The following is a 55,894-nucleotide window of genomic DNA, read 5'->3' as shown; positions in this document are numbered from 1 at the left end:
GCTTCCCGAACCTGTTCAACATCGCCGGCGCCGGGAGCCCGTCGGTGCTGGCGAACATGGTGCTGCACGCCGAGCTGCACGTCGATTGGATCGCCGACGCCATCGGGTATCTGGACACCCACGGCGCGGTTGCGATCGAGGCTCGTGCCGACGCGGCGGCCGACTGGGTCAGGGAATGCTCCGAGCGTGCGGCCGAAACGCTTATGCCGCGGGCGAACTCGTGGTACCTCGGCGCCAACATCCCCGGCAAGCCCCGGGTGTTCATGCCGTTCGTCGGCGGCTTCGGGGTCTACGGGCAGATCATCGCCGACGTCGCCGCGGCCGGCTACAAGGGATTCGACGTCCTCGAGCCCACGGCAGAATGAGCAGTCCCCACGGGCGCCAGCGTGTGGAGAATGGGCCGATGGTGACCTGGACCGACGAGTGCGACGTGCTGGTGGCGGGGTCGGGCGCCGGCGGCGTCGTGGGCGCGTACACCGCGGCGCGCGAGGGGCTCGACGTCATCCTGGTCGAGGCGACCGACAAGTTCGGCGGCACGACTTCCTATTCCGGCGGCGGCGGCATGTGGTTCCCGTGCAACCCGGTGCTGGTGCGCGCCGGCACGGACGACACGATCGAGGACGCGCTCGAGTACTACCACACGGTGGTCGGCGATCGCACGCCACGCGAGCTACAGGAAACCTATGTGCGCGGCGGCGCGCCGCTGATCGAGTACCTCGAGCGGGACGAGGCCCTGCAGTTCGAGGTGTTCCCCTGGCCCGACTATTTCGGGAAGGCGCCGAAGGCGCGGTCGGACGGTCGGCGACACATCGTCGCCAAGCCGTTGCCGGTGTCCGAGGCTCCGCAGCTGCGGAACCTGGTGCGCGGGCCGCTCGATGCGGACCGGCTCGGCGCGGCGCAGCCGGACGATTACTTCATCGGTGGCCGCGCGCTTATCGCCCGGTTCCTCAAGGCGATTCGGCGCTACCCCACGGCTTCGCTGCGGCTGAACACCGCCCTGGTCGAGTTGGTGACGCGTGATCACGCGGTGATCGGCGCGATCGTCGAGAGCGACGGGAAGCGCCGCGCGATCCGCGCCCGCCGCGGTGTGCTGCTGGCCGCCGGTGGCTTCGAGGGCAACGAGGAGCTGCGCCGCAAATACCGCGTGCCCGGCGACGCCCGCGACACGATGGGGTCGTGGGGCAACCTCGGCCGGGCCCACGAGGCCGGCATCGCGGTGGGCGCCGACACCGATCTGATGGACCAGGCATGGTGGTCACCCGGGATGACCCACCCGGACGGGCGCTCGGCATTCGCGCTCTGGTTCACGGGCGGCATCTTCGTCAACCAGGACGGGCGGCGGTTCGTCAACGAGTCCGCCCCGTACGACCGGGTGGGCCGCGAGATCGTCGCACAGCTGGAGGCCGGCTCGATCACGTTGCCGTACTGGATGATCTACGACGACAAGGAGGGCGCCGCGCCGCCCGTCAAGGCCACCAACGTGGCGATGGTCGAGCCGGAACGCTACGTCGAGGCCGGGCTGTGGCACACGGCCGACACGCTCGCGGGGCTGGCCACGAAAATCGGTGTGCCGGCCCGGAATCTGGAAGCCACCGTGCGGCGATTCAACGGGTTCGTCGCCGACGGTGTCGACGCCGATTTCGGCCGCGGCGACGAGGCGTACGACCGGGCCTTCTCCAACGGCGTACCGCCGCTCGTCTCGATCGACCGGGGGCCGTTCCACGCTGCCGCGTTCGGCATCTCCGACCTCGGCACCAAGGGCGGGCTGCGCACCGACGCCTCGGCGCGGGTGCTCGACACGTCCGGCAGGCCGATCCCCGGCCTGTACGCGGCGGGCAACACGATGGCCGCGCCGAGCGGCACCGCCTACCCCGGCGGTGGCAACCCGATCGGCACCAGCATGCTGTTCAGTCACCTGGCCGCGCGGGACATGGCCCGGAACCGCGTCGACGGGAAAGGCGATGGGACAGGCGCCTCAGACCACCCCGCGTAGCGCGTCGGCGCCGAACGCGGGTTCCAGCATCGCGGAGAAGTCGGGGCCGCGGCGCAGGATGTGGCCGCCGTCGACGTTGATGCACTGCCCGGTGATCCAGCCGGCCGCGTCACTGAGCAGGAACATCGCCAGGTTGGCGACGTCCTCGACCTCGCCGGGCCGGGGCAGCGGCGTGCACTGGGCGTAGTCCGCGCTCAGCTCCGGCGACTCGGTGATGGGCGCGACGAGCTCGGTGCGGATCAGGCCCGGCCGGACGCTGTTGACCCGCACCCAGGACGCGCCGAGCTCGTCGGCGGCCAGCATCATCATGTGGTCGACGGCCGACTTGGTGACCCCGTACGCGCCGAACCAGCGGTGGGTGTTGCTGGCGGCGATCGACGAGATCCCGACGAACGACCCGCCGCCGCCGCGCACCAGTTCGCGCGCGGCGTGCTTGAGGACGTACATGGTGCCGTTGACGTTGAGGTCGACGGTGCGCCGCCACGCCTCCGAGTCGATCTGGGTGATCGGCCCGATGGTCTCCGACCCGCCCGCGCAGTGCACGACGCCGTGCAGCCGGCCGTGCCACGCCGCGGCGGCGTCGACCGCGCGGGCGGCCTCGTCCTCGTCGGTGATGTCGGCGGGCTCGTACCGGACGACGCCGTCGGCCCGCAGCGCCTCGATGTCCTTGACGGCGGCGGCCAGCCGATCGGGGTTGCGGCCGACGATCATGACGGACGCGCCCGACGACACCAGCCCCGCGGCGACGCCCTTGCCGATTCCGCTGCCGCCGCCGGTGACCAGATACGTCCGGTCTTCGAAAGAAAGCTGCACAGGGGCCTCCTCAGTCTGCGCGAGCAGACACATAAGCGCCCGACACGCCGGGTGAAGGGGAACTTTTGCGTCTGCTCGCCGTGGGTTAGGGCGTATCGCGGCGGGCCACTTGCGTCGGTTTCGCGCCGCGCCAGTCCTCGACGTCGGGCGGCTGGCCGACCGCGTACCTGTTCTCGTTGTGGGCGGCCCAGTGCGCATGCCCCAATTCGTGGATGTGGAATGCGTGCCGTAGTGCCTCGGTGAACCCCATCGCGTCGGAGGCGGCGTTGACCGAGTCCTTGACGAGCAGCGCCGCCATCGTGGGCCGGTCGGCGATGCGCCGGGCGAATTCCAAAGTCTTGTCGGCCAGCTCGTCGACCGGGAATACCTTCGACACCATGCCGAGCCGATAGGCCTCGTCGGCGTCCAGCGCATCACCGGTCAGCAGCAGTTCCTTGGCCTTGCGCGGGCCGAATTCCCAAGGGTGACCGAAATATTCGACGCCCGGCATCCCCAGGCGCACCGCGACCACATCGCTGAACTTGGCGTTGTCGGCGGCCACTATCAGGTCGCAGGCCCAGATCAGCATCAGGCCGGCCGAGATCGCGTTGCCCTGGACCTGGGCAATGGTGATCTTGCGCAAATCCCGCCAGCGGCAGGTGTTTTGGAAGAAGTAGTGCCACTCCTGCAGGTAGATCTTCTCCGCGATGGGGTCGCGGGTCCCGCCGTTGATGCGGAAGCTCGGCAGCTGGCTGCGCTCGGCGATCGCCAGCTCCGAGCCCAGGTCGTGGCCCGCGGAGAAGTTGCGGCCGCGCGCCGCCAGGATCACGACCCGAACGGTGTCGTCGGCCTCGGCGCGCAGGAACGCCTCGTCGAGCTGGATCAGCAGGCCGCGGCTCTGCGCGTTGTGCGCTTCGGGCCGGTTGAGCCAGATCCGGGCGATGCGGCCCTCGTCGAGGGTTTCATAGGAAACCAGCTCATCGGCGCCGGCGCTGGCCGCGGCGTCGGCTTGCTCGGAGAGTGTCATTGCGCCCACCTCATGTGCATTGGTTGTACGTTCCGCGTTGTTTACACATTACGGCCGGTGTGTAAGCGGCGCGGAGGGGGATCGAAAAGTCCTGGCAAACGCCTCGTTACCGCACCCGAGCCAAGTGACCTGGCGAGATGGCTGCGGGCAAATATTCGCGTCGCATAGAGTTATGTCATGCCTACGAAATCTGACCCTGGCGAAATCGGCGACGTGGAGCCGCTGGCCGACAGCACCGCGCGCCAGGCCAGGCGAGTCGTCGCAGCGTATGCCAACGACGCCGACGAGTGCCGCATTTTCTTGTCCATGCTCGGTATTGGACCGGCGAAACTCGACACGTAAATGGCTTCCAGGGGAGGCCAGAAGTCGAAAAGTAGGCACTACGGGGATTCCGACTTCGTGGTGGTCGCCAATCGGCTGCCCGTCGATCTCGAGCGGCTCCCCGACGGCAGCACCACGTGGAAACGCAGCCCCGGCGGACTGGTCACCGCGCTGGAGCCGCTGCTGCGCCGGCGGCGCGGGGCCTGGGTGGGCTGGCCGGGCCTGGTAGCCGAGCAAGCCGACGACCCCGTGGACGTGGCCGACGAGCCCATCACCCTGGACGAGCTGCAACTTCATCCGGTACGGCTGTCCGCCGACGACGTCGCCAAGTACTACGAGGGCTTTTCCAACGCCACGCTGTGGCCGCTGTATCACGACGTCATCGTCAAGCCGATCTACCACCGCGAATGGTGGGAGCGCTACGTCGACGTCAACCGCCGCTTCGCCGAGGCCGCGTCCCGCGCCGCCGCCGAGGGCGGCACGGTCTGGGTCCAGGACTACCAACTGCAACTGGTCCCGAAGATGCTGCGCACCTTGCGGCCCGACCTGACCATCGGTTTCTTTCTGCACATCCCGTTCCCGCCCGTGGAGCTGTTCATGCAGTTGCCGTGGCGCACCGAGATCATCGAGGGCCTGCTGGGCGCCGACCTGGTGGGCTTTCACCTGGCCGGCGGCGCCCAGAACTTCCTGTTCCTGTCGCGGCGGCTGGTCGGGGCCAGCACGTCGCGGGGAGCGGTCGGCGTGCGGTCGCGGTTCGGTGAGGTGGCGCTGGACTCCCGCACCATTCGGGTGGGCGCCTTTCCCATCTCCATCGACTCCGGGGCGCTCGACCACGCGGCGCGCGACCGCAACATCAGGCGCCGCGCCCGCGAGATCCGCGCCGAACTCGGCAACCCCCGCAAGACCCTGCTCGGCGTCGACCGGCTGGACTACACCAAGGGCATCGACGTCCGGCTGAAAGCCTTTTCCGAGCTGCTCGCCGAGGGCCGCGCCAAACGCGACGACACCGTGCTGGTGCAGCTGGCGACGCCGAGCCGCGAACGCGTGGAGAGCTACCAGATCCTGCGCAACGACATCGAACGCCAGGTCGGCCACATCAACGGCGAATACGCCGAGGTCGGTCATCCGGTGGTGCATTACCTGCACCGCCCGGTCCCCCGCGACGAACTGGTGGCCTTCTTCGTGGCCAGCGACGTCATGCTGGTCACGCCGCTGCGCGACGGGATGAACCTGGTGGCCAAGGAGTACGTGGCCTGCCGCAGCGACCTCGGCGGCGCGCTGGTCCTGTCCGAGTTCACCGGCGCCGCGTCCGAACTCCGGCAGGCCTACCTGGTCAACCCGCACGACCTCGAAGGCGTCAAAGACGCGATCGAGGCAGCCATGAACCAGCCGGTCGAAGAGGGCCGGCGCCGGATGCGCGCGCTGCGCCGCCAGGTGCTCGCCCATGACGTGGACCGCTGGGCACGGTCGTTCCTGGATGCGCTCGCCGAGGCCAATCCCCCGGCCGCCAAGTAGCGCGGGAGAACCCATGGTGTCGCGACCCGAACGCTGTGATACTCGATGCAGCAGTGAGGCAAGGCCCGAAGGGAGGGCACTGTGAATCTCCGTCGCGGACTGGCCGCCGGCGCCGGCATCTTCTCGGCGGTCGCAATCGGGATCGCGCTGGAGTCGGGTGACCCGGCGCACGCCGTGGGGCCGCCCGCCGACGGCAACTACACCTACAACGAGGCCGGGGTGTCGGGGGTTACCTGGACGATCACGGCGCTGTGCGATCAGCCGTCGGGAACCCGCAACATGAACGACTACTCCGACCCGATCGTGTTCGCGATGAACTGCGCCCTCAACGTCGTGAGCTCGACGCCCGAACAGATCAGCCGCGCGGACAAGTTGCAGAACTTCAGCGGCCGGGCGCGCTACTCGAGCATGCTGTGGACCTTCAAGGTGGACAAGCCCGACGGCGTGTCATGCCCGGGCGGCGGCACCGCGCCGTCCACCGAGACCTATTCGTTCAGCGACGAGAACATGAGCGGCACCCACACCAGCCTGCACGGCCCCGTCTGCGGGATGCAGCCGGAGATGAAAAAGCAGCCGTTCTCGTTGCAGATGAGCGGGCCGCCGCCCAGCCCGATCCAGCGTTACCCGTTGTACTGCAACGGGATTGCGATGTGCTACTGAACGCCGGCTGGATCGTGCGCTGCTAGATCGGCGTGATGTAGGCGATCAGCCATTGCTTGCCGACCTTCTTGAAGTCCACGCGCAGCCGGCTGCCGTCGTAGAGCGGCTGGCGTGACTTGTCGGTCACCGTGCGGTTCATGTAGACCATCACCGACGCCGAATCCCGTTTGGCGCTCATGACTCCCACGCCCACGACGTTGGCCTGGACCACCACCTCGCGCTTCTTGGCCTCCGGGATGATCTGGGTGTTGGCGCTCTTCTGAAACTCCTGGCGATATTCGGGGGTCAGCAGCGGGTAGGCGGCGGAGAGGCTGCGCTCGACGGTCTGGTAGTCGTAGGCGAACACCTCCGGGATCTCCTTGGATGCCAACTTGGGCAACACCGCCCGCGCCGCCTCCTCGCCGCGGGTCTGCACCCGCTCCCAGTAGAACCAGCCGCCCGCCGCCGACAACCCGACGACGGTCGCCACCGCCAGGTAGCCCGCGGCGAGCAGCAGCCACCGCAGGACCCGGGCCCGGCGCGGCCGAGCCATCTAGTTGCCCCCGTCGGGATACTTCAGGTCGTAGCCGGTCATGTGGCCCCGCTCGTCCTCGTGCACGATCACCCGCAGCCGATACGGCATGGACGGCTTGTTGACGCCGTCGATGTCGGCCACCGTGACCCGCACCGACACGAGCACCGAGGCGTTGTCGGTGACCGAGTCGATGCCCTCCAGGGCGGCGCCGTTGATGACGGCCTCCGATGTGGCATTGGTCGAGCGGAAGATGCCCTTGAGGTTCTCGATGTTGTTGTTGGCGCCGAGCATGCCGCGCAGCGGGCCGCTGGTGCCGTTGTAGAACCGGTTCACGCTCTCGTCGATGTTGTCCTGCTTGTAGCTGAACATGTTGACCACCGTCTGCGTGGCGGTGTCCACGAAGCGCTGATCGCGGGCTTGTGCGGCCTCGGCGTGGCGCTGCTGGACGAGCATGATCGCCAGCCCGCCCGCCAGCGCCGCGATCGCCACCAGCGCGGCGGCGGCCGCGATCCATCCGACCAGGACGCGGTTCGGCTGCCGTCGCGGCGGCGGCTTGACCGGCTTGAGGGTCGGTTTCGCGGCCGGCTTCGGCTCGGCCGGAAGGTCGACCGTGACGGCCTCGCCCGACGTGCCCTTCGCCGGCCCGGCCGCGCGCGATGCACGCCGGCGCACGCGTTGCGTCGTCTCAGTCACTACCCGTTCCCACTAGAGAGGCCTTGGATCAAGCATGAGGTCCACCCAATTCTCGGCGCTGGATGCGCCGCTGGCGCCGGGCGCGAAAATACCAGTGCCGCCCGCCGGGTCCACAAAGGCTCCCGTGCGCTGGTCGTAGGTGGCGTAGGCCGGACCGCTGGCCTGCGGTTGACCGGGCGGCGGCGGCCCCCACGGCTTCTCCGGGCCCGGGCCCGCCGGCGGAGGATTGATCCCCTCCGGCGGTGCCGGGGGCGGCAGCCACTTCGGATACGGCAGCTGGGGCGGCACCGGCGGCACCCCCGGCGGCTGCCACGACGTGAACGGCGGCGGCGGCCCGTTGTCGTTGGGCGGCGGCGGTGCGTAGGCCGGCTGGTGGTTGGGCAGCGGCCCGGGCCCGGGGACCACACCGGGCGGGGGCGGCCCGACGATCGGGGTGCCCGGATCGGGTTCGGCGCCCGGCGGGATGTACGGGAACTTGTTGGGCGGCAACACGTTCAGCCCGTTGGTCACCGGCGTGTCGTAGGGCACCGGCGGACCGCGCCACGGGTTGCGGCCCACCGGCACGTAGCCCTTCGGGTCGCGACACAGCTGGATCGTCGGCGCCCGCTTGCCGGGGAACTCCTGGCACGGATAGTTACGCGCGCCGCGCACGGTGCTGGGGTCGTTCTGGGCGACCTTGCAGTACATGTCCTTCGGCAGCTCGCGCACCGTCTCGTCGGCCGGCGTCCGCATCAACGGCGGCGGCAGGAAGCCGACGGCGCAGGGCGGCGGGTCGTTCAGGTCGAGCTTGAAGTCCAGCTTGGCGCCCTCGTCCTGCGGGGTGCCGCCGGCGGCGGTGGTGATCGCGGCGAACAACGCGGGCAGCACCACCAGCAGCTGCTCGATCGACTTGTGGTAGATCACGCCGACCCGGCCCAGGTTGGCCAGGCTGGCGGCCAGCGCCGGGAATGACGGGCGGATGCCGGAGAACGCGGTGCTGGCCTCGTCGGCCGCGCCCGGGGCGGTGGCCAGCGTGGAGCGCAGCTGGGGGTCGGCCTGGCGCACCTCGGAGGTGAACCGCGCCAACCCGTCGGACAGCGACTTGATGTCGGCGCCGGCGCGAATCTGGGCCTGCAGGAACGGGCCCGCCTGATCGATCAGCTCCGACACTTGCGGATAGTTGACGTTGGCCTCGTCCACCAGCAGCCGGGCGGATTCGATCAGCCGGGCCAGTTCGGGCCCCGAGCCGTTGGCCGCGACGAACGTCTCGTGCAGCAGCTCGCGCAACCGGGTGTCGCCGAGGCTGTTGACCAGTGTCTCGGCCCGCTTCAACAGGTCGGCGACGTCCTGGCCGATCCGGGTGTTCTGCCGTTCGATGCGAGATCCGTTGCGCAACTTGACCGATGACGGGCTGCTCGGCGGCACCAGGTCGATGTACTGCTCCCCGACGGCCGACACGCTCTTGACGGTGGCGGTGACGTTCGACGGGATGGGCGTGCCGCTGTTGAGCCGCATTTCGGCCGTGACGCCGTTGGGGTTGAGCCCCACCGACTCCACCCGGCCGACCGCGACGCCCCGGTAGGTGACGTTGGCGTTCTTGTACAGCCCGCCGCCCGCGACGAAGTCGGCGCTCACGCCGTAGGTGCCGATGCCGAACGTGGCCGGCAGCCGCAGGTAGAAGACCGCCATGACGGTCAGCGTGATCGCGGTGATCACCGCGAATATGGCGAGCTGGACCCTGGTCAGTCTGTCGATCATCTCTGCCGCCCTACTGCCCTGAAGCCGTGCCGGGCGGAATCTTGAACGGGTCGGCCGCCTGTCCGGACAGGTTGGCCATCTCGCCGGTCAAGAAATCGGGCGGGTTGAGGATCTCGTTCATGTGGGCCATGTTCGGGTCGAAATACGCTGTGGTGAAGAACGTTTCACCGATTCGGCGCAGGGTGAGGTCGAAGGTGGTGAAGACGTTCAGGTAGTCGCCGCGCACGGCCTGCTTGATGCCGAAGTTGGGGAACGGGAACGTCAGCAGCAGCTGCAGCGAGGTGACGAAGTTCTTCCGGTTGTCGTTGAGCGTCTTGGCGACCGAATACAGGCCCTTGAGGTCCTCGGCGAAGTCCACCTTGGTTTTCGCCAGCACGTTGGAGGTCACCAGCGCCAGCTTCTTCAGCGCGGCGAACGCTTCGACGATGTGCGGGCGGTTCTTGTTGAGCACGCGAAGCGCCTCGGGCAGCGTGTCCAGCGCCCGGCCCAGGTTGTCCTTGTCGCGCGCCAGGGTCGCGGAGAAGCGGTTCAACCCGTCGACCGCATCGATGATGTCGTTGACCTGCCGGTTGAGTCCGGCGGTCAGCTCCGCCAGCCTGGGGACCAGGTCGACGAACTGGTCCTGCCGGCCGGCGAAGGCCTGGTAGGTCTCGTCGGTGATCTCTTCCAGCGCACCGAGATTGCCCTTGTTCACCACCACGCCGAGGGCCGACAGCACCTCTTCGGTGGTGGGATAGCGGCCCGTGTTGGCCTCCGAGATCGTGGACCCGCCCTTCAGTCGGCCGGTGGCCGGCTTGCCCTTGGGGGGAGCCAGGTCGATGTGCATCGAACCCAGCAGCGACGTCTGGGCGACCGTCGCGGTGGCGTTGGCGGGCAACACGACGTCCTTGTTCAACGCCAACTTCACTGCGGCATAGAAGGATCCGTCGGCACGTTGCTCGGCCGAAATGCCGGAGACGCTGCCGACGGTGACGTCGTCGACCATCACCGGCGAGTTCTGCGGCAGCGTCGCCACGTCGGGCATCTCGACGGTGACGGTGTACGCGCCGCTGCCGTGACCGGCCGTCCCCGGCATCACCAGCGAGTTCAGCCCGCCGAATTGGCAACCGGCCAGCAGCACGCTGCCCGCCGCTAAAGCGCTGCCGCGCAACCAGATCCGATTCATCCGCCACCGGCCTGATCGGTCGGCGCCGGCGGGCCGGGTGCGTTCGGCGGGGGGCCGGGCAGGGGACCGAACGCGGAGCCCGGCGGGGGACCCGCTTGCGGCGCGGTCGGAAGGAGCAGGCTCTGCAGATCAGCAGGGTTCGCCGCCGGCGGCGCCGGGTGCGGACCCTGCGCCGGTATCCAGGTCAGCTGCGGAATCGGGGTGGCCGCCTTGGCCTGGGTTTCCGGGGTGTCGTAGATGATCTGGCCCTTGTAGGCGGTGATCGTGTTGAGCGGGTGGAACATCACCGGCGGGTAGTTCACGGCGAGGCGGCGCAGCACGGGGCCCAGCCGCTCGCGACAGAGCTCGGCGCGCCTGAAGTAGTCGGGCGCCTCCGGGCCGCCGGCGGTCTCGAAGGAGCCGCCGCAGATGAATTGCACCGGGTTGGCGAACTCCGGTATCGACAACAGGCCGTTCAGCGTGCCCTGGGCGGGGTCATAGATGTTGTAGAAGTTGGCGATACCGGGGCCGGCGACGTGCAGCACCTGCTCGATGTTGTCGCTCTGGTCGCTCAGCGTCTGCGCCAGGTCGTTGAGGTTGTTGACCGTATCGATGATCGTCGAGTTGTTTTCGTGCAGGAATCCCCGGATGTCCGAGAGCGCCTGGTTCAGCGTGCCCAGGGTGTTGTCCAGGTGGCGCGAGCTGTCGGCGAGCACCTGCGACACCGACGCGACGTGCCCGGCGAACTGCACGATCTGTTCGTTGCTGTTCGACAGGGCGTTGACCAGCACCTGCAGGTTCTTGACGGTGCCGAAAATGTCGCTGCGCGAATCCCCCAGGCGCCCAGCGGCTTGCGACAGTTCACGCAAGGCGTTGTGGAACGACTCGCCCTTGCCGTCCAGCGTGTCCGCGGCCTGGTTGATCGCCCTGCCCAACGGCCCCTGCGCCGACGCCGTCGTCGGACCCAGCTGGACGGCCAACTGCGTCAGCGCCTGTTTCACCTCGTCCCACTCCACCGGGACCGCGGTGTGATTCAGGTCAATGCTTGCGCCGTCGGGCAGCGCCGCCCCGCCGGTGTATGCCGGGGTGAGCTGAATGAATCGCGCCGACACCAGGTTCGGCGAGATGATGACGGCCTTGGCGTCCCTGGGGATCTTCACGTCCCTGGACACCGACATGGTGATCTTCACGTCGGTGGGCCGCGGTTCGATCGTGTCGATCGAGCCGACGGGAACGCCGAGGACGCGCACCTGGTCCCCGGGATAGAGCCCCACGGCGGAGGTGAAGTAGCCGACGACGGTTCGGTTGTTGGCTTGCGAGGAAAGCACATACACGCCCCCCACCAACACCGCGACCAGCGCGATGACGGTGGCGTAGCGCAGCCCCCTGCTGCCGGCGATCCTTCTCATGGCGATTTCGGCCTGATGATCCAGCGTTCCTGAATCAACCCGCGCAGGTAGTCCGACAGGCTGGCCGGCAGCTTGCCGGGCTGGTAGAAGAAGTCGAAGACCATCGCCATCATCGGCGCGGGAAGCACGCTGAACACGTTGACGTTGAATCCCGGTCCGGACCCGACCACCTCGCCCAGTTCGGTGGCATAGGTGGGCAGTCGTTTGAGCGCCTCGGTGATGTAGTCGCGGCGTTCGTTGAGGTTGCTCAGCACCAAGTTGAGCTTGCTCAGGGCCGGGCCGAACTCCCTGCGGTTGTCGGCGACGAAGCCCGAGATCTGTTCGGACAGACCGCTGATGCCCGAGATCAACTGTCCCAGCGCGGCGCGGCGCTCGTCGAGCGCGGCGAACAACTCGTTGCCGTCGGTGACCAGCTTGTTGACCTGATCCGCGCGCTGCGACAGCACCGCCGTCACCGACTTCGCGTGCGCCAGCAGCCCCTGCAGCGCCTCGTCGCGGCGGTTCAGGGTGCGCGACAGCGATGCCACGCCGTCGAGCGCTCCGCGCAGCTCCGGGGTGGCGTCGCGCAGCGTATCGGTGAGCACGTTCAGGGACTGCTCGAAACGCGGCTTGTCCAGATCGTTCGCGTTGTGACCCAGATCCTCGAGCGCGCCGGCCAACGTGTACGGGGTGGTCGTCCGGCTCAGCGGAATGGTGGTCGCCTTGCCGGAGCCGGCCGGGGTCACCGAGATCGAACGCTCGCCGAGGATGGTGTCGGTGCGGATCGCGGCCAGTGACTGGTCACCGACGGCGACGTGCCGGTCCACGCTGAACGTCACCTTGGCGCTGTCGCCGGCCAGGCCGACGGAGGACACCTTGCCGACCTTCAAACCCGAGACGTAAACCGAGTTGCCGGGCGAGATGCCGCCGGCGTCGGTGAAATAGGCGTCGTACGTCTTGCCCTGCGGCCAGAACGGCAAGCCGGCGTAGCCGAATGCGAGCAATACGACGCACACCACGAGCACCACGCCGAAGATGCCGGTGCGCAGGGGGTCACGTTCACGCCTTGCGTTACTTGGCAAAAGCGCACCTCCCCTTGCTCGGATCCACCTGGCCGCCCATGGGGATCAGGATGTCGCTGCCGGCCGGCCCATTGATCTTGATCGACACGGAGCAGAAGTAGATGTTGAAGAAGGACCCGTACGCGCCCAGCGCCGCAAGCCGCAGGTAATCCTCGCCCAGTTGCTCGACGTCGTTGTTCACCTCGGCCTTTCGGTCGTCCAGCTCGGTCGCCAGCGGCCGGGTGTTTTCCAGGATGCCCTGCAGGGGCCGGCGCGAATTCTTCAGCAGCTCAGTCAAATCCGTCGTCGTCGACGCCAGCGGCGGAATCGCCCCGGCGATCGCGTCGGTGTTCTTGGCCAGCCCGGTGATCAACTGCTGCAGCTGGTCGACGCTGGCGGAGAACTGCGCGCTTTTTTGGTCGACGGTGCCCAGCACCGTGTTGAGGTTGATGATCGTGTCACCGATCAGCTGGTCGCGCTGGCCCAGCGCCGTCGAGAAGGCGCTGGTGTCGGCCAGCACGTTCGACAACGCTCCGCCCTGGCCCTGCAACAGCTGGATGACCGCGCTGCTGATGGTGTTGACCTTGTCGGCATCCAAACCCTTGACCAGTGGCCGTAACCCGCCCAACAGCGCATCGAGATCCAGGGCGGGCTGGGTGTGTTGGGAGTTGATCGTGCCGCCGGGCGCCAGCTTGCGCAGTTCCCCAGGGCCCGAGGTGATCTCCAGGAACCGGTCGCCGACCAGGTTCTCGTACCGGATCACCGCACGCGTCGACGAATACAGCGTGTAGCGCCGGGCGACCCCGAACGCCACGTCGACGGTGTTGTCCGGGTTGAGCTTTATGCCGGTCACCGAACCGACCGGCACCCCGGCGATGCGCACCTTCTGGCCGGCCTTCAACTTCGTCACGTCGGTAAAGGTTGCATGGTAAGTGTTTTCGTCACCGAAGCGGAAGTCACCGAAGATCACCACCAGGCCCGACGCGACGATCAGCATGGCCACGGCGAAGATGCTGACCTTGATCACCATCGACCGGTGCGACGGCATGCCCGACGCCGCCATCAGAAGTCGTCCCGTTCCGCGAAGGAGCCGTGGAACAAGAACTGCAGCGTCGAGGGCGCGTCGAACTGAAGCTCGGTGAACGGCTCGTACGGGATGTTGGCGTTGTCGGTGACCAGGAACGGCGCGCGATAGAACGACCCGCCGGTCTGCTTGGTCGGGATGTCCGGCAGCCCGCGGCAATTCGGGCCTCCGGAGGCGTTGACGATGGGCAGCGACTCCGGATAGGTGTACGACGGCGCGCCCAGCACGAAGCTCGACGACGTGAACAGGCCCGCCTTGCGAACGCCGAGCAGGGGGGCGAATTCCTTGATGCCCCGCTCGATTCCGGCGAACAGGCAGCCGAATTCCGGCGAGTAGTCGTGGGCGACCTTGATCGGCGCCCGCAGCCGGTTGATGGCGTCGATGAAGTTCTGCTCGGCCGGCTCCAACGTCTCATAGGCGTTGTTGGCCAGGCCGATCGTCGCCAACAGCGTGTCGTCGAGGTTGTGCTGCTGGTCCACAACCGTCTTGTTGATCGTCGGCAGGTTGTCGATGATCGTGTTCAGGTCGGGCGCGGCGTCGGCGTAGTTGTTGGTGACGATGCCGGTTTTGCGGAAGTCCTCCTGCAGGGCGGGCAGCTTCGGGTTCGCTTGCCGCGTCAGGGTATTCAGCCCCGACAGCAGGGAACCGAAGTCGTCACCGTGCCCGCGCAGGCCCTCGGCCAACGCGCTCAGCGTGCCGTTCAGCTCGACCGGGTCGACCTTGTGCAGGAGGTTGATCAGCGACTGGAACAAGGTGTTGACTTCCAGCGCCACCGCCGACGCCTCGACTTGCGCGTCCGGGCGCAGCGACGTCGGCGAGGGCGTCGGGGGCGGAATGAATTCCACCGACTTGGCCCCGAAGATGGTGTTGCCCGCGATGTGCACCGTCGCGTTGGAAGGGATGAAATGCATCTGGTCGCTGTTGATGGCCAGCGTCAGCCGGGCCTGGTCGTCCTTGTGGGCGATGTCGGACACCTTGCCGATCTGGATGCCGCGGTATTTGACCTTGGCGCCCTTGTCCATTACCAGCCCGGCCCGTTTGGACCAGACGGTGACGGTGTCGGTCGAGGCGAAAGCCGCCGTGTAGGACAGATATGTCAGGGCGGTGAACGCCACGATCAATCCGGCCAGCAGCGCTGCTGCCAGCCGGACTGTGCTGCGTCGCGATTCGCCTTCTGCCATGTCTTGTGAGCGGCCCCTTATCCGGAGAGGTTGAAGTTACCCGACGCGCCGTAGACGGCGAGCGAGATGAACAAAGTGATGACGACGACGACGATCAGCGATGTCCGCACCGCCTGGCCGACCGCGATGCCGACGCCGACCGGCCCGCCGTGCGCGTTGTAGCCGTAATAGGTGTGGACGAGCATCACCGCGATGGACATGACGATCGCCTGCAGGAACGACCACAGTAGGTCGGACGGTATGAGGAACGTATTGAAGTAGTGGTCGTAAAGCCCCTTGGACTGCCCGTTGATGTACACCGTGGTGAAGCGGGCGGCGAAGAACGCGGCGAGCACCGACAGCGAATACAGCGGGACGATCGCGATGAGGCCGGCGATCAGCCGAGTGGACACCAGGTAGGAAACCGAGTGCACCGCCATGCATTCGACGGCGTCGATCTCCTCGGACACCCGCATGGCACCCAATTGGGCGGTGGCGCCGGCGCCGATGGTGGCCGCCAACGCGATGCCCGCGATCACCGGGGCGACGACGCGCACGTTGAGGAACGCCGACAGGAACCCGGTCAGCGCCTCGATGCCGATGTTGCCCAGCGACGAATAGCCCTGCACGGCGATGACGCCGCCGGAGGCCAGCGTCAGGAAGGCCGCGACCCCGACCGTGCCGCCGATCATGACGAGAGCGCCTGCGCCCAGCGTCATCTCGGCGATGTTGCGGATCGTCTCCCTGCGGTACCGGGTGAGCGCGTTGGGGACGTAGCGCAGGGTTTGGCCGTAGAACAACGCCTGCTCACCGAAGTCGTCGACCGGCCCCTGCAGCACCCTCGACACCGCGTTGCGCAACCGGTAAGTCACGTCGTAGCTCATCGGTTGCTCACTCGTCCCGTCACTTCGCCGTGATCCGCACGCCGATGGCGGTCATCACCACGTTGATGACGAACAGGCAGATGAACGCGTACACGACGGTTTCGTTGACGGCGTTGCCGACGCCCTTGGGCCCACCCTTGACCGTCAGGCCGCGGTAACACCCGACGAGCCCGGCCATCACGCCGAACAGCAGCGCCTTGACCTCGGCGAGCACCAGCTCGCGCAGCCCGGTGAGCACGGTCAGCCCGTTGATGAACGCGCCCGGGTTGACGCCCTGAAGAAAGACGGAGAACACGTAACCGCCGGACAAGCCGATGGCGCACACCAGCCCGTTGAGCAGCAGCGCGACCACGGTGGACGCCAAAACCCTTGGCACGACGAGCCGTTGGATCGGGTCGATGCCCAGCACCCGCATCGCGTCGATCTCCTCGCGGATGGTGCGGGCACCCAGGTCGGCGCAGATCGCCGTGGCGCCGGCGCCGGCCACGACGAGCACGGTCACCACCGGGCCCAGCTGGGTGATGGTGCCGAACGCCGTTCCGGCGCCCGACAAGTCGGCCGCACCGATCTCACGCAGCAGGATGTTGAGGGTGAACGCCACCAGGACGGTGAAGGGGATGGACACCAGCAGCGTGGGGACCAGCGACACGCGGGCGATCATCCACGTCTGGTCCAGGAACTCGCCGAATTGGAAGGGCCGCCGGAAAGCCGCGCGGCCCGTGTCGATCATCATTTCGAAGAAGCCGCCGACGGCGCGAGCCGGGACCGCAAGTTGTTGCCTCAACTTACGCACCCCCCTCTGCTGCTCGCGGCGAAGCCTACGTTTCGCCTTAGCGCGGCCTTCGGACACAAGCGGCTCGGTGTGAGCCGGATCATATTAACTCAGAAGAAGTTCACCGTGTCAATGAACGGCATTTCTCTATCCAAAGCGTTAATTTGTCCAGGTCAGGCCGTTGCACCGTAATCAATCTGACACATGTTCTACTCGCCGATTTCCCCCCGTGAACTCCCCCGGCATCGTTATTGCTCCATCAGTCCGACCGCGGAAAAATTCTTTTCCGGATCACGGCCAGCAAAGTAATTCCGCAGTGTGGCGCTGAGTTGGGCGGGGTCCCATTCCGCGCCCTCGGCGATGAACCTGTGCTCCGCGGTCGGCGCCGCGACCAGCGTCACCTGCGGGCCGTAAACGATGAACACCTGGCCGTTGACTTCCGCGGCCGCGGGCGAGGACAGGAACTGGACCAGGCGCACCACGTGCTCCGGCGACAGCGGGTCGATGGCGCCTTCCTCTATATCTGGTGCGGCGCCGAACACGTCGGCCGTCATCGCGGTGCGGGCCCGCGGGCAGATCGCGTTGGCGCACACCCCATAGCGGCCCAGCGCCCGGGCGGCCGTCAGGGTGAGCGAGATGATGCCCGCCTTGGCGGCCCCGTAGTTGGCCTGCCCCACCGGGCCCACCAGGCCGGCCTCGGACGCGGTGTTGACGATCCGGCCGAAGACCGACCCGCCCGCGTCCTTGGCCTTGGCGCGCCAGTAGGCGGCGGCGTTGCGGGTCAGCAGGAAGTGGCCGCGCAGGTGCACCGCGATGACCAGGTCCCATTCCTCGTCGGACATGTTGAACAGCATCCGGTCGCGGGTGATCCCGGCGTTGTTGACCACGATGTCCAGCCCGCCCAGCCCGTCGGCGCAGCCGATCAGCTCGTCGGCGGTGGCGCGCTGGCTGACGTCCCCGGCGACGGCGACGGCCTTGGTCCCCGCGGAGTTGATCTCGTCGACCACGTCGGAGGCGTCCAGCGCCGAGGCGATGTCGTTGACGACGACGGTGGCGCCGAGCCGGGCCAGGCCGAGCGCCTCGGCGCGCCCCAGGCCCGCGGCCGCACCGGTGACCACCGCGACCTTTCCGGACAGATCGGTCGCGTTCGTGCTGCTAGTCAATTTATGAATACCTCTAGTTTCGGTGGCCGGCCGCTAGTCCTCGCGCAGCAGTGCGGCGCGCGGGCATTCGGCGATCGCCTGCTCGGCCAGCTGCTCCCGGTCGGGCGGAATCGGATCGGTCTTCACGACGGCGTAGTCCTCATCGTCCAGCTCGAAGATGTCCGGCGCGATTCCCATGCACACCGCGTTACCTTCACACCGGTCACGATCCACGATCACCCGCACGGCACCCTCCTTGAACCTGGCCTTCAACCTGAGCACACGCCCTATCGGTATGTAGCTCCACCATAGGGCCCCGGTACGTCTGGCGAAACGGTCGCTGGATTCCAAGACTAGAACGTGTTACAACCGGGGAGACGAACGGGTGGCCGTTGGTCGACGACGCTTAACCGAAGGACGGCTGGAATGCGCATCAGTTACACCCCTGAACAGGAGGAGCTGCGTCGCGAGCTGCGGTCGTACTTCAGCACGCTGATGACCCCGGAGCGCCGCGAGGCGCTGAGCTCGACGCAGGGCGAAATCGGCGTCGGCAACGTCTACCGGGAGACCGTCGCGCAGATGGGCAAGGACGGCTGGCTCACCCTGAACTGGCCCAAGGAGTACGGCGGCCAGGATCGGTCCCCGATGGACTCGCTGATCTTCACCGACGAGGCCGCCATCGCCGGCGCCCCGGTGCCGTTTTTGACCATCAACAGCGTGGCGCCGACGATCATGGCGTTCGGCACCGACGAGCAGAAGAAGTTCTTCTTGCCCAAGATCGCCGCGGGCGACCTGCACTTCTCCATCGGCTACTCCGAGCCCGGCGCCGGCACCGACCTGGCCAACCTGCGCACCACCGCGGTGCGCGACGGCGACGACTATGTGGTCAACGGCCAGAAGATGTGGACCAGCCTGATCCAGTACGCCGACTACGTCTGGTTGGCGGTGCGCACCAACACCGAGGCGAAAAAGCACCGCGGCATCTCGGTGCTGATCGTCCCGACGACCGCCGACGGCTTCTCCTGGACGCCGGTGCACACCATGGCCGGCCCCGACACCAGCGCCACCTATTACTCCGACGTGCGGGTGCCGGTGACCAACCTGGTCGGCGAGGAGAACGGCGGCTGGAAGCTGGTGACCAACCAGCTCAACCACGAACGCGTCGCCCTGGTGTCGGCGCAACCCATCATCGTGGCCCTGCGCGAGGTCCGCGAGTGGGCGCAGCACACCAAGGACGACGGCGGGGCCCGGCTCATCGACTCGGAGTGGGTGCAGCTCAACCTGGCCCGGGTGCACGCCAAGGCCGAGGTGCTCAAGCTGATCAACTGGGAACTCGCGTCGTCGGACAGCGACTCGCTGGGGCCGGCCGACGCGTCGGCGGCCAAGGTGTTCGGCACCGAGCTGGCCACCGAGGCCTACCGGCTGCTGATGGAGGTCTTGGGCACCGCGGCAACGCTGCGTCCGGACTCGCCCGGCGCGCTGTTGCGCGGCCGGGTCGAGCGGATGCACCGGGCGTGCCTGATCCTGACGTTCGGGGGCGGCACCAACGAAGTGCAGCGCGACATCATCGGGATGGTCGCGCTGGGATTGCCCCGGGCCAGCCGCTGAGTTAAGGACGACATTCATGGATTTCAGGACAACCGAAGCGGCGAACGACCTCGGCGGGCTGGTCGACACCATCGTGGACGCGGTGTGCACACCGGAGCACCAGCGCGAGTTGGACGGGCTCGACCAGCGGTTCGACCGCGAGCTGTGGCGCAAGCTCATCGAGGCCGACATCCTGACCAGCGCCGCGCCGGCGTCGCTGGGCGGCGACGGTTTCGGGGTGCTCGAGCAAACCGCCGTGCTGGTCGCGCTGGGCCACCAGCTGGCCGCGGTGCCCTACCTGGACTCGGTCGTCCTGGGCGCCGGGGCGCTGGCGCGGTTCGGCTCCGAGGAATTGCAGCAGGGCTGGGGCGCGCCGGCGGTCGCCGGCGAGAAGATCCTCACCGTCGCCCTCGCCGGCGAGATGGGTGAGGGGCCGGTGCAGGCCGCCCCCGCGGGGGACGGCTACCGTCTCACCGGCACCCGCACCCAGGTTGGCTTCGGCCCGGTCGCGGACGCCTTCCTGGTTCCCGCCCAAACCGATTCCGGCGCAGCCGTTTTCCTGGTCGCCGCCGACGACCCGGGCGTGACGGTGACCGCGCTGCAGACCACGGGCCTGGGCAGCGCGGGCCACCTGGCGCTGGACGGGACCGAGGTCGCCGGCGGCCGGAAGGTCGGCGGCGCCGAGACCGTGGCCTGGCTCGAGACGCTTGCCACCCTGGGCCGCACCGCGTTTCAGCTCGGCGTGCTCGAGCGGGGATTGCAGATGACCGCCGAATACGCGCGCACCCGCGAGCAGTTCGACCGCCCGATCGGCAGCTTCCAGGCGGTCGGGCAGCGGCTGGCCGACGGCTACATCGACGTCAAGGGGCTGCGGCTGACGCTCACCCAGGCGGCGTGGCGGGTCTCGGAGGATCTGCCCGCCGACGTCGACGTGGCCAGCGCCGCGTTCTGGGCCGCCGACGCCGGCCATCGGGTGGCGCACACCATCGTGCACGTGCACGGCGGCGTCGGCGTCGACACCGATCACCCGGTGCATCGCTACTTCCTGGCCGCCAAGGAGACCGAGTTCGCGCTCGGCGGCGCGACCGGGCAGCTGCGTCGCATCGGCCGTGAACTGGCGGAAACCCCTGCTTAGCGGCGCAACCGACCGCACGGTCACCGAACTGCTGGTGCCGCTGGCCGAGATCGACGACCGCGGCGTCCACTTCGAGGATTCGTTCACCAGCTGGCGCGACCACCTCCGGCACGGCGCCGCGATCGCGGCGACCCTGCGCGAACGCCTCGACCCGGCACGGCCACCGCACGTCGGCGTCTTGCTGGAGAACACGCCGTTCTTCTCGGCGATGCTGGTGGCGGCCGGCATGTCGGGCATCGTGCCGGTGGGCCTCAACCCGGTGCGCCGCGGCGAGGCGCTGGCCCGCGACATCGCCCGGGCCGATTGCCAGCTGGTGCTGGCCGACACGAAATCGGCCGTCACGCTGGGCGATATCGAGCACCTGAACGTCGATTCCGCCGACTGGGCCGACGAGGTGGGCGCGCATCGGGACGCCGAGGTGCGTTTTCGCTCCGCCTCGTCCGCCGACCTGTTCATGCTGATCTTCACGTCGGGCACCAGCGGTGACCCCAAGGCGGTGAAGTGCAGCCACGGCAAGGTCGCGATCGCCGGCGTGACGATGACGCAGCGCTTCGGCCTGGGCCGCGACGACGTCTGCTACGTGTCGATGCCGCTGTTCCATTCCAACGCGGTGCTGGTGGGCTGGGCGGTGGCGGCCGCGTGCCAGGGGTCAATCGCGTTGCGGCGCAAGTTCTCTGCGTCGAACTTCCTGGCCGACGTCCGTCGTTACGGCGCCACCTACGCCAACTACGTGGGCAAGCCGCTGTCGTATGTGCTGGCCACCCCCGAGCGGCCCGACGATGCGGACAACCCGCTGCGGGCGGTGTACGGCAACGAGGGCGTGCCCGCCGACGTCGAGCGCTTCGGCCGCCGGTTCGGGTGTGTCGTGCAGGACGGGTTCGGTTCCACCGAGGGCGGTGTGGCGATCGCCCGCACCCCCGACACCCCGCCGGGCGCGTTGGGCCCGCTCACCGAGGGCCTGGACATCGTCGACCCCGACACCGGCGAGCCGTGCCCGGTCGGGGTGGTCGGCGAGCTGGTCAACACCGCGGGGTCGGGCCGTTTCGAGGGGTACTACAACGACGAGGCCGCCGAGGCCGAGCGGATGGCGGGCGGGATCTACCACAGTGGCGACCTCGCCTACCGCGACGAGGCCGGCTACGCCTACTTTGCTGGGAGACTTGGCGATTGGATGCGGGTCGACGGCGAGAACCTCGGCGCGGCTCCGATCGAGCGGGTGCTGCTGCGCTATCCTGATGCGGCCGAGGTGGCGGTCTATGCGGTGCCCGATCCGGTCGTCGGTGACCAGGTGATGGCGGCGTTGGTGCTGGCGCCCGGCACCGAGTTCGACCCGGAGAAATTCCGGGCCTTCCTGGCCGAACAACCGGACTTAGGACCCAAGCAGTGGCCGTCGTACGTCAGGGTCTGCGCACAGCTGCCGCGCACGGTGACCTTCAAGGTCCTCAAGCGGCAGTTGGCGTCCGAGGGCGTCGAGTGCGGCGAACCGGTGTGGCCGATCCGCCGGTAGGCACATGACGTCCCGACCCCTCGAGCTCGCGCTCGAAGCGAGTTTCGACCAGCTTGCCGCCGCGGTGCCGGGCAGCGTCGGCATCGCGATCGCCCGCCCGGACCGGACGTATTCACTGGGCCGGTGGTGGTCCGGTGTCGCCTGGTCGACGATCAAGGTGCCGTTGGCGATCGCGGCGCTGCGCAGCGACTGGTTGCGCGCCAAGGACCTTGCCGTGAAGGCCATCACCGAATCCGACAACCGCGCGTCCGAGCAGTTGTGGTCCGGTCTGGGCGATCCGGCGGACGCGGCGCGGCAGGTGCAGGGCGTCATCGCCGAGGGCGGTGACACCGCCACCGTGGTGGAATCGCGCCGGCTTCGCCGCGGTTACACCGCATTTGGGCAGACCGAGTGGACCCTGCAGCGCCAGGCGCGGTTCGCCGCCGAGCTGGCGTCCATCCCCGATTCGGCCGACGTCGTCGACATGATGCGGCGCCTCACCGCCGGCCAGCGGTGGGGGCTGGCCGCCAAAGGCCTTGCCGCAAAAGGCGGTTGGGGACCGGGGGTAAACGGTGACTACCTGGTACGGCAGTTCGGGATCGTGCCCACACCGTCCGGGGAGTGGGGCGTGGCGCTGGCCGCCGAGGTCTCCGACGGGGTGTTCGAGACGGGCGTGGAGGTTCTCGACGCCCTGGCCGACTGGCTGCTGAGCCGGCTCCCCGGGCTAGCGCGTTATTGACGGGACGACCGCGTCGATCAGGTGCGGCCCGGGTTCGGCGAAGGCCGCCCGCAGCGCGTCGGCGAGCTCCTCCGCGGTGGTGGCGCGGCGGGCGGGAACTCCCATGCCCTCGCTGATCTTGACGAAATCCATTGTCGGCCTTGACAAGTCGAGTAGGTCGAGCGCCCGAGGGCCTGGGGCCGACCCGGCGCCCACCCGCGCCAGCTCGATCTGCAGGATGTCGTAGGCGCTGTTGTCGTAGAGGACGGTGGTCACGTCGAGGTTTTCCCGCGCCTGGGTCCACAGGCCCGAGATCGTGTACATGGCCGACCCGTCGGACTCCAGGCACAGCACCGGCCGGTCGGGCGCGGCGACCGCGGCACCGACCGCGGTCGGGATGCCGTAGCCGATCGCCCCGCCGGTCAGCGTCAACCAGTCGTGGGCCGGCGCGCCCGCCGTGGCCTGCGGCAGCGGCAGACTCGACGTGGTCGCCTCGTCGACGACGACGGCCCGCTCGGGCAGCAGCGCGCCGATCACGTCGGCCACCGACGCGGCGGTCAGCGCACCGGTCGGCAGCTGCGGGCGCGATGCGGCCGCCGCCGAGGCGACCGTCCCGGGCGCGATCTCGTCGGCCAACGCGGCCAGCGCGTCGGCCGCGCCGGTGTGCCCGGCGAGCGTGTGCACCTCGCAGCCGGCCGGCACCAGGTCGCTGGCCATCCCCGGGTAGGCGAAGAAGGACACCGGCGACCTGGCGCCGGCCAGCACCAGATGCTTGGCGCCGTTGAGCTGCGCGGTGGCGGCCTCGGCGAAGTACGCGAGCCGGTCGACGGCCGGCACGCCCGCGCCGCGCTCGAGCCGCGTCGGGAACGTCTCGCACAGCAAGCGCGCCCCGGTCGCCTCGGCGATCCGCGCGGCCGCGGACAGCCCGGGTCCGCGGGTGGCGTCCCCGCCCACCATGATCACCGTGGGCTCGCCCGACCGCAGCACCTGCAGCACCCCGGGCGCCGGAGTCGGGTCGACGCCCGCGGGCGGCGCGGGGGTCAGCTCGGCGACCTCGGCCCCGTCGGACCACGACGCGTCCGCGGGCAGGATCAGGGTCGCGACGCAGGGGCCGGACCGGCTGGCGGCGATCGCGGCGGCGGCGTCGGCCGCGACGTCGCCGGCCGCCGCCGTGCGGCGCACCCAGCCCGAGACGGTGCCGGCGAGCGCGTCGATGTCGGATTCCAGTGGCGCGTCGTACTTCTTGTGGTAGGTGGCGTGGTCGCCGACGACGACCACGACCGGCACCCCGGCGCGGCGGGCGTTGTGCAGGTTGGCCAGGCCGTTGCCCAGCCCGGGGCCCAGGTGCAGCAGCACCGCCGCCGGCCGGCCGGCCATGCGGGCGTACCCGTCGGCCGCGCCGGTGGCCACGCCCTCGAAGAGGGCCAGCACACCGCGCATCCCGGGCACCGTGTCCAGTGCGGCGACGAAGTGCATCTCCGACGTGCCCGGGTTGGCGAAACACACCTCGACGCCGCCGTCGACCAGGGTGTTGATCAGGGCCTGAGCACCGTTCACGAGTGTGCCTCCAGTCTGAAAACGCGCCCGGCGTTGCCGTGCAGGAAATCGTGGCGGGCCTCGTCGGTCAGCCCCAGTTCGTCCAGGCCGGCCAGGGCGTGCGCGGGGGCGATCATCGGGTAGTTGGTGCCGAACAGGACTTTCCGTTGTCCCGTACCGGTTTTCATGAACCTGATGAGCTCTTGCGGCAGCCGTTTGATCGTGTACGCGGACGTGTCGATGTACACGTTCTCGTGTTTGCGGGCGACCGCGACCATCTCCTCGGTCCACGGGTAGCCGACATGCCCGCACACGATGACCAGCTCCGGAAAGTCGAGGGCGACCTGGTCGATGTACGGGATGGGGCGCCCGGTCTCCGACGGTCGCAGCGGGCCGGTGTGGCCGACCTGGGTGCAGAACGGCACGCCGCGCTCCACGCACTCGGCGAACAGCGGGTAGTAGCGGCGATCGGTGGGCGGCGCGTTCCACAGCCAGGGCACCACCCGCAGCCCCACGAAGCCGCCGTCGCGCACGCGGCCCCGCAACTCGCGGATCGCTTCCATCGGGCGATCGAGATCGACGGCGGCCAGCCCCGCAAACCGGTTCGGGTGCAACCGAATCCACTCGGCGACCTCGTCGTTGGAAACCAGGTCCTGTCCGTTCGGCCCGCGCCACGCGCTGAGCAGGCCCAGGTCGACGCCGGCGGCGTCCATCGCCGCGATGGTCGCCTCGATCGGGATGTCGGCGTCCGGAATGGAGCCGCCCGTCCAGCGCCGCAGCGAGGCCAGCATGTCGCTGCGCAGGAACCGCACGGTCGGATGCTGCATCCACACGTCGATCGTCATCGAGGTCTGACACTAGCCCGCCGGGGTCAAGCGGCCAGCGCGGCCCGGGCGGCGGTCTCCGTCTGCCGCGCGTAGCCGCCGCCGAACAGCACCACGTGCGCCAGCAGCGGAAAGAGCTGGTGCAGCCCAATCCGGTTGCGCCAGCCGGGTTTCAGCGATCGCACCTCCTGGTAGCCGGCGAGGACGGTGTCGAGGTGCGGGCAGCCGAACAGCGCGAGCATCGCCAGGTCGGTCTCGCGGTGACCCGCGTGCGCGGCCGGGTCGATCAGCACCACCCCGCCGGGCGTCCACATCACGTTGCCGCTCCACAGGTCGCCGTGCAGCCGGGCCGGCCCGTCGTCGTCGTCGAAGTCGCCCGCCCGGCAACGCGCCGCGACGGAGTCGATCGCGTCGCGCGCGGAAGCCTCCAGCCGCGGCGCCGCGCGCTCGGCCATCGGGGCCAGCCGCTCCGCGGCGTAGAACTCGCCCCAGCTGCGGTGCCGCCGCAGCGACATCGGCAGCGGCTGCGACAACGGCCCGAAGAACCCCGGCCCGTCCCAGCCGTCGGGGCCCGCGCCGAACGCCGCGGCCCCCGCATCGTGCGTGACGGCCAGCCGGTTGCCGAACACGCGCGCCGCCGCCGGGCTCGGGGCCGCCGACTCGAGCCGCCGCAGGGTCAGGCTCGTCGCATCGAAGGTGACGACCTGGGCGCAGGGCACCCCGCCGTCGACGCTGGAAAGCCAACGCAACCCCGCGGCCTCCCAACCGAAGAAGCCGGCAGGCGCTCCGGGCTGGTGCTTGACGAAGTCGGTCACACCGTCCGGCGGCTCAGGCGGTCGCGTGGGCGGCGTGCACGTCGTCGGCGGGCCGCGCCTCTGTCTGTTCCTTGGCCCAGCGGTAGTCGGGTTTGCCGGCCGGCGAACGCTTGACCTCGTCGACGAGCCAAAGGCTGCGTGGCACTTTGTATCCGGCGATCTCGGAGCGCACGAAGCTGTCCAGCTCCGCCAGCGTCGGCCGCGCCCCCGGCCGGGCCTGCACGACGGCGGCCACATGCTGACCGTAACGGGGATCGGGCACCCCGACCACCAACGCGTCGAAGACGTCGGGATGCGCCTTGAGCGCGGCCTCGACCTCCTCGGGGTAGATCTTCTCGCCGCCGCTGTTGATCGACACCGAACCGCGGCCCAGCATGGTGACCGTGCCGTCCTCCTCGACCTGGGCGTAGTCGCCCGGGATGGCGTAGCGGACGCCGTTGATAACGCGGAAGGTCTGCCGGGTTTTTTCTTCGTCCTTGTAGTAGCCGACCGGGATGTTGCCCTTCTTGGCGATGAAGCCGCGCACCCCCGAGCCGGGCTTGACCTCGTTGCCGTCCTCGTCGAGGACGACGGTGCGGTGATCGATCGTCACCCGCGGGCCGCTGCTGTGCGGCGCGTCCTTGGTGACGATGCTGGTGCCCCCGAAGCCGGTCTCCGACGAGCCGATGGAATCGGTGATGACCCGGTTGGGCAGCAGCTCCAGCAGCTTCTCCTTGATGCTCGGCGAGAACAGCGCCGCGGTGCTGGCCAGCAGGAACAGCGACGACAGGTCGTACTCGTCCGGGTGGGCCAGCAGCGCGTCGAGCAGCGGCCGGGCCATGGCGTCACCCGTGAAGAACAACAGGTTCACCTTGTGTTCGTGGATCGTGCGCCACACCTCTTCGGCATTGAATTCCGGTGCGAGAACGGTGGTTTGGCCCGCGAAGAGCGACATCCACGTGGAGGATTGGGTGGCGCCGTGGATCATCGGCGGAATTGGGTACCGGATCATCGGCGGGTTCTCGGTGGCGGCCTTGGCCAGGTCGTACTCGTCCTTGACGAATTCGCCTGTGGCGAAGTCGGTTCCGCCGAACAGCACCCGGTAGATGTCCTCGTGGCGCCACATCACGCCCTTCGGGAACCCGGTGGTGCCGCCGGTGTAGAGCAGGTAGATGTCGTCGGGGCTGCGCTCGCCGAAGTCACGCTCTGGCGAGCCCTGCGCGATCGCGGAGTGGAACTCGACGCCGCCGTAGCGCTGGTAGTCGTTGTCGCTCCCGTCCTCGACGACCAGGATCGTGTTGACGTTGGGGGTGTCCGGCAGCACGTTGGCGACGCGGTCGGAGTACTGGCGCTCGTGGACGAGCGCGACCATGTCGGAGTTGTCGAACAGGTAGCGCAGCTCGCCCTCGACGTAGCGGTAGTTGACGTTCACCAGGATGGCGCCCGCCTTGACGATGCCGAGCATCGCGATGACGATCTCGTTGCGGTTGCGGCAGTACAGCCCGACCTTGTCGTCCTTCTTGACGCCCCGATCCAGCAGGTAATGCGCGAGGCGGTTGGCCTTCTCCTCAAGTTGGGCGTAGGTCAGCTTCTCATCGCCGCAGATGAGGGCGACACGGTCGGGCACAGCGTCGATGGCGTGCTCGGCGAGATCGGCAATATTCAGGGCCACGGACCCAAACTAGAACGTGTTACATTTCTTGACAAGCTCAGTAAGGAAGGCGGGGACTGTGAGCGAACCCGAAAACCAACCCGACGCGCTGGTCGAGCAGCGCGGTCACACCCTGATCGTCACGCTGAACAGGCCGCACGCCCGCAACGCGCTGAGCACCGAAATGATGGAAATCATGGTGCAGGCCTGGGACCGCGTCGACGAGGACGACGACATCCGGTGCTGCATCCTGACCGGGGCCGGGGGCTACTTCTGCGCGGGCATGGACCTCAAGACAGCAACGAAACGGCCACCTGGTGAATCTTTTAGGGACGGTAGCTACGACCCGTCGCGTATCGACGCCCTGCTGAAGGGGCGCCGGCTGACCAAACCGCTGATCGCCGCCGTCGAGGGCCCCGCGATCGCCGGGGGCACCGAGATCCTGCAGGGCACCGACATCCGGGTCGCCGGCGAGAGCGCCAAGTTCGGCATCTCGGAGGCCAAGTGGAGCCTGTATCCGATGGGCGGCTCGGCCGTGCGGCTGGTGCGGCAGATCCCCTACACGGTCGCGTGCGACCTGCTGCTGACCGGCCGCCACATCACCGCCGCCGAGGCCAAGGAGATGGGCTTGATCGGGTACGTCGTCCCCGACGGCCAGGCGCTGACGAAGGCCCTCGAGATCGCGGACGTGATCGCGGCGAACGGGCCGCTGGCCGTGCAGGCGATCCTGCGGGCGATCCGCGAGACCGAGGGCCTGAACGAGAACGACGCGTTCAAGATCGACACCCAGATCGGCATCAAGGTGTTCATGTCCGACGACGCCAAGGAGGGCCCGCGCGCGTTCGCCGAGAAGCGCAAGCCCCAATTCAAGAACCGCTAGCCGCTAGCCGCGGGCCGCTGACGCGGCCGGTCCCTCTCGCGCCGCCCCTCCCTCTCCGCCCCTCGAACCGCCCCTCCCTCTCCGCCGAGCGTGAAACTGTTGCGATTTCCGGGCGCGTTTTTCGCAACAGCTTCACTTTCGCCGATGTGTCAGTCGCATCGGGCACACTCCCGCGCATGGATGAGCCATTTGTCGGTAGCGAGGCCGTCGCATCCGGTCGTGTGACGCCATACGCATTGCGCAGCCGATACGTTGCCATCCATCGCGACGTCTTCGTTCCGCGTGACGCCGACGTCACCGCGGTGGTCCGGGCGAAGGCGGCATGGTTGTGGTCTCGGCGACGGGGCGTGCTGGCCGGCCGCTCCGCTTCGGCATTGCACGGCGCCAAATGGGTCGACGCCCATCGCCCTGCGGAGATCATCTACGACAATCGCCACGCTCCGTCGACAATCCGAATCTGGTCCGACCGCATCGAAGACGACGAGATCGCGGTGCTCCACGGCATGCAAGTGACAACGCCGGCGCGGACCGCCCTCGACCTGGCCTGCCGCCACCCGACCGGTGAGGCAGTCGCCGCCATCGATTCGCTTGCCCGCGCAACACACCTCAAGATGGCCGACGTCGAGCTGCTCGCCGAGCGGTACAAGGGCCGCCGCGGCATCCGGCGTGCCCGCGTCGCGCTGCCGCTCGTCGACCCGGACGCCGAATCACCACGCGAGACATGGCTGCGGCTGTTGCTGATCCGCGCGGGCTTCCCGCCGCCGCAGACTCAGATCCCGGTCTACGACGGATACGGCCAACTGGTCGCCGTCGTCGACATGGGTTGGGAGCACATCAAGTTGGGCGTCGACTACGAAGGCGACCACCATTGGATGGATCGAAGGCGGTTCAACCACGACATCTGGCGTGCGGAAGCACTGACCGAGCTCGGCTGGATCGACATTCGGGTGACGGCCGAGGACACCGAGGGCGGCATCATCGCTCGGGTATCAGCGGCGTGGGCGCGCCGAGAGTGAAACTGTTGCGAATCCGCGGCGGATTTTTCGCAACAGTTTCACTCTCGGCGCAGCAGGGACGGCTAGCCCAGCGGCGCGCTCGGGGTGAACGCCACCGGCATCTTCTCCAGGCCCGACACGAAGTTCGCCGGGCGCAGCGGCAGCTCGGCATCCGACGCCAAGCGCATGTCCGGAAGGCGCTGCAGCAGGCGTGTCTGCATGATCGACAGCTCCAAACGGGCGAGCTGGTTGCCGAGGCAGAAGTGTGTCCCGAAGCCGAAGGCGAGGTGGTTGTTCGGGTACCGCTCGATGTCGAAGCTCTCGGGATCCTTGAACACCTTTTCGTCGAAGTTCGCCGACTCGAACAGCAGGATCATCTTCTCGCCCTGGCGCAGCGCGGTGCCGTGGAACTCGGTGTCGGCGGTGATGGTGCGGGCCATGTTCTTCACCGGCGCGGTCCAGCGCAGCATCTCCTCGATGGCGTTGGGCAGCAGGCCGAGGTCGGCGACCAGCCGCCGGTGCTGATCGGGGTGCAGCAGCAGCTGCCGCGTTCCGCCGGACAGCGTGTGCCGGGTGGTCTCGTCGCCGCCGATCAGCAGCAGCAGGACCTCGGTGACGATCTGGTGGTCCTCCAGCCGCGATCCTTCGACCTCCGCGTGCACCAGGACGCTGACCAGATCGTCGGTCGGCTGCTCCTTGCGGGCCGCGATCATCCCCATCATGTATTCGCTGTAGGCGGCGAAGGCATCCATGGTGACCTGGAAATCCTCTTGCGCCGCGGTGCTGCTCAAGAAGCTGACCAGATCGTCGGACCACCTGAGGAACATCTTGCGTTCCTCCGGGCGCACACCCAGCATGTCGCCGATGACGGCCATCGGCAGGGGCGCGGCGAGGTCCCACACGAAGTCGCACTCGCCGCGTTCGCACACCGCATCGATCAGCGTGTCGCACAGCGAAACGATCTTGGCCTCTTGGTCTTTCACGCGCTTGCGGGTGAAGCCGGAGTTGACGAGCTTGCGGCGCAACAGGTGCTGCGGATCGTCCATCTCGATCATCATCTCGACGCCGTCCTGGTCGGGACGGATGCCGCCGGCATTCGAGAACAACTCGGGGTTGCGCTCCGCCTCGATCACGGCCTGATACGTCGACGCGGCGGCCAGCCCGTTGCGGTCCCGGAAGACCGGCTCGTTCTCCCGCATCCAGCGGTAGACGGCATGGGAGTCACCCGCATAGAACGCGCCGTCGGTCAGGTCGACGTCCGGCCTTGTCATCGTCGTCATGAGATCTCCTGAGCGTCACCGAATGTCATCTGTACGTTGGCAGCCGAGCTGGACAGCATCGCGCGCTTCGGAAGGCCCAGCGACGCCAGCTCTTTCGCATAGGGGTGATCGCCCAGCCGGACGCGCACTCCCCCAAGCCGGTTGCGCACCCCGTCCAGCGTGTGTTCGAAGGAGGTCTCGCGGGTGATGCCGTCGCGGTGCGAGTAGCTGCGCTGAGCTTGCGTGCGCGGGGTGAGCCGAAACGGCAGGCCGCGGCGGAATTCCATGTCGATCACCAGTTGACCGTCGACAGTGCAATCGAACCCGAACCGACCGCCGTCGCGAACGGTGAAGTCCGCCATGACCTTCGGGTAGCCCCAGATCTTGGTCCCCGCCTCCAGCGTGAACGGCTGGTCGACGGGCAGATGGTGGATGAAGGCGCCGGCGGTCTGCAGGGCACGTGGACCGCTCGCCGTCGACCCGGGCGGATTGACCATCACGCTGGTGCCGAATTCGTGGTACTGGCCCAGGTCGCCGTCGATGTAGTGCATCAACATCAGGACGACGATCGCGCGCCCGGGCAGGTACTGGCACACCCGCAGGCCGCTGTAGTCGATCAGACGCTGCGCGGCGTCGGCGTCCACCGAGAACATCGCCATGTGCTGGGTGGCCTTGCGGATCCGCACCGGCATGGTCAGCACCGTGCCGGCGATGGTGTGCTGCGAGGCTGTCATCCGGTCAATCTAGAACGCGTTCTAACACCCTGGCAAGGACCGCCTAGACCAGGGCGGCCAGCTCGCGTACCTGCTCGGGGGTGCGACCGGACACCACCATCATGGTGACACCGGCGGCCTCCCAGGCCGCGATCTGCTTACGCACGTAGTCGATGTCGCCGACGATCATGGCGTCGTCGACGAGTTCGTCCGGGATGATCGCGGCGGCCTTGTCCTTCTGGTTGCTGCGGAACAGCTTGGTGACCTCCGCGACCACGTCCGCGTAGCCCATCCGCCGGTAGACGTCGGCATGGAAGTTGGTGTCCTCGGCGCCCATGCCGCCCATGTAGAGGGCCAGGTGGGGCTTGATCGCGGCGTGCGCCGCCGCCCGGTCGTCGGTGATGACCACCTGCGCGGTCGCGCAGACCTCGAAGTCCTCCCGGCTGCGGCGGGCGCCGGGCCGCGCGAACCCCTCGTCGAGCCATTCGTTGTACATGTCGGCCATGCGCGGCGTGTAGAAGATGGGCAGCCAGCCGTCGCAGATCTCGGCGGCCAGCGCGACGTTCTTCGGCCCCTCGGCGCCCAGCATGATCGGGATGTCGGCGCGCAGCGGGTGGGTGATGGGCTTGAGCGGCTTGCCGAGTCCGGTTGTCGCGGAGCCCGTTAGCGGCAGCGGGTAGTGGGGGCCGTCGCTGGTCACCGGTTTCTCCCTGGCCCAGACCTGCCGCAGGATGTCGATGTACTCCCGGGTGCGGGCCAGCGGCTTGGGAAACGGCTGGCCGTACCAGCCCTCCACCACCTGCGGGCCGGACACCCCGAGGCCCAGGATGTGCCGGCCGCCGGACAGGTGGTCGAGCGTCAGCGCGGCCATCGCGCACGCCGTCGGGGTGCGCGCGGACAGCTGAACCACCGACGTACCCAGACGCACCCGGCTGGTCGACGAGCCCCACCAGGCCAGCGGCGTGTAGGCGTCGGATCCCCATGCCTCGGCGGTGAACACGGCGTCGAACCCGGCGGCCTCGGCCGCGGCGACGAGCTCTCCGGCGTTCTCGGGCGGCTGAGCGCCCCAGTACCCCAGCTGCAACCCCAGCTTCATGATGTCCGCCTTTCAGCCGATACCCGGTGTTGAAACGATTCTTAGAACCTGTTCTACTCGAAGGCGTGACAGCCAGTTCGAGCGGCCCGACCTTGATCGACCACCCTGAGCCGCCCCTCTCCGCGCCACTGACACTGCAATTCGACTACACCCGTTCGGTGGGCCCCACGCTCAGCAAGTTCTTCACCGCACTGCGTGAGCGCCGCATCCTCGGGGCGCGCGGATCGGATGGCCGGGTGCATGTGCCGCCGCCGGAATATGACCCGGTTACCTATGAGCCGCTGGGCGAGATGGTACCGGTGTCGACCGTCGGCACCGTCGTGTCCTGGACCTGGCAGCCCGAGCCGCTGGAGGGCCAGCCGCTGCAGCGGCCGTTCGCCTGGGCCCTGATCAAGCTCGACGGCGCGGACACCCCGCTGCTCCACGCGGTGGACGCCGGCGAGGCCGACGCCATCCGCACCGGCGCCCGGGTGCACGCGCACTGGGTCGACGAGCCGGTGGGCGCCATCACCGACATCGCGTACTTCGCCCTCGGCGGGGAAGCCGAGCCCGTGCCGGAGCCCGAGGGCGACCGGGAACCGGTGACCGTGATCGAGACGCCCATCGAGTTGACGATCCAGCACACCGCCTCGCACGAGGAGAGCGCCTACCTGCGGGCCATCGCCGAGGGCAAGCTGCTGGGGGCGCGCACGGGGGGCGACGGCCCCGAAACAGGAAAGGTGTACTTCCCGCCGCACGGCGCCGACCCCGCGACCGGCCAGCCGACCACCGAGTTCGTCGAGCTGCCGGACAAGGGCACGGTGACGACGTTCGCGATCATCAACATCCCGTTCAAGGGTCAGCGCATCAAGCCGCCCTACGTGGCGGCCTACGTGCTGCTCGACGGGGCCGACATCCCGTTCTTGCATCTGGTCGCCGACGTCGACGCGAACGAGGTGCGGATGGGCATGCGCGTGGAGGCGGTGTGGAAACCCCGCGAGGAGTGGGGTTTTGGCATCGACAACATCGAGTACTTCCGGCCGACCGGGGAACCCGACGCCGACTACGACACCTACAAGCACCACCTGTAAAGGGCCCACCTGCAATGAGCGCTCGCAACGTCGCGGTCGTCGGCTTTGCCCACGCCCCGCATGTCCGCCGCACCGACGGCACCACCAACGGCGTCGAGATGCTGATGCCGTGCTTCGCCCAGCTCTACGAGGACCTCGGCATCACCAAGGCCGACATCGGCTTCTGGTGTTCGGGGTCTTCGGATTACCTTGCCGGACGGGCGTTTTCGTTCATCTCGGCGATCGACTCGATCGGCGCCGTCCCGCCGATCAACGAGTCGCACGTGGAGATGGACGCGGCCTGGGCCCTGTACGAGGCCTACATCAAGATCCTGACCGGTGAGGTCGACACCGCGCTGGTGTACGGCTTCGGCAAGTCCTCAGCCGGAAACCTGCGCCGGATCCTGTCGCGGCAGACCGATCCCTATACCGTCGCGCCGCTGTGGCCGGACTCGGTGTCGATCGCGGGGCTGCAGGCGCGCATCGGGCTCGACAACGAAAAGTGGAACTTCGAGCAGATGGCACGGGTCGCCTTCGACTCGTTCGCGCAAGCCAAAAGGGTGGACTCCGTGGAACCGCCGATCAACTTCGACGACCTGCTCGAGCGGCCGTTTTTCGCCGACCCGCTGCGGCGCCACGACATCGCACCGATCACCGATGGGGCCGCCGCGATCGTGCTCGCGGCCGACGACCGCGCCCGCGAACTGCGCGAGAACCCGGCGTGGATCACCGGGATCGAGCATCGCATCGAGTCCCCCGTGCTGGGCGCGCGCGACCTCACCGAGTCGCCGTCGACGACGGCGGCGACCAGGGCGGCCACCGGCGGACACATCCGCAACCTCGACGTCGCCGAGATTCACGCGCCCTTCACCCACCAGCACCTGATCATCGCGGAGGCGATCCGGATTCCGGGGGCGACGAAGGTCAACCCGTCCGGCGGCGCGCTGTCGGCCAACCCGATGTTCGTCGCCGGACTCGAGCGCATCGGGTTTGCGGCCCAACATATCTGGAACGGCTCGGCGGAGCGGGTGCTGGCGCACGCCACCAGCGGGCCGGCGCTGCAGCAGAACCTGGTCGCGGTCATGGAAGGGAAAAACTGATGGCCGGTGCGGGAGCGGTCCTCGCCGCGGTGCTGGGGACCGGGCAGACGAAGTATGTCGCCAAGCGACAGGACGTTTCGATGAACGGCCTGGTGCGCGAGGCCATCGACAAGGCGCTGGCCGACTCCGGTTCGACGTTCGACGACATCGACGCCATCGTGGTCGGCAAGGCCCCCGACTTCTTCGAGGGCGTCATGATGCCGGAGCTGTTCATGGCCGACGCCATGGGGGCCACCGGCAAGCCGCTGATCCGGGTGCACACCGCGGGTTCGGTGGGCGGGTCCACCGGCGTGGTGGCCGCCAGCCTGGTCCAGTCGGGCAAGTTCCGGCGGGTGCTGGCGATGGCGTGGGAGAAGCAGTCGGAGTCGAATGCCATGTGGGCGTTGTCGATTCCGATCCCGTTCATCAAGCCGGTGGGCGCCGGGGCGGGCGGCTACTTCGCGCCGCACGTGCGGTCGTACATCCGCCGCTCGGGTGCCCCGACGAACATCGGCGCCATGGTCGCGGTCAAGGATCGGCTCAACGGGGCCCGCAACCCGCTGGCGCACCTGCACCAGCCCGACATCACCCTGGAGAAGGTGATGGAGTCGCCCATGCTGTGGGACCCGATCCGCTACGACGAGACGTGCCCCTCCTCCGACGGCGCCTGCGCCGTGGTGATCGGCGACGAGGAGATCGCCGAATCCCGGCTGGCGCAAGGGCATCCGGTGGCGTGGATCCACGCCACCGCGCTGCGCACCGAGCCGCTTCAGTTCGCCGGGCGCGACCAGGTCAGCCCGCAGGCCGGGCGCGACGCGGCCGCGGCGCTGTGGGAGGCGGCCGGCATCAGCAGCCCCATCGACGAGATCGACGCGGCCGAGATCTACGTGCCGTTCTCGTGGTTCGAGCCGATGTGGTTGGAAAACCTCGGGTTTGCGCCCGAGGGTGAGGGCTGGAAGCTCACCGAGGCCGGCGAGACGAAGATCGGCGGGCGGCTGCCGGTGAACCCGTCGGGTGGGGTGTTGTCGTCGAACCCGATCGGCGCCTCGGGCCTGATCCGCTTCGCCGAGGCGGCTATCCAGGTGATGGGCAAGGGCGGCGATCACCAGGTCCCCGGCGCCCGAAAAGCGTTGGGCCACGCCTACGGTGGCGGCTCGCAGTACTACTCGATGTGGGTGGTCGGCGCCGACAAACCCGACAAGCCCGCCAAGAAAGGGAAGGCCTGAGATGAACCCCGCGCACGAGGCGGGCCGCCGCTCCCGCGAGGCCGTCATCGCCAGGGACAAGGAAGCGTGGCTGGCGGTGTTCGCCGACGACGCGATCGTCGAGGACCCCATCGGGCCGTCGGTTTTCGACCCCGACGGCAAGGGGCACCGGGGCCGCGACGCGATCTCGGCGTTCTGGGACAAGGCCATCGCCCCGACCACCAAGATCGAGTTCGTCTTTCGCGACACGTATCAGTGCGGCAACGAGGAAGCCAACGTCGGGCACATCCTCATCACGACGGGCGACTACCAGACGACGGCGGACGGCGTGTTCACCTACAGGGCCGACGACGAGGGCAAGCTGCTCGCCCTGCGCGCGTATTGGGAGATGGACCGCGCGGCGGCGAACACCAAGAAGGTGTCGGGCTAACCGACCTAGATCTGCTCCAGCCCCTTCAGGTGCCGCTGCGCCAGATCGCGATACGCCTGCGGGTTGAGGTTGACCCACATTTCCGCGCCGGTTCCGGCGATCGGCCCCTTCACCTGGGCCGGCGATCCGACGGCGAGCATCCCGGCCGGGATCTGGGAGCCGGCGAGCACCAGCGACCCGGCCGCGATCAGACTGCGCGCGCCGATCACCGCGCCGTCGAGAACCGTGGCGTGGTTGGCGATCAGCGCCTCGGACCCGACGTGAACGCCGTGAATGACGCACATGTGCGCGACGGTCGCTCCGGGGCCGATGTCGACCGGGATACCCGGCGGCGCGTGCAGCACCGACCCGTCCTGCACGTTGGCGCCCTCCCGCACGACGATGGGCCCGTAGTCGCCGCGCAGCACGGCGTTGAACCAGACCGACGCCCCCGCCTCGACGGTGACGTCGCCGATCAGGGTGGCCGTCGGGGCCACGAACGCGGTGGGATCGATCCGGGGCGAGCGACCCTCGAAAGAAAACAGCGGCATCGTTTACATATACCCCAGCGTGAATATCACGTGGCCAGGACCGGCGTCGTTGCGCATGCCAACCGGAAAACTGTAACGTGTTCTAGTTAGAGGGCTCGCAAGCTGGAGGTGACAGGTGAGTACCGACACCAAACCGGTCGGCATCCGGGAAATCGATCCCGGCGCCTTGCCGACCAGGTACGCACGTGGCTGGCACTGCCTGGGCGTCGCCAAGGACTTCAGGGACGGGAAACCACACGCGGTGCAGGCGTTCGGCACCAAGCTGGTGGTTTTCGCCGACTCGCACGGCGACCTCAAGGTCCTGGACGGCTACTGCCGGCACATGGGTGGCGACCTGTCCGAGGGCACCATCAAGGGCGACGAGGTGGCCTGCCCGTTCCACGACTGGCGCTGGGGCGGCGACGGGCGCTGCAAGCTGGTGCCGTACGCGAAGCGCACGCCCAAGACGGCGCGCACCCGGTCGTGGACGACCGACGTGCGCGGCGGCTTGCTGTTCGTCTGGCACGACCACGAGGGCAACCCGCCGGACCCCGCGGTCCGGATCCCCGAGATCCCCGAGGCCCACAGCGACGAGTGGACCGACTGGCGGTGGAACCGCATCCTCATCGAGGGTTCCAACTGCCGCGACATCATCGACAACGTCACCGACATGGCGCATTTCTTCTACATCCATTTCGGGTTGCCGACGTACTTCAAGAACGTCTTCGAGGGTCACATCGCGTCGCAGTATCTGCACAACGTGGGCCGGCCGGATGTCGATGACCTCGGCACGTCTTACGGTGAGGCGCATTTGGATTCCGAGGCGTCCTACTTCGGGCCTTCGTTCATGATCAACTGGCTGCACAACAGCTACGGCGGCTACAAGGCCGAGTCGATCCTGATCAACTGCCACTACCCGGTGACCCAGAATTCGTTCGTGCTGCAGTGGGGCGTCATCGTCGAAAAGCCCAAGGGCATGGACGAAGAGATGACCGAGAAGCTGTCGCGGGTGTTCACCGAGGGTGTCAGCAAGGGCTTTCTGCAGGACGTCGAGATCTGGAAGCACAAGACCCGCATCGACAACCCGCTGCTGGTCGAGGAGGACGGCGCCGTCTACCAGCTGCGCCGCTGGTATGAGCAGTTCTACGTCGACGTCGCCGACATCAAGCCGGAGATGGTGGAGCGCTTCGAGATCGAGGTGGACACCACGCGCGCCAACGAATACTGGAACGCCGAGGTCCAGGAGAACCTAAAGGCCAGGGAGTCCGAAGACGTTCCCGCCGAACAACACTGACCGACATGACCGACGATCAGCCGGCAGTTCCTGACGTCGATCGACTCGCCCGGTCGATGCTGTTGCTGCACGGCGATCAGCACGACCACGACGAGCGGTCCGCCGACGACGGCGGTGGCGGCGACTCTTGGTCGAAGTCAGGGGATTTCGCCGACGACCCGCAGCGCGCCGCCGCGGTCGCCGCGTCCAGTCGCGCCGATCGTGAGCGCTACCTGACGTCGGGGCTGTTGCCGGTGGATTGCCGGTTCTGTCACGTCACGGTGACCGTCAGGCGGCTGGGCCCGGGGCACACCGCGGTGCAATGGAACACCGAGGCGTCCCGGCGGTGCGCGCACTTCGCCGAGGTGCGTGCGTCCGGCGGGGATCCGGCGCGCACCCGGTCCTGCCCTAAGTTGAGCGACAGCATCGAGCACGCGGTCGCGGAGGGCTATCTGGATCTGCCGCCAGACGACGACTGAGTCGATCGCCCTACAGCCCCGCGAACCGCTCCTTGACCGTTTCCACCGTCAGCCCGTAATCGGCAAGTGAATACGCGTGTTTGGGCGCGCGCTCGCCGGACCGGCTTTCGGCATGGCTCTTTTCCATCGCCGCCCGCGCCTCGTCGGTCAGCGTCAGGCCGAAGTGCCGGTAGATGTCGGCCACGGTGCCCAGCGGATCGCCGATCAGGTCGCGGTAGTCGACGTCGTAGAACTGGGCCGGATCGTACTTCGCGCGCGCGGTGTTGAACCGCTCCAGGCCGCGCGACCAGGTTTCCATTGCGTCGGCGCCGATCTGGGCGCCGACGAACGAGGTCGACCAGCCCTCGGCGGTGTGCTGGGCCAGCGAGCACATCGACGCCATGATCGTCTCGACCGGCCGGTGGGTCTGGATCACCAGCGCGTCGGGATAGGTCTTCATCAACGCGTCCAGCGCGAAGAGATGGCTGGGATTCTTCAGCACCCAACGCTTCTCGGCGTCGTTGAGCCCGATCAGCTGCAGGTTGCGGCGGTGCCGCTGATACGACGGCGTCCAGTCCTGCTGCGACAGCCACTGCGCGTAACTGGGTAGGTGCGCGAGGGTTTCGTAGGACACCGAATGCAGCGATTGCCGCAACAGCTGCCAGCATTCCTCCAGCTCGTACGCGGCCATGAAGTGCAGGCCGGTGTAGCCGGGGTTCTCCTCGTGATGCCGGGTGAACTGCTCATCGAGCCGGCGGTACAACGGGTTTGACTCCCACTCTTCGCGCGGCGGGCGCGGCTGCGGGAACTCGGCCAGCCACATGTGCAGGCCCTGATGCGCGGGGTCGGCGCCGAGCAGCCGGTGCAGCGCGGTGGTGCCGGTGCGGACCAGCCCGGTGACGAAGATCGGCCGTTCAACGGCGACGTCGGCGTGCTGCGGGTATTGCTTCCACGCGGATTCGGACAGCAGCCTGGCCACCAGCGCGCCGCGCAGGAAGAACCGGTTCATCTTGCTGCCCAACACCGTCAGGCCCGCCTCACGCCGATACGAGTCCAGCAGGACCTCCAGCGCCTCGAGGTAGTTGTCGTCGTTGGTGCCGAAGTCGTCCAGGCCGGTCAGCTTCGTGGCCGAGGCGTGCAGCTCTTCGACCGTGCCGATGTCGGTGCGATCTGACATCAGTTGTGGTACTCCCCGCAATTGACGTCCAGGGTCTGCCCGGTGATGCCGCTGGACAGGTCGCTGGCCATGAACAGGATCGCCGAGGCCACCTCGTCCTCGGTGGGCAGCCGCTTGAGATCCGAGTTCGCCGCGGTGGCCGCATAGATCTGGTCCACCGTCGTGCCGTACTTGCCGGCCTGATGCTCGAAGTATGACTGCAGCGTGTCACCCCAGATATAGCCGGGCGCAACGGAATTGACGCGAATGCCCTTCTCGCCCAGCTCGGTGGCCAGCGAATGCGACATCGACAGTAGGGCCGACTTGGCCATCTTGTAGGCGCCGTATTTCGCCTGCGAGTGCCGCAGCACCATGGAGTTGACGTTGACGACCGATCCGCCCGCCTCTTCCAGCGCCGGCGTGAAGGCCTGGATCAGCCGCAACGCCCCCAGCGCGCTGAGCTCGATCGCGTCACGGATGTGCTGAAACGTGGTGCCCGCCAACGGTTTCATCGACGGCACCCGGAACGCGTTGTTGACCAGCACGTCGACCTTGCCGTACGCATCCATGGTGGCCTCGACGAGGTTGTTCACGTCGTCGTCGTCGGTGATGTCGGTGCGCACCGGCAGCGCCTTGCGCCCGGTGTCGGCGATCTCCTTGGCGACGGCCTCCAGCCGGTCCAGGGAGCGGGCCGCCAGCACCAGGTCGGCGCCGTCGCGCGCGCACCGGTGCGCCAGCGTGGTGCCGAGCCCCGGCCCGACCCCGCTGATGACCACCACTTTCCGCTTGAGCATCCCCGTCATCGTTTACCCCAGCATCCTGGCCGCAATTTGGCTTTGCCGCAACGCGATTCGTTCGCGCCACTGTTCTTCCGAGATCTTGTTGTGCTCGAAATACGGCAGCGCGGCCGGCACCGCGTCGAAGTCCACCAGCTCGACGGCGGGCCCGTCGGCCTCGGTGAGCTGACGGGACACCCGCTGCCAGCGGAACTGCAGAAAGCCGCGCCGGTGGCCGAGGGTCTCGACCCAGTTGGTCACTCCCGGGTTCCGGTCGGCGACGACGATGCGGACCTTGCCGTCCGGATCCGCTTGGGCCTGAGTGTTGTTCAGCGATGTCTGGTGGTTGATGTAGTCCAGCGAGATGTACCACATGCTGCCCAGCTGGAAGCCGAGATACGGCGCGTCGGAGACCGGGATCGTGATCACCAGCGCCTGTTCGGGCGTCAGGTCGAAATGTCCGGCCGACGAGTACTGGGTGGCCAGGCCGCCCGGGGTCAGCCGCGGCGCGACCATCGTGTTGACCGGGATGTTGAGGTAGAACCACTGCGGGAACTGTAGCCAGGTCTTGACCCGGTTGACGAGCTGGGATCCCGCTGTGGCGTAACGCTTTTCGATGGTCTGGCGGGTCAGCGGCGGCGGTGCGGTGCCGGCGGTGTCCAGCCTGGAGATGGCCAGCGTGCCGCGCTGCGCCGACCAGTCGGCGTAGACCTCACGGATCACCAGTTGCCCGTTGCTGGCCGGTCGCACCCGCCACTCGAAGCTGCCGTCGGCCGCTATCTCGAGTTCGCGGTCGTCGAACGCGGCCTGGCTGGCCGGCACGTTGTCGTCGGTGTATTCGCCGCCGAGCAACTGAAAGCTCAGGTCGGTCGTGGTGCCCCGCCTGCCGGTGACCACGTAGTCCTTCTCGGCGTGCACCCGGGTGCCGAAGTAGAGGGTGTCGGGGTTGTCCAGGCCCATCTTGGTGAACGGGCCGGTGCCCGACTGCAGGAACGGGTGGTCGCGCTCGTAGTCGAACGCCAGGTGCATGCAGCCCGCGACGCACCCGGCCAGGTATTGCAGCCCTTCGAGCAGGTCGGCTTCGGACTCGATGTGCGGCGCGGCGGCGACGAGTTTCTCGGCCTCGGCGATGGCGTCGGTGAGGGGATCAGAGAACACGACTAGACGCTAGAACGTGTTCTACTTTTTCGTCAATGGCGAACGTTCGCGCGCGTCGTCGGCGGCGTTGACGGACGAGGCCGACTCGCTACGGTACGCACTGCTGGGACAGGTCGATCAGATGCTGGCGCACGTCCGGATGCCGATTGAGGTAGTCGATGACGTTGCCGTTACCGCCCTCCGCCCGCGACTTGGCTTCCAGCTGCTGGTGCAGGTCGGGATGCCGCTGCAGGTACGAATCGATGGAGTTGCCCACGGTCTGATCGCATTGGGGAGCCGCGCCGGCCACCGGCAGGGCGATCACCGTCGCGGCGACAGCGGTCAGCAGTCCCCCGGCGAGCACCCCGCAGATCCCGCGGCGAGAACGGCTCGCTGTCATGGATGTCACGGTCATGCGCGCCAGGCTACCCGCGCATAATTGACGACGTCGTCAGTGCGTGACGGCGGCGCCGCTGTCCTGCTCGCGCTTGATCTCCAGCGCGATGTCGATCAGCTGGTCCTCCTGGCCGCCGATCAGCTTCCGTTGCCCGGCCCGGTGCAGCAGCGCCGCGGCGGGCACGCCATAGCGCTCGGACTGGCGGACCGCGTGCTTGAGGAAGCTGGAGTACACCCCGGAGTAGCCCATGATCAGCGCGTTGCGATCGAGCAGGCACTCGGCGGGCATCGCGGGCCGCACCACGTCCTCGGCGGCGTCGGCGATGTCGAAGAAGTCGATGCCGGTCTTGACGCCGATCTTGTCGAACACCCCGATGAGGGCCTCGACGGGCGCGTTGCCCGCGCCGGCCCCGAAGCGGCGGCAGGAGCCGTCGATCTGCTTGGCGCCGGCCCGGACGGCCTCCACCGAATTGGCCACCCCCAGCCCGAGGTTCTCGTGCCCGTGGAAGCCCACCTGGGCGTCGTCACCCAGTTCGGCGACCAGCGCCGCGACCCGGTCGTGCACCCCCTCGAGGACCAGCGCGCCGGCCGAGTCGACCACATAGACGCACTGGCAACCGGCGTCGGCCATGATGCGGGCCTGCGCGGCCAGCTTCTCCGGCGGGATGGTGTGGGCCATCATCAGGAACCCGACGGTTTCCAGGCCCAGCTCGCGGGCCAGCCCGAAGTGCTGGATCGACACGTCGGCCTCGGTGCAGTGCGTGGCGATGCGACAGATCGACCCGCCGTTGTCCTGCGCCTCCTTGATGTCCTCCTTGGTGCCCACCCCGGGCAGCATCAGGAAGGCGATCTTGGCCTCTTTGGCGGTCTCGGCGGCGAGTTTGATCAGCTCCTGCTCGGGCGTCTTGGAGAAGCCGTAGTTGAAGCTCGAGCCGCCCAGCCCGTCGCCGTGGGTCACCTCGATGACCGGGACGCCGGCGGCATCCAGGGCGGCGACGATGGCGCCGACCTCGTCCTTGGTGAACTGGTGACGCTTGTGGTGGGATCCGTCCCGCAGGGATGTGTCGGTCATCCGGACGTCCCAGATCGGGTTGAAGAAGATGTCGGTAGTCATCGCGTTCCTCCTGCCACCGACAGCGTCTCCTTGGCGATTTCCTCGCCGACCTTGGTGGCCGCGGCGGTCATGATGTCCAGGTTTCCCGCGTACGGGGGCAGGTAATCGCCGGCCCCCTCGACCTCGATGAAGGTGGTGACCAGGGCCTGGCCGCCGGAGTTCATCGACGGCTCGTCGAACTGCGGCTCGTTGAGCAGCCGGTATCCCGGCACATAGGTCTGCACCTCGGCGACCACCTCGTGGATGGATTTGGCGATGGCGTCGCGGTCGGCGTCCTCGGGGATGGCGCAGAAGATGGTGTCGCGCATGATCATCGGCGGGTCGGCCGGGTTCAGGATGATGATCGCCTTGCCGCGCTTGGCGCCGCCGATGGTTTCCACGCCCCGGCTGGTGGTCTTGGTGAACTCGTCGATGTTCGCCCGGGTTCCCGGGCCCGCCGACACCGAGGCCACCGACGCGACGATCTCGGCGTAGGGCACCCCGCCATGGTCGACGAGCGCGCGCGACACCGCGTAGACGATGGGGATGGTCGCCTGCCCGCCGCAGGTGATCATGTTGACGTTCGGCGCGTCCAGGTGCTCGCGCAGGTTGGCGGGCGGGATCACCGCCGGGCCGACCGCGGCCGGCGTCAGGTCGATGGCGCGAATTCCCGCGGCCGCGTACTTGGGCGCCGCGTCCCTGTGCACGTAGGCGCTGGTCGCCTCGAACACCAGGTCGGGCTTCTCCGCCTGCGCCAGCAGCCAGTCGACCCCCTCGTGGGTGGTCTCCAAACCCAGCTTGCGGGCCCGGGCCAGACCCTCGCTCTCCGGGTCGATCCCGACCATCCAGCGCGGTTCCAGCCAGTCCGACCTCAGTAGCTTGTAGAGCAGGTCAGTGCTGATGTTTCCCGACCCGACAATGGCCACGCTTGCCTTAGACGGCATGACGGTCCTCTTTCAAAAGCTCCTGGTATTTGGACTAATTCAAAAAGTAATCCGAGATCATTCGACCGACAACCGGACCGAACCCAGGCCCTTGAAGTCGGCGACGAACTCGTCTCCGGCCCGCGCATCGATCGCCCGCGTGCACGAACCCGGCAATACGATGTCACCCTTTCGCAGCCGCACCCCGAAACTTTCCACCTTGCGGGACAACCATGCGACCGCCGTGACCGGATTGCCCAGCACGGCGTCGCTGCGGCCCTCGGCGATCACCTCGCCGTTGCGGGTCAGCACCGCGTCGATCGCGGTGACGTCGACGTCGGCCGGCGACACCCGCGCCTCGCCCAGGACGAAGCTGGCCGACGAGGCGTTGTCGGCGATGGTGTCACACAACGAGATGTTCCAGTCGGTGATCCTGGTGTCGATCAGCTCGATCGCGGGAACCAGGGCTTCGGTGGCCGCGAGCACGTCGTCCTCGGTGCAACCGGCCGCCGGCAGGTCCTCGGCCAGGATGAAGGCCACTTCGACCTCTACCCGTGGCAGCAGATAGCGAGCCGCCTTGACCGGGGTGTCCTCGAACAGCTGCATCTCGTCGAGCAGGTGACCGTAGTCGGGCTCGTCGACCCCCATCATCTGCTGCATCGCCTTCGACGACAGGCCCACCTTGTGGCCGACGATGCGGGCGCCCTCGGCGACGCGCTGCCGGATGTTGATCAGCTGGATCTCATAGGCGTCGACGACGTCGATATCCGGGTAGGCGGCCGTCAACGGAGCGATCGCCTGACGGCTCCGTTCGGCTTGCGCCAGGTCGGCAGCCAGCTCGTCGCGCGTGGCAACAGTGAGCATTACCGAAGTCCCCTCGTCCGTGTGACCGGGTCAGTAGCGCCCGACCCGGGCAATTCTATAACGTGTTCTACATGACAGCGCAGGAGTACGACGTCGTCGTGGTCGGGAGCGGCGGAGCCGGGATGGTTGCTGCCCTCGCCGCCGCGCACCGAGGCCTCTCGACAGTAGTCATCGAAAAGGCGGCCCACTTCGGCGGCTCCACCGCGCGGTCGGGCGGGGGCGTCTGGATTCCGAACAACGAGGTTCTTCGGCGCGACGGCGTCAAGGACACCGCCGAGGCGGCCCGCACCTATCTGCACGGCATCGTCGGCGACATCGTCGAGCCCGAGCGCATCGACGCCTACCTCGAACGCGGGCCCGAGATGCTGTCGTTCGTGCTCAAGCACACACCCCTGAAGATGTGCTGGGTCCCGAACTACTCCGACTACTACCCCGAGGCGCCGGGGGGCCGCGCGCGGGGGCGTTCGATCGAACCCAAGCCGTTCGACGCGCGCAAGCTCGGCGAGGACGAGGCCGGACTCGAGCCCGCCTACGGCAAGGTGCCGCTGAATGTCGTTGTGATGCAACAGGACTACGTGCGGTTGAACCAGCTGAAGCGGCACCCGCGGGGCGTGCTGCGCAGCCTGCGGGTCGGCGCCCGCACGATGTGGGCGAAGGCGACCGGCAAGAACCTCGTCGGCATGGGCCGCGCCCTGATCGGGCCGTTGCGGATCGGCCTGCAACGGGCGGGCGTCCCGGTCAGGCTGAACACCGCGCTCACCGACCTGTTCGTCGAGGACGGGGCGGTGTGCGGCGTCTACGTCACCGACACCACCGCGCCGGAACCGGCCGAGCCCCAACTGATCCGGACCCGACGAGGGGTGATCCTGGCCAGCGGCGGTTTCGAGCACAACGAGCAGATGCGGGTGAAATACCAGCGCGCGCCGATCACCACCGAGTGGACCGTCGGCGCCAAGGCCAATACCGGTGACGGCATCATCGCCGGCGAAAAGCTCGGTGCCGCACTCGATCTGATGGAGGACGCGTGGTGGGGGCCGACGGTGCCGCTGGTCGGCGCGCCGTGGTTCGCCCTGTCGGAGCGCAATTCCCCCGGGTCGATCATCGTCAACATGTCGGGCAAGCGGTTCATGAACGAATCGATGCCCTACGTCGAGGCCTGCCATCACATGTACGGCGGGGAATACGGCCAGGGGCCCGGGCCGGGCGAGAACATACCGGCGTGGCTGGTGTTCGACCAGCGGTACCGGGACCGCTACATCTTCGCGGGACTCAATCCCGGACAACGTATTCCGCGCAAGTGGCTGGAGTCCGGCGTGATCGTCCAGGCCGACACGTTGGAGGAGCTCGCCTCAAAGGCGGGGCTGCCAGCGGGCGAATTTGTGGCCACCGTACAGCGGTTCAACGGCTTTGCGCGGTCGGGCGTCGACGAGGACTACCACCGCGGCGAAAGCGCCTACGACAGGTATTACGGCGACCCGACCAACAAGCCGAATCCCAACCTCGGCGAGATCAGTCAGCCGCCGTACTACGCCGCCAAGATGGTGCCGGGGGATCTCGGCACCAAGGGCGGAATCCGCACCGATGTCCACGGCCGCGCCCTGCGCGACGACGGGACCATCATCGAAGGCCTTTACGCGGCCGGCAATGTCAGCGCCCCGGTGATGGGACACACCTACCCCGGCCCGGGCGGCACGATCGGGCCGGCGATGACCTTCGGATACCTGGCCGCGCTGCACATCGCCGATCAAGCGGGAGAAAACTGACATGCCGATCGACGTGGACGTCGCCCTGGCCGCCGAGCTGGAGCCGATCGAATTCTCTTGGGTCAGCAGCGATATCCAGCTCTACCACCTGGGGCTGGGCGCCGGCGCCGATCCGATGGATTTCCGCGAGCTTCGTTACCTGGTCGACGACACGCCGCAGGTGCTGCCGACATTCGGCAACGTGGCGGCGACTTTTCACGCCACCAAACCGCCGACCGTGAAGTTTCCCGGCATCGACATCGAGCTGGGCAAGGTGTTACACGCGTCCGAGCGGGTCGAGGTGCCCGCGCCGCTGCCGCCGTCGGGCTCGGCCCGCGCGGTCACCCGGTTCACCGATATCTGGGACAAGGGCAAGGCCGCGGTGATCTGGAGCGAGACGACGGTCAGCGCGCCGGACGGCACCCTGCTGTGGACGCAGAAACGGTCGATCTTCGCCCGCGGCGAGGGCGGATTCGGCGGGGAGCGTGGGCCTTCAGGGGGTGGGTCGTCGGACGCGGCGCCGGACCGGGCCCCCGACCTGGAGGTGTCGATGCCGATTTTGCCGCAGCAGGCGCTGCTGTACCGGCTCTGCGGCGACCGCAACCCGCTGCACTCGGATCCCGAATTCGCCGCTGCCGCAGGGTTTCCCCGGCCGATTCTGCATGGCCTGTGCACCTACGGCATGACCTGCAAGGCGATCACCGATGCGCTGCTGGACGGCGATGCCGGGGCGGTGGCCGCCTACGGCGCGCGTTTCGCCGGCGTGGCCTACCCCGGCGAAACGCTCAAGGTCGGCATCTGGAAGGAGAACGGCCGTTTCCTGGCGAGCGTCGTCGCGCCCGCGCGCGACAACGCCGTCGTGCTGTCCGGTGTCGAACTGGTCCCCGCCTAGCGTCAATGCGTCTCCTTCGCGCCCAGCGTGAAACTGTTGCGAGTCGCCCGCCAATTCTTCGCAGTGGCTTCACTTTCGGCGCACGAAGGCGCGTTGGCACGTTGGCGCGTTGGCACGTTGGCCTAGCCCAGGATCAGGCCCGACGTCGGGACGCCCGTCCCCGCGGTGACGAGCACGTGCTCGACGTCGGGCACCGGGTTCACCGAGGTGCCGCGCAGCTGCCGCACGCCCTCGGCGATCCCGTTCATGCCGTGGATGTAGGCCTCGCCGAGCTGGCCCCCATGCGTATTGATGGGGAGCCGGCCGCCCACCTCGACCGCGCCGTCGGCGATGAAGTCCTTGGCCTCACCCTTGCCGCAGAATCCCAACTCCTCCAACTGAATCAGCGTGAACGGGGTGAAATGGTCGTAGAGCACCGCGGTCTGGATGTCCGACGGCTTGAGGCCGGACTGCTGCCACAGCTGCCGGCCCACCAGGCCCATCTCGGGCAGGCCCAGTTCGGGGCGGTAGTAGCTGACCATCGTGTACTGGTCGGGGCTGGAGCCCTGGGACGCCGCCTCGATGACCGCCGGCCGCTGCTTGAGATCGCGCGCCCGCTCCACGGATGTCACCACGATCGCCACCGCGCCGTCGGTTTCCTGGCAGCAGTCCAGCAGCCGCAGCGGCTCGGCGATCCACCGCGAATTCTGGTGATCCTCAATGGTTATCGGTTTGCCGTAGAAGTACGCCTTCGGGTTGCTGGCGGCATGCTTGCGGTCCGCCACCGAGATGGCGCCGAAGTCGCGGCTGGTGGCACCGGACAGATGCATGTACCGCTGGGCGATCATGGCCACCTGCGCGGCCGGCGTGGAAAGCCCGTGCGGATAGGAGAAGGAGTTGTCCGCCGTCGTCGAATCGGCTTGGGCCGCAGCGTCACCCACCAGCCGGGCCTGAACCTGGCCGAACCGCATGCCGGACCGCTCGTTGAACGCCCGGTAGGCCACCACCACATCGGCAACGCCGGTCGCGACGGCCATCGCCGCGTGCTGAATGGTCGCGCACGCGGCACCGCCGCCATAGTGGATCTTGGAGAAGAACTTCAGCTCACCGATACCGACCGCCCGGGCGACGGCGATCTCGGTGTTGGTGTCCATCGTGAACGTGGTGAGACCGTCGACGTCGGCCGGGGTCAGGCCGGCGTCGTCGAGCGCGTCTTGGACCGCCTCGGCGGCGAGCCGCAGCTCGCTGCGGCCGGAGTCCTTCGAGAAGTCGGTGGCGCCGATGCCGACGATGGCGGCCTTCCCGGACAACATCAGGCATCCCCCATCGTCAGCGTGGCGGTCGCGATGACATGATCGCCAAGGCTGTTGCGGCCCACCACCTTCACGGTGATCAGCCCGTCCTCCACCGCCGTCACCTCGCCGGAGAACGTCACCGTGTCGTAGGCGTACCACGGCACACCCAGGCGCAGCCCGATCGACTTGATCAACGCCGACGGCCCGGCCCAATCGGTGACATAGCGCTGCACCAGCCCCGTGTCGGTGAGGATGTTGACGAAGATGTCCTTCGAGCCCTTGGCCTGCGCCTTGTCGCGGTCGTGGTGCACGTCCTGGAAGTCGCGGGTGGCCAGGGCGGTCGAGATGATGAACGTGGGATCGCCGTAGAGCTTCAGCTCGGGCAGTTTGGTGCCCACCTCGACGGTCGGCGCGCTCATGCCTGCGGCTCCCAGGCATACAGCGTCCACTCCGGTCCGCTGTCACCGGCGGGGAAGTCGATATAGGTTGCGCGCACCGGCATTCCGATCTCCACCTTCGCCGGGTCGACGTTGCGCAGCTCACCCAGCATGCGCACGCCCTCCTCGAGTTCGACGAGGGCGATGACGAAGGGCAGCGTGCGTCCGGGCACCTTAGGCGCATGGTGCACGACGAAACTGAAGACCGTGCCGCGGCCGCTGGCCACTAGGTAGTCGATCGGCTGGGCCTTGTCCTGCCACACCGCGGGCACCGGCGGGTGCTGCAGGCTGCCGTCGGGGCGGCGCTGGATCCGCAACTCGTGCGCCTTCACGCCCTCCCAGAAGAACGCGGTGTCCCGCGACATCGAGGGCCGCATCATGGCGTCGGGATCCAGGTCCGCCGGCACCTGTGACGGCGCGGAATCCTCGCGCGGCCTGAATTTGAGGATGCGCCAGTTCATCTCGGCGACATCCTCGTCGCCCACCCGCCAGATGATGTGCTGGTTGACGAAGAACCCCTCGCCCAGGGCGGTCTGCTTGGGACCCACCACGTCGCCCATCTCGGAGGTGACGCTGACGTGCTCGCCCGGCTGCAGGTAGCGATGGTAGGTCTGCTCGCAGTTGGTGGCGACCACACCGACATAGCCGTTGTCGTCGAACAGCTGCATGATGGGGCCGAGCGGGTCGTCCTTCGGGCGTTCTCCGCCCAGCCCGAACATCGTCCACACCTGAATCATCGCGGGAGGGGCGACAATTCCCGGGTGACCGGCGGCCCGGGCCGCGGCCTCGTCCACATAGATCGGGTTGCGGTCGCCGATGGCCTCCACCCAGTTGTTGATGGTGGGCTGGTTCACCGGATCCCGGGCCAGGCGCGGCTTGGCGCCGGCGGCCGCCTTGATATCGGCGACGGCTTCGGCGATGCCGGTCATCGGGGCACCCTCGGCACCTTGAGGCCGGAGGCCGCGATCATCTCCCGCATGACTTCGTTGACGCCCCCACCGAACGTGATCACCAGGTTGCGCTTGGTCTGCGAGTCGAGCCAGTTGAGCAGCTCGGCGGTGTCGGACTCGGCGGGGTTGCCGTACTTGCCGACGATCTCCTCGGCGAGCCGGCCGACGTACTGAACCCGCTCGGTGCCAAACACTTTCGTCGACGCGGCGTCGGCCACGTTGATGTCCTCCCCGGCGGCGGCCACCTGCCAGTTGAGCAGCTCGTTGATCCGCCACAGCGCGTGGATCTCGCCGAGCGCGCGCTTGACGTCGTCGTGGTCGATCGGGGTGACGCCGTCGCCGCCCGGCTTGGACGCCCAGGCGTGCACCCGGTCGTAGATCGCGGCGAACCGGCCGGCCGGGCCGAGCATCACCCGCTCGTTGTTGAGCTGGGTGGTGATCAGCCGCCAGCCGCCGTTCTCCTCGCCGACCAGCATGTCGGCGGGCACCCGCACGTCGTTGTAGTACGTCGCATTGGTGTGGTGCGCGCCGTCGGAAAGGATGATCGGCGTCCAGGAGTAGCCGGGATCCTTGGTGTCGACGATCAGGATCGAAATCCCCTTGTGTTTGGCGGCTTCCGGGTCGGTGCGGCAGGCCAGCCAGATGTAGTCGGCGTCGTGGGCCCCGGTGGTGAAGATCTTCTGACCGTTGACGATGTACTCGTCGCCGTGGCGCACGGCGGTGGTCCGCAGCGACGCCAGGTCGGTGCCCGCCTCGGGCTCGGTGTAGCCGATCGCGAAGTGCACCTCACCGGCCAGGATCGCCGGGAGGAACTTCTTCTTCTGCATCTCGTTGCCGAAGACCTGCAGCGTCGGGCCCACCGTCTGCAGCGTGACCGCCGGCAGCGGCACGTCGGCCCGGTGCGCCTCGTTGACGAAGATCTGCTGTTCGATCGGCCCGAAACCACGGCCGCCGAACTCCTTTGGCCACCCGACACCGAGCATGCCGTCCCGGCCCATCCGTCGGACCACCGCCCGGTAGGCGGCGTTGTGGCGGTCCTCCCCCATCGCCTTCACCTCGTCCGCCGAGACGAGATTGGAAAAGTATTGGCGCAGCTCGGCCTGTAGCTGGCGCTGCTCCGGGGTCAGTTCGATGAACATTGCGCTCCCACCAGGTCGAGACGATGAGACGGCCCGCCCAGCAGCCGGGTCAGGTCCTTGATCGTGGAGTAATACCGGTGCATCGGGTAGGTGATGTCCATCCCCATCCCGCCGTGCAGGTGATGACACGTCTGCATCACCGGAGGCGCCTGCGACGCGATCCAGTACCCGAGCACGTCGAGGTCGTCCTGGGCGTCCCGGCCCTCGGAGAGCCGCCAGACCACCGACTTCGCCGCCAAATCGATAGTGCGCGAGGCGATGTAGACCTCCGAGAGCTGCGCGGCCACGGTCTGGAAGGTGGACAGCGGCTTGCCGAACTGTTTCCGGTTGGCCACGTAGTCGGCGGTCAGCCGCAGCGCCCCGGCAACCAGCCCGTCGGCGTACGCCCCGATCGCGGCCAGCGCCAGCTGGTTGACCCGGTGCGCGGTCGCGCCCGCCAGAACGTCGGAATCGTCAACCGGCACACCGTCAAACGTCACCGCGTACTCGTCGGAGCCGTTGGACGTCGGCGTGCGCACCAGCTGCACCCCGTCGGCCTTCGGTGACACCACGACGACCGCGCTGTCGGCGGTCACGATCATCCAATCCGCTTGTTCGGCATACGGAACGGCGATCTTGGTGCCGGTCAGTCGCCCGCCGGCGAACGTGGTGGCCGGCCGGTCGGGCAGCGCCGCGCCGGGTTCGTTGAGCGCGGCGGTCAGCACCCCGCCCTTGGCCGCGCCGGCCAGGAATCGGTCCTGCTGCTCCTCGGAGGCCAGGTCGAGCAGCGGCAGCACACCGAGGCCGAGCGTGGCCAGCGCCGGCGTGATGGCGCCGTGGCGGCCCACCTCGGTCAGCACCGTCGCGACCTCCGGCAGGCCGACGCCATCGCCGCCGAGGCGTTCGGGCACCGGCAGCGCCGTCACACCCCCGTCAACCAAAGCGGCCCAGGAGATTTCGCGATCCAGCACCGACGTGACAACGTCGGCGACGGCCTGTTGCGTCGCGGTGAGATCGAAATCCATCAGTGCTCCACCGGGCATTTGCCGGTGTAGTCGACCTGCCAGTGCTTGATGCCGTTGAGCCAGCCCGACCGCAGCCGCTCGGGCTTGGACAGGGGCTTCAGGTCGGGCATGTGGTCGGCCACGGCGTTGAAGATCAGGTTGATCGTCATCTTGGCCAGGTTGGCGCCGATGCAGTAGTGCGCGCCGGTGCCGCCAAAACCGACGTGCGGGTTGGGATTCCGCATGATGTCGAAGGTGAAGGGATCCTCGAAGACCTCCTCGTCGAAGTTGGCCGACCGGTAGAACATGAGCACCCGCTGGCCCTTCTTGATCTGCACGCCGGACAACTCGTAGTCCTCCAGCGCGGTGCGCTGGAAACTGGTGACCGGGGTGGCCCAGCGGACGATCTCGTCGGCGGCGGTCTCGGGCCGTTCCTTCTTGTACAGCTCCCACTGGTCGGGGTAGTCGGCGAAGGCCATCATCCCCTGGGTGATGGAGTTGCGGGTGGTCTCGTTGCCGGCCACGGCGAGCATCACCACGAAGAAGCCGAACTCGTCGTCGGAGAGCTTTTCGCCCTCGATGTCGGCCTGGATCAGCTGGGTCACGATGTCGTCGCCCGGGTTCTTGGCCCGCTCCTCGGCCATCTTCATGGCGTAACCGATCAGCTCGGCCGACGACATCTTCGGGTCGATGTGGGCGTACTCCGGGTCCTCGGCACCGGTCATCTCGTTGGACCACTCGAACAGCTTCCCGCGGTCCTCCTGCGGTACGCCGAGCAAGCCGGCGATCGCCTGCAGCGGCAGCTCGCAGGACACCTGCTCGACGAAGTCGCCGGAACCCATGGCGGCGGCGTCGCGGGCGATCTTCTGAGCGCGCTCGCGCAGCTCGTCCTCGAGGCGCCCGACCGCGCGCGGCGTAAAGCCGCGGGAGATGATCTTGCGCAGCCGGGTGTGGTGCGGCGCGTCCATGTTGAGCATGACGAAGCGCTGCACCTCGATGTCCTCGCGCGCGATGTCGTCGTTGAACCGCGGGATCACACCGTTCTCATAGCTGGAGAAGATGTCGCTGCGCCGCGATATGTCCTTGACGTCGTTGAGCTTGGTGATCGCCCAGAAGCCGCCGTCGTGAAAGCCGCCGCCCTTGCCCGGGGCCTGCGCGTTCCACCAGATCGGCGCGGTCGCCCGCAGCTCGGCAAACTCCTCGACGGGAATCCGCTCGGCGTAGATGTCGGGATCGGTGAAATCGAACCCCGGGGGAAGATTCGGGCTGGGCACGGTACTTCTCCTTACTAGCTCTCCTAGTGGCGCTCTGCTGCCAGTAAAACATGCCTCCACCGCAGACAAAAGGCGCCGGAGCATCCTCGCTTGTCAGAGTAATGAAACGTGTTCTAGCCTGGGCCCCATGGGTAACCCGGTAATCGTCGAAGCCACCCGCAGCCCGATCGGCAAACGCAACGGATGGCTCTCAGGACTGCACGCCACCGAGCTGCTGGGCGGGGTGCAGAAGGCACTGGTGGCGAAGGCCGGCATCGACGCCGGCATCGTCGAACAGCTGGTCGGCGGCTGCGTGACGCAGTTCGCGGAACAGTCCAACAACATCACCCGCACGTCGTGGCTGACCGTGGGCCTGCCCGAGCAGGTGGGCGCCACCACCGTCGACTGCCAGTGCGGCAGCGGGCAGCAGGCCAACCACCTGATCGCCGGGCTAATCGCGATCGGCGCCATCGACGTCGGCATCGCGTGCGGCATCGAGGCGATGAGCCGGGTCGGGCTGGGCGCCAACGCGGGGCCGGACCGCAACTGGCGGGCGGAGTCGTGGGACATCGACCTGCCCGACCAGTTCACCGCGGCCGAGCGGATCGCCAAGCGCCGCGGCATCACCCGCGAGGACATCGACGCCTGGGGGTTCGAGTCCCAGCTGCGCGCCAAGCGGGCCTGGGACGAGGGCCGCTTCGACCGGGAGATCTCGCCGATCGAGGCTCCGGTGCTCGACGAGCAGAGGCAGCCCACCAGCGACCGCCACATGGTCTCCCGGGACCAGGGCCTGCGCGACACCACGATGGAGGGGTTGAGCCAGCTCAAGCCGGTGATCGAGGGCGGGATCCACACCGCGGGCACGTCCTCGCAGATCTCCGACGGCGCGGCGGCCGTGCTGTGGATGGACGAGGACAAGGCCAAGGCGCTCGGCCTGCAGCCGCGGGCCCGCATCGTCAGCCAGGCGCTGGTCGGCGCCGAGCCCTACTACCATCTGGACGGCCCGGTGCAGTCGACGGCCAAGGTCCTCGAGAAGGCCGGCATGAAGATGGGCGACATCGACCTCACCGAGATCAACGAGGCGTTCGCGTCGGTGGTGCTGTCCTGGGCGCGGGTGCACGAGCCCGACATGGCCAGGGTCAACGTCAACGGCGGCGCGATCGCGCTCGGGCACCCGGTGGGCTGCACAGGGAGCCGGCTGATCACCACCGCGCTGCACGAGCTGGAGCGCACCGATCAGAGCACCGCGCTGATCACCATGTGCGCCGGCGGCGCCCTGTCCACCGGCACCATCATCGAACGGATCTAGCCGGTCGGTGGTCGTCTCCGAAGAAAGCCGGATCGCCGCGGCGCAGGCGTACATCGACGCGCTCGTCAGCCACGACGGCGATGCCGTGCCGTTCGCTCCCCGCTGCACCCGCGTCGAGCAAGGCGTCAAGAACGGGTTCTCCGGAAATCACCTGCGCCGCAGCCTGAATCGCGGGCTGCAGTACTGGGTCATCGCCGACACGACACCACCGGATTACCGCATCACCGGCGACGAGGTGCACGCGGCGTACGACGTGCTGACCAAGGCGGGACTCGGCCGCAGGCGGCTCGCCGCGCGGGTCAACGAGACGTTTGTGATCCCCGCCGAAAGCCCAAGCGGCCAAGCCGAAATCCAGCACATCAGGGTTCGCTTCCAACCATTCATTCAGCGCTGAAGGGCCGGCAGTCAAATGGACAAACCAAAGAGTCTCAATTCGCCTTGGGTGACCTTCTTCATCAAGTGGATGTCTCGCGGCAACGCCTGGATCTACAAGCGCAGCAACGGAAGATTCGGCGGCACCTTCCAGAAGAGTCCGGTCGCGCTGCTGACCACGACCGGTCGCAAGAGCGGCCAGCCGCGCGTGAGCCCGCTGCTCTACCTGCGCGAGGGGAACCGCGTCGTTCTGGTCGCGTCACGCGGCGGCAGTGACAAGCACCCGATGTGGTACCTCAACCTCAAGGCGGAGCCGAAGGTGTCGGTTCAAATCAAGGATGAGGTGCTGCAGCTGCGCGCGCGCGACGCCACGGCGGAAGAGCGCGACGAGTACTGGCCCAAGCTGACGGCCATGTATCCGTCGTTCGACGATTACCAGTCCTGGACCGACCGGACCATCCCGGTCGTCATCTGCGATCCATAACCGCGTCGAGCCGACGCCCCACCACCCCTTCGCCACCCCTTCGCCGATAGTGAAACTGTTGCGAGGATGAGCGGGCGCTTTCACGCGATGGATGCAACAGTGGGCGGTTTGGGTGGGTTAGACAGTAGTTCGTCGAGGGCTTCAGCGGGG

57 protein-coding genes (1 of these 57 cut by a window edge) are annotated in these 55,894 nt (G+C 68.0%); 22 read left to right on the top strand and 35 right to left on the bottom strand.

The features are described from left to right. A protein-coding gene (locus OQ968_RS00285) for an NAD(P)/FAD-dependent oxidoreductase (protein WP_324673533.1) crosses the window boundary here: on the top strand, positions 1-365 show its final stretch. Its footprint begins 1,276 nt before the window's first position; 365 of the gene's 1,641 nt are visible here — the last part of the coding sequence; its start codon lies beyond the left edge, outside the window; it ends in the stop codon at positions 363-365. 38 nt (positions 366-403) lie between these two features. Then, positions 404-1,993 (top strand): FAD-binding protein, encoded by a 1,590-nt coding sequence (locus tag OQ968_RS00280; protein WP_324673531.1) that lies wholly within the window; start codon positions 404-406, stop codon positions 1,991-1,993. On the opposite strand, the gene OQ968_RS00275 is transcribed toward OQ968_RS00280, so the two are convergent. Continuing rightward, complete coding sequence (locus OQ968_RS00275; protein ID WP_324673529.1) at positions 1,976-2,806, bottom strand: SDR family oxidoreductase; 831 nt, start codon at positions 2,804-2,806, stop codon at positions 1,976-1,978. The genes OQ968_RS00280 and OQ968_RS00275 overlap by 18 nt on opposite strands. Positions 2,807-2,891: 85 nt before the next feature. Further along, positions 2,892-3,812 (bottom strand): enoyl-CoA hydratase, encoded by a 921-nt coding sequence (locus OQ968_RS00270; protein ID WP_324673527.1) that lies wholly within the window; start codon positions 3,810-3,812, stop codon positions 2,892-2,894. Positions 3,813-3,989: 177 nt separating this feature from the next. On the opposite strand from OQ968_RS00270, the gene OQ968_RS00265 reads away from it, so the two are divergent. The 3 genes from OQ968_RS00265 to OQ968_RS00255 all read left to right on the top strand — a co-directional run bounded on the left by OQ968_RS00265 (position 3,990) and on the right by OQ968_RS00255 (position 6,308). Next, entirely contained in the window at positions 3,990-4,154 is a 165-nt protein-coding gene (locus tag OQ968_RS00265; RefSeq protein ID WP_324673525.1) for a hypothetical protein, read from the top strand. Beyond that, positions 4,155-5,648, top strand: a complete 1,494-nt coding sequence (locus OQ968_RS00260; RefSeq protein ID WP_324673523.1) for a trehalose-6-phosphate synthase — start codon at positions 4,155-4,157, stop codon at positions 5,646-5,648. An 81-nt stretch (positions 5,649-5,729) separates the two neighbouring features. Then, positions 5,730-6,308, top strand: coding sequence for a hypothetical protein (locus OQ968_RS00255; protein ID WP_324673521.1), 579 nt, complete (start codon positions 5,730-5,732; stop codon positions 6,306-6,308). 22 nt (positions 6,309-6,330) lie between these two features. Here the strand turns inward: OQ968_RS00255 and OQ968_RS00250 are convergent, their stop codons facing one another. From OQ968_RS00250 to OQ968_RS00195, 12 genes are all read right to left on the bottom strand, one after another. Next, a complete protein-coding gene (locus OQ968_RS00250; protein WP_420715798.1) occupies positions 6,331-6,840 on the bottom strand; it encodes a mammalian cell entry protein in 510 nt (169 codons plus the stop codon). Beyond that, positions 6,841-7,515, bottom strand: coding sequence for a mammalian cell entry protein (locus tag OQ968_RS00245; RefSeq protein WP_324673519.1), 675 nt, complete (start codon positions 7,513-7,515; stop codon positions 6,841-6,843). It lies immediately after the preceding gene. A gap of 12 nt (positions 7,516-7,527) precedes the next feature. Continuing rightward, on the bottom strand, positions 7,528-9,252 hold the full coding sequence (locus OQ968_RS00240; protein ID WP_324673517.1) for a virulence factor Mce family protein: 1,725 nt from the start codon (positions 9,250-9,252) through the stop codon (positions 7,528-7,530). Between the two features lie 10 nt (positions 9,253-9,262). After that, positions 9,263-10,417 carry a virulence factor Mce family protein gene (locus tag OQ968_RS00235; RefSeq protein ID WP_324673513.1) on the bottom strand — a complete coding sequence of 385 codons (1,155 nt, stop codon included), beginning with the start codon at positions 10,415-10,417 and terminating at the stop codon, positions 9,263-9,265. Beyond that, the gene (locus tag OQ968_RS00230; RefSeq protein ID WP_324673511.1) at positions 10,414-11,805 is read right to left on the bottom strand and encodes a virulence factor Mce family protein; all 1,392 of its coding nucleotides are present in this window, start codon (positions 11,803-11,805) and stop codon (positions 10,414-10,416) included. Before OQ968_RS00230 ends, OQ968_RS00235 begins: the two co-directional genes overlap by 4 nt. After that, entirely contained in the window at positions 11,802-12,866 is a 1,065-nt protein-coding gene (locus tag OQ968_RS00225) for a virulence factor Mce family protein (protein WP_324673510.1), read from the bottom strand. The genes OQ968_RS00230 and OQ968_RS00225 overlap by 4 nt, the downstream gene beginning before the upstream one ends. Continuing rightward, entirely contained in the window at positions 12,856-13,908 is a 1,053-nt protein-coding gene (locus tag OQ968_RS00220; RefSeq protein WP_324673508.1) for an MCE family protein, read from the bottom strand. The genes OQ968_RS00225 and OQ968_RS00220 overlap by 11 nt, the downstream gene beginning before the upstream one ends. Continuing rightward, entirely contained in the window at positions 13,908-15,110 is a 1,203-nt protein-coding gene (locus OQ968_RS00215) for an MCE family protein (protein WP_324673506.1), read from the bottom strand. The genes OQ968_RS00220 and OQ968_RS00215 overlap by 1 nt, the downstream gene beginning before the upstream one ends. A gap of 17 nt (positions 15,111-15,127) precedes the next feature. Then, on the bottom strand, positions 15,128-15,973 hold the full coding sequence (locus tag OQ968_RS00210; RefSeq protein WP_324673504.1) for an ABC transporter permease: 846 nt from the start codon (positions 15,971-15,973) through the stop codon (positions 15,128-15,130). Between the two features lie 19 nt (positions 15,974-15,992). Continuing rightward, positions 15,993-16,757 (bottom strand): ABC transporter permease, encoded by a 765-nt coding sequence (locus OQ968_RS00205; protein ID WP_324673502.1) that lies wholly within the window; start codon positions 16,755-16,757, stop codon positions 15,993-15,995. 236 nt (positions 16,758-16,993) lie between these two features. Next, positions 16,994-17,908: a 3-oxoacyl-ACP reductase gene (locus OQ968_RS00200; RefSeq protein WP_324673500.1), complete on the bottom strand. Its 915-nt coding sequence runs from the start codon at positions 17,906-17,908 to the stop codon at positions 16,994-16,996. 33 nt (positions 17,909-17,941) lie between these two features. Next, a complete protein-coding gene (locus tag OQ968_RS00195; protein ID WP_083137824.1) occupies positions 17,942-18,133 on the bottom strand; it encodes a ferredoxin in 192 nt (63 codons plus the stop codon). 180 nt (positions 18,134-18,313) lie between these two features. Here OQ968_RS00195 and OQ968_RS00190 point away from each other — a divergent pair, with 180 nt between their 5' ends. From OQ968_RS00190 to OQ968_RS00175, 4 genes are read left to right on the top strand one after another with little or no spacing between them, the layout of a single operon-like run. Next, positions 18,314-19,495: an acyl-CoA dehydrogenase gene (locus OQ968_RS00190; protein ID WP_324673497.1), complete on the top strand. Its 1,182-nt coding sequence runs from the start codon at positions 18,314-18,316 to the stop codon at positions 19,493-19,495. A gap of 16 nt (positions 19,496-19,511) precedes the next feature. Next, entirely contained in the window at positions 19,512-20,609 is a 1,098-nt protein-coding gene (locus OQ968_RS00185; protein ID WP_324673495.1) for an acyl-CoA dehydrogenase family protein, read from the top strand. Further along, the gene (gene fadD17 / locus OQ968_RS00180; protein ID WP_324674955.1) at positions 20,602-22,116 is read left to right on the top strand and encodes a long-chain-fatty-acid--CoA ligase FadD17; all 1,515 of its coding nucleotides are present in this window, start codon (positions 20,602-20,604) and stop codon (positions 22,114-22,116) included. The genes OQ968_RS00185 and fadD17 overlap by 8 nt, the downstream gene beginning before the upstream one ends. Positions 22,117-22,120: 4 nt before the next feature. Next, a complete protein-coding gene (locus OQ968_RS00175) occupies positions 22,121-22,834 on the top strand; it encodes a serine hydrolase (RefSeq protein WP_324673492.1) in 714 nt (237 codons plus the stop codon). Here OQ968_RS00175 and OQ968_RS00170 read toward each other — a convergent pair. From OQ968_RS00170 to OQ968_RS00155, 4 genes are read right to left on the bottom strand one after another with little or no spacing between them, the layout of a single operon-like run. Further along, positions 22,820-24,370 carry an acetolactate synthase large subunit gene (locus OQ968_RS00170; protein ID WP_324673490.1) on the bottom strand — a complete coding sequence of 517 codons (1,551 nt, stop codon included), beginning with the start codon at positions 24,368-24,370 and terminating at the stop codon, positions 22,820-22,822. The genes OQ968_RS00175 and OQ968_RS00170 overlap by 15 nt on opposite strands. Then, the gene (locus OQ968_RS00165) at positions 24,367-25,194 is read right to left on the bottom strand and encodes an amidohydrolase family protein (RefSeq protein ID WP_324673488.1); all 828 of its coding nucleotides are present in this window, start codon (positions 25,192-25,194) and stop codon (positions 24,367-24,369) included. Before OQ968_RS00165 ends, OQ968_RS00170 begins: the two co-directional genes overlap by 4 nt. A gap of 26 nt (positions 25,195-25,220) precedes the next feature. After that, entirely contained in the window at positions 25,221-25,988 is a 768-nt protein-coding gene (locus tag OQ968_RS00160) for a fructosamine kinase family protein (protein WP_324673486.1), read from the bottom strand. A 13-nt stretch (positions 25,989-26,001) separates the two neighbouring features. Beyond that, entirely contained in the window at positions 26,002-27,639 is a 1,638-nt protein-coding gene (locus OQ968_RS00155; RefSeq protein WP_324673484.1) for an acyl-CoA synthetase, read from the bottom strand. A gap of 58 nt (positions 27,640-27,697) precedes the next feature. Between OQ968_RS00155 and OQ968_RS00150 the strand changes: the two genes are divergently transcribed. Continuing rightward, entirely contained in the window at positions 27,698-28,498 is an 801-nt protein-coding gene (locus tag OQ968_RS00150) for a crotonase/enoyl-CoA hydratase family protein (RefSeq protein WP_324673482.1), read from the top strand. Between the two features lie 176 nt (positions 28,499-28,674). Further along, positions 28,675-29,514 carry a hypothetical protein gene (locus tag OQ968_RS00145; protein WP_324673480.1) on the top strand — a complete coding sequence of 280 codons (840 nt, stop codon included), beginning with the start codon at positions 28,675-28,677 and terminating at the stop codon, positions 29,512-29,514. A gap of 62 nt (positions 29,515-29,576) precedes the next feature. Here the strand turns inward: OQ968_RS00145 and OQ968_RS00140 are convergent, their stop codons facing one another. The 3 genes from OQ968_RS00140 to OQ968_RS00130 are packed head-to-tail and all read right to left on the bottom strand — an operon-like array spanning position 29,577 to position 32,561. Next, the gene (locus OQ968_RS00140; protein WP_324674953.1) at positions 29,577-30,764 is read right to left on the bottom strand and encodes a cytochrome P450; all 1,188 of its coding nucleotides are present in this window, start codon (positions 30,762-30,764) and stop codon (positions 29,577-29,579) included. 5 nt (positions 30,765-30,769) lie between these two features. Beyond that, positions 30,770-31,486, bottom strand: a complete 717-nt coding sequence (locus tag OQ968_RS00135) for an acetoacetate decarboxylase family protein (protein WP_324673478.1) — start codon at positions 31,484-31,486, stop codon at positions 30,770-30,772. 43 nt (positions 31,487-31,529) lie between these two features. Then, a complete protein-coding gene (locus tag OQ968_RS00130; RefSeq protein ID WP_324673477.1) occupies positions 31,530-32,561 on the bottom strand; it encodes an LLM class F420-dependent oxidoreductase in 1,032 nt (343 codons plus the stop codon). 65 nt (positions 32,562-32,626) lie between these two features. On the opposite strand from OQ968_RS00130, the gene OQ968_RS00125 reads away from it, so the two are divergent. From OQ968_RS00125 to OQ968_RS00110, 4 genes are read left to right on the top strand one after another with little or no spacing between them, the layout of a single operon-like run. Next, complete coding sequence (locus tag OQ968_RS00125; protein ID WP_324673475.1) at positions 32,627-33,631, top strand: Zn-ribbon domain-containing OB-fold protein; 1,005 nt, start codon at positions 32,627-32,629, stop codon at positions 33,629-33,631. A 14-nt stretch (positions 33,632-33,645) separates the two neighbouring features. Beyond that, positions 33,646-34,710 carry a thiolase domain-containing protein gene (locus tag OQ968_RS00120; protein ID WP_324673473.1) on the top strand — a complete coding sequence of 355 codons (1,065 nt, stop codon included), beginning with the start codon at positions 33,646-33,648 and terminating at the stop codon, positions 34,708-34,710. Then, a complete protein-coding gene (locus OQ968_RS00115; RefSeq protein ID WP_324673471.1) occupies positions 34,710-35,915 on the top strand; it encodes a thiolase domain-containing protein in 1,206 nt (401 codons plus the stop codon). The genes OQ968_RS00120 and OQ968_RS00115 overlap by 1 nt, the downstream gene beginning before the upstream one ends. Position 35,916: 1 nt before the next feature. Further along, a complete protein-coding gene (locus OQ968_RS00110; RefSeq protein WP_324673469.1) occupies positions 35,917-36,324 on the top strand; it encodes a nuclear transport factor 2 family protein in 408 nt (135 codons plus the stop codon). 5 nt (positions 36,325-36,329) lie between these two features. On the opposite strand, the gene OQ968_RS00105 is transcribed toward OQ968_RS00110, so the two are convergent. Further along, entirely contained in the window at positions 36,330-36,854 is a 525-nt protein-coding gene (locus tag OQ968_RS00105; RefSeq protein WP_324673467.1) for a gamma carbonic anhydrase family protein, read from the bottom strand. A 115-nt stretch (positions 36,855-36,969) separates the two neighbouring features. On the opposite strand from OQ968_RS00105, the gene OQ968_RS00100 reads away from it, so the two are divergent. Then, positions 36,970-38,127 (top strand): Rieske 2Fe-2S domain-containing protein, encoded by a 1,158-nt coding sequence (locus OQ968_RS00100; RefSeq protein ID WP_324673465.1) that lies wholly within the window; start codon positions 36,970-36,972, stop codon positions 38,125-38,127. Positions 38,128-38,132: 5 nt separating this feature from the next. Next, positions 38,133-38,585: a hypothetical protein gene (locus OQ968_RS00095; protein ID WP_324673463.1), complete on the top strand. Its 453-nt coding sequence runs from the start codon at positions 38,133-38,135 to the stop codon at positions 38,583-38,585. A 10-nt stretch (positions 38,586-38,595) separates the two neighbouring features. Here OQ968_RS00095 and OQ968_RS00090 read toward each other — a convergent pair whose 3' ends face one another. The 7 genes from OQ968_RS00090 to OQ968_RS00060 form a co-directional block, all read right to left on the bottom strand. After that, positions 38,596-39,741 (bottom strand): sulfotransferase, encoded by a 1,146-nt coding sequence (locus OQ968_RS00090; RefSeq protein WP_324673461.1) that lies wholly within the window; start codon positions 39,739-39,741, stop codon positions 38,596-38,598. Next, positions 39,741-40,523, bottom strand: coding sequence for an SDR family oxidoreductase (locus OQ968_RS00085; RefSeq protein ID WP_324673459.1), 783 nt, complete (start codon positions 40,521-40,523; stop codon positions 39,741-39,743). The genes OQ968_RS00090 and OQ968_RS00085 overlap by 1 nt, the downstream gene beginning before the upstream one ends. A 3-nt stretch (positions 40,524-40,526) precedes the next feature. After that, positions 40,527-41,654, bottom strand: a complete 1,128-nt coding sequence (locus OQ968_RS00080; protein WP_324673457.1) for a hypothetical protein — start codon at positions 41,652-41,654, stop codon at positions 40,527-40,529. Between the two features lie 88 nt (positions 41,655-41,742). After that, positions 41,743-42,048: a hypothetical protein gene (locus OQ968_RS00075; protein ID WP_324673456.1), complete on the bottom strand. Its 306-nt coding sequence runs from the start codon at positions 42,046-42,048 to the stop codon at positions 41,743-41,745. Positions 42,049-42,084: 36 nt separating this feature from the next. Further along, positions 42,085-43,143 (bottom strand): 4-hydroxy-2-oxovalerate aldolase, encoded by a 1,059-nt coding sequence (gene dmpG, locus OQ968_RS00070; RefSeq protein WP_324673454.1) that lies wholly within the window; start codon positions 43,141-43,143, stop codon positions 42,085-42,087. Further along, positions 43,140-44,066, bottom strand: coding sequence for an acetaldehyde dehydrogenase (acetylating) (locus OQ968_RS00065; protein ID WP_324673452.1), 927 nt, complete (start codon positions 44,064-44,066; stop codon positions 43,140-43,142). The genes dmpG and OQ968_RS00065 overlap by 4 nt, the downstream gene beginning before the upstream one ends. Positions 44,067-44,123: 57 nt before the next feature. After that, positions 44,124-44,909 (bottom strand): 2-keto-4-pentenoate hydratase, encoded by a 786-nt coding sequence (locus OQ968_RS00060; protein WP_324673450.1) that lies wholly within the window; start codon positions 44,907-44,909, stop codon positions 44,124-44,126. A gap of 71 nt (positions 44,910-44,980) precedes the next feature. On the opposite strand from OQ968_RS00060, the gene kstD reads away from it, so the two are divergent. Both kstD and OQ968_RS00050 read left to right on the top strand, forming a co-directional pair. Next, positions 44,981-46,672, top strand: a complete 1,692-nt coding sequence (gene kstD / locus OQ968_RS00055) for a 3-oxosteroid 1-dehydrogenase (protein WP_324673447.1) — start codon at positions 44,981-44,983, stop codon at positions 46,670-46,672. 1 nt (position 46,673) lies between these two features. Continuing rightward, positions 46,674-47,543 carry a MaoC family dehydratase gene (locus tag OQ968_RS00050; protein ID WP_324673445.1) on the top strand — a complete coding sequence of 290 codons (870 nt, stop codon included), beginning with the start codon at positions 46,674-46,676 and terminating at the stop codon, positions 47,541-47,543. A gap of 122 nt (positions 47,544-47,665) precedes the next feature. Here OQ968_RS00050 and OQ968_RS00045 read toward each other — a convergent pair whose 3' ends face one another. From OQ968_RS00045 to OQ968_RS00020, 6 genes are read right to left on the bottom strand one after another with little or no spacing between them, the layout of a single operon-like run. Further along, the gene (locus tag OQ968_RS00045; protein WP_324673443.1) at positions 47,666-48,835 is read right to left on the bottom strand and encodes a lipid-transfer protein; all 1,170 of its coding nucleotides are present in this window, start codon (positions 48,833-48,835) and stop codon (positions 47,666-47,668) included. Continuing rightward, the gene (locus OQ968_RS00040; protein ID WP_324673442.1) at positions 48,835-49,236 is read right to left on the bottom strand and encodes a MaoC family dehydratase; all 402 of its coding nucleotides are present in this window, start codon (positions 49,234-49,236) and stop codon (positions 48,835-48,837) included. The genes OQ968_RS00045 and OQ968_RS00040 overlap by 1 nt, the downstream gene beginning before the upstream one ends. After that, positions 49,233-50,183, bottom strand: coding sequence for a bifunctional MaoC family dehydratase N-terminal/OB-fold nucleic acid binding domain-containing protein (locus OQ968_RS00035; protein WP_324673440.1), 951 nt, complete (start codon positions 50,181-50,183; stop codon positions 49,233-49,235). The genes OQ968_RS00040 and OQ968_RS00035 overlap by 4 nt, the downstream gene beginning before the upstream one ends. After that, on the bottom strand, positions 50,180-51,343 hold the full coding sequence (fadE29, locus tag OQ968_RS00030; protein WP_324673438.1) for an acyl-CoA dehydrogenase FadE29: 1,164 nt from the start codon (positions 51,341-51,343) through the stop codon (positions 50,180-50,182). The genes OQ968_RS00035 and fadE29 overlap by 4 nt, the downstream gene beginning before the upstream one ends. Further along, positions 51,328-52,347 carry an acyl-CoA dehydrogenase family protein gene (locus OQ968_RS00025; protein WP_324673436.1) on the bottom strand — a complete coding sequence of 340 codons (1,020 nt, stop codon included), beginning with the start codon at positions 52,345-52,347 and terminating at the stop codon, positions 51,328-51,330. The genes fadE29 and OQ968_RS00025 overlap by 16 nt, the downstream gene beginning before the upstream one ends. Next, complete coding sequence (locus OQ968_RS00020; RefSeq protein WP_324673434.1) at positions 52,347-53,600, bottom strand: cytochrome P450; 1,254 nt, start codon at positions 53,598-53,600, stop codon at positions 52,347-52,349. Before OQ968_RS00020 ends, OQ968_RS00025 begins: the two co-directional genes overlap by 1 nt. 127 nt (positions 53,601-53,727) lie before the next feature. On the opposite strand from OQ968_RS00020, the gene OQ968_RS00015 reads away from it, so the two are divergent. From OQ968_RS00015 to OQ968_RS00005, 3 genes are read left to right on the top strand one after another with little or no spacing between them, the layout of a single operon-like run. Further along, positions 53,728-54,888: a steroid 3-ketoacyl-CoA thiolase gene (locus OQ968_RS00015; protein WP_324673432.1), complete on the top strand. Its 1,161-nt coding sequence runs from the start codon at positions 53,728-53,730 to the stop codon at positions 54,886-54,888. A 7-nt stretch (positions 54,889-54,895) separates the two neighbouring features. Then, positions 54,896-55,282: a hypothetical protein gene (locus OQ968_RS00010; protein WP_324673430.1), complete on the top strand. Its 387-nt coding sequence runs from the start codon at positions 54,896-54,898 to the stop codon at positions 55,280-55,282. A gap of 15 nt (positions 55,283-55,297) precedes the next feature. Continuing rightward, on the top strand, positions 55,298-55,744 hold the full coding sequence (locus OQ968_RS00005) for a nitroreductase family deazaflavin-dependent oxidoreductase (protein ID WP_324673428.1): 447 nt from the start codon (positions 55,298-55,300) through the stop codon (positions 55,742-55,744). Positions 55,745-55,894 lie beyond the last annotated feature (150 nt).

It is taken from the genome of Mycobacterium sp. 663a-19, from assembly GCF_035616495.1.
Classification (GTDB): Bacteria; Actinomycetota; Actinomycetes; order Mycobacteriales; family Mycobacteriaceae; genus Mycobacterium.
Note: the sequence above shows the minus strand (reverse complement) of the source record. Positions and strands in the feature narration are given on the sequence as shown.

Excerpts from the sequence above, each read along its gene's own strand:
- OQ968_RS00185 (WP_324673495.1), top strand. The coding sequence starts at position 19,512 with ATGGATTTCAGGACAACCGAAGCGGCGAACGACCTCGGCGGGCTGGTC.
- OQ968_RS00250 (WP_420715798.1), bottom strand. The coding sequence starts at position 6,840 with ATGGCTCGGCCGCGCCGGGCCCGGGTCCTGCGGTGGCTGCTGCTCGCC.
- OQ968_RS00105 (WP_324673467.1), bottom strand. The coding sequence starts at position 36,854 with ATGCCGCTGTTTTCTTTCGAGGGTCGCTCGCCCCGGATCGATCCCACC.
- OQ968_RS00145 (WP_324673480.1), top strand. The coding sequence starts at position 28,675 with ATGGATGAGCCATTTGTCGGTAGCGAGGCCGTCGCATCCGGTCGTGTG.
- kstD (WP_324673447.1), top strand. The coding sequence starts at position 44,981 with ATGACAGCGCAGGAGTACGACGTCGTCGTGGTCGGGAGCGGCGGAGCC.
- OQ968_RS00140 (WP_324674953.1), bottom strand. The coding sequence starts at position 30,764 with ATGACAAGGCCGGACGTCGACCTGACCGACGGCGCGTTCTATGCGGGT.
- OQ968_RS00015 (WP_324673432.1), top strand. The coding sequence starts at position 53,728 with ATGGGTAACCCGGTAATCGTCGAAGCCACCCGCAGCCCGATCGGCAAA.
- OQ968_RS00065 (WP_324673452.1), bottom strand. The coding sequence starts at position 44,066 with ATGCCGTCTAAGGCAAGCGTGGCCATTGTCGGGTCGGGAAACATCAGC.
- OQ968_RS00060 (WP_324673450.1), bottom strand. The coding sequence starts at position 44,909 with ATGCTCACTGTTGCCACGCGCGACGAGCTGGCTGCCGACCTGGCGCAA.
- OQ968_RS00220 (WP_324673508.1), bottom strand. The coding sequence starts at position 13,908 with ATGGCGGCGTCGGGCATGCCGTCGCACCGGTCGATGGTGATCAAGGTC.
- OQ968_RS00260 (WP_324673523.1), top strand. The coding sequence starts at position 4,155 with ATGGCTTCCAGGGGAGGCCAGAAGTCGAAAAGTAGGCACTACGGGGAT.
- OQ968_RS00280 (WP_324673531.1), top strand. The coding sequence starts at position 404 with ATGGTGACCTGGACCGACGAGTGCGACGTGCTGGTGGCGGGGTCGGGC.
- OQ968_RS00050 (WP_324673445.1), top strand. The coding sequence starts at position 46,674 with ATGCCGATCGACGTGGACGTCGCCCTGGCCGCCGAGCTGGAGCCGATC.
- OQ968_RS00210 (WP_324673504.1), bottom strand. The coding sequence starts at position 15,973 with ATGAGCTACGACGTGACTTACCGGTTGCGCAACGCGGTGTCGAGGGTG.
- OQ968_RS00005 (WP_324673428.1), top strand. The coding sequence starts at position 55,298 with ATGGACAAACCAAAGAGTCTCAATTCGCCTTGGGTGACCTTCTTCATC.
- OQ968_RS00230 (WP_324673511.1), bottom strand. The coding sequence starts at position 11,805 with ATGAGAAGGATCGCCGGCAGCAGGGGGCTGCGCTACGCCACCGTCATC.
- dmpG (WP_324673454.1), bottom strand. The coding sequence starts at position 43,143 with ATGACTACCGACATCTTCTTCAACCCGATCTGGGACGTCCGGATGACC.
- OQ968_RS00040 (WP_324673442.1), bottom strand. The coding sequence starts at position 49,236 with ATGAGCGCGCCGACCGTCGAGGTGGGCACCAAACTGCCCGAGCTGAAG.
- OQ968_RS00120 (WP_324673473.1), top strand. The coding sequence starts at position 33,646 with ATGAGCGCTCGCAACGTCGCGGTCGTCGGCTTTGCCCACGCCCCGCAT.
- OQ968_RS00035 (WP_324673440.1), bottom strand. The coding sequence starts at position 50,183 with ATGACCGGCATCGCCGAAGCCGTCGCCGATATCAAGGCGGCCGCCGGC.
- OQ968_RS00135 (WP_324673478.1), bottom strand. The coding sequence starts at position 31,486 with ATGACAGCCTCGCAGCACACCATCGCCGGCACGGTGCTGACCATGCCG.
- OQ968_RS00130 (WP_324673477.1), bottom strand. The coding sequence starts at position 32,561 with ATGAAGCTGGGGTTGCAGCTGGGGTACTGGGGCGCTCAGCCGCCCGAG.
- OQ968_RS00190 (WP_324673497.1), top strand. The coding sequence starts at position 18,314 with ATGCGCATCAGTTACACCCCTGAACAGGAGGAGCTGCGTCGCGAGCTG.
- OQ968_RS00095 (WP_324673463.1), top strand. The coding sequence starts at position 38,133 with ATGACCGACGATCAGCCGGCAGTTCCTGACGTCGATCGACTCGCCCGG.
- OQ968_RS00110 (WP_324673469.1), top strand. The coding sequence starts at position 35,917 with ATGAACCCCGCGCACGAGGCGGGCCGCCGCTCCCGCGAGGCCGTCATC.
- OQ968_RS00215 (WP_324673506.1), bottom strand. The coding sequence starts at position 15,110 with ATGGCAGAAGGCGAATCGCGACGCAGCACAGTCCGGCTGGCAGCAGCG.
- OQ968_RS00025 (WP_324673436.1), bottom strand. The coding sequence starts at position 52,347 with ATGGATTTCGATCTCACCGCGACGCAACAGGCCGTCGCCGACGTTGTC.
- OQ968_RS00240 (WP_324673517.1), bottom strand. The coding sequence starts at position 9,252 with ATGATCGACAGACTGACCAGGGTCCAGCTCGCCATATTCGCGGTGATC.
- OQ968_RS00115 (WP_324673471.1), top strand. The coding sequence starts at position 34,710 with ATGGCCGGTGCGGGAGCGGTCCTCGCCGCGGTGCTGGGGACCGGGCAG.
- OQ968_RS00270 (WP_324673527.1), bottom strand. The coding sequence starts at position 3,812 with ATGACACTCTCCGAGCAAGCCGACGCCGCGGCCAGCGCCGGCGCCGAT.
- OQ968_RS00085 (WP_324673459.1), bottom strand. The coding sequence starts at position 40,523 with ATGACGGGGATGCTCAAGCGGAAAGTGGTGGTCATCAGCGGGGTCGGG.
- fadE29 (WP_324673438.1), bottom strand. The coding sequence starts at position 51,343 with ATGTTCATCGAACTGACCCCGGAGCAGCGCCAGCTACAGGCCGAGCTG.
- OQ968_RS00265 (WP_324673525.1), top strand. The coding sequence starts at position 3,990 with ATGCCTACGAAATCTGACCCTGGCGAAATCGGCGACGTGGAGCCGCTG.
- OQ968_RS00090 (WP_324673461.1), bottom strand. The coding sequence starts at position 39,741 with ATGTCAGATCGCACCGACATCGGCACGGTCGAAGAGCTGCACGCCTCG.
- OQ968_RS00075 (WP_324673456.1), bottom strand. The coding sequence starts at position 42,048 with ATGACCGTGACATCCATGACAGCGAGCCGTTCTCGCCGCGGGATCTGC.
- OQ968_RS00235 (WP_324673513.1), bottom strand. The coding sequence starts at position 10,417 with ATGAATCGGATCTGGTTGCGCGGCAGCGCTTTAGCGGCGGGCAGCGTG.
- OQ968_RS00165 (WP_324673488.1), bottom strand. The coding sequence starts at position 25,194 with ATGACGATCGACGTGTGGATGCAGCATCCGACCGTGCGGTTCCTGCGC.
- OQ968_RS00045 (WP_324673443.1), bottom strand. The coding sequence starts at position 48,835 with ATGTTGTCCGGGAAGGCCGCCATCGTCGGCATCGGCGCCACCGACTTC.
- OQ968_RS00175 (WP_324673492.1), top strand. The coding sequence starts at position 22,121 with ATGACGTCCCGACCCCTCGAGCTCGCGCTCGAAGCGAGTTTCGACCAG.